Source organism: Yersinia thracica (genome assembly GCF_902170565.1).
GTDB lineage: Bacteria > Pseudomonadota > Gammaproteobacteria > Enterobacterales > Enterobacteriaceae > Yersinia > Yersinia thracica.
On the sequence record NZ_CABHXX010000133.1, the window covers coordinates 57,672 to 115,342 of the forward strand.

The following is a 57,671-nucleotide window of genomic DNA, read 5'->3' on the forward strand; positions in this document are numbered from 1 at the left end:
GATTAAAGGGGGCGCGGCGCTTGAGCAACTGGGCCGCATTCAAACTGTTGCTTTCGATAAAACCGGTACTCTGACAGAGGGGAAACCGCAAGTCACTGATATTCTGCCAGTATCCGGCGTGAGTGAAACTCGCCTGTTAGCGCTTGCGGCAGCGGTGGAGGCGGGGTCGCACCATCCGCTGGCAATCGCCATCATGCAACGTGCGCAACAAAATACCCCCCTGTTGCCACTCGCCGAGGAACGGCGTGCGCTGGCGGGTATCGGCGTTGAGGGCACGGTTAACGGGATAGTGGTTCGTGTCAGCGCTCCCAGTAAGATATCACCGGAATTATTGAGTGCTGAGTGGCTAACGCAGCTAGATGAACTGGAAAGTAGCGGTAAAACGGCGGTCGCCGTGTTGGAAAATGAGAAATTCATTGGTTTAGTGGCACTGCGCGACACTTTACGCACTGATGCTAAACAGGCCATTAACTCACTGAAAAAGTTAGGTATTCAAGGGGTAATGCTAACGGGTGATAACCCTCGCGCGGCGGCAGCTATTGCCAGTGAACTGGGGATTGATTACCGCGCTGGATTGTTACCTGCCGATAAAGTGCAGGCAGTTATGGCGCTGAATGCGACACACCCGACAGTGATGGTGGGTGACGGTATTAATGATGCTCCGGCAATGAAAGCGGCCAGTATTGGCATCGCGATGGGCAGTGGCACTGATGTAGCATTGGAGACCGCCGATGCCGCACTGACCCATAACCGGCTGACTGGGTTGGCAGAAATCATCCTGTTATCACGAGCGGCCAACGCCAATATTCGCCAGAACATTACCATCGCATTAGGGTTAAAAGGTATTTTTCTGGTGACCACTTTACTGGGCTTAACCGGCTTGTGGCTGGCAGTATTAGCCGATTCCGGCGCAACTGCCTTAGTGACAGCAAACGCGTTGAGGTTATTGCGCAAACGAGATATTTGAAGCAACTATCTGTTTTGAAGCAAATATCAGTGTTGAACACTGGGGTAAAAGCCCATTTCATTCCGCTTTTGCCCCTTTCCTGACCAAATAGCGATAAGGCGTCTGTTGGGTATCTTGTGCCAGTAATTGGTGATCCATAAAGCGGCAAAAACCGGGGATATCACGGGTCGTGGCCGGATCATCAGCAATAATAAGCAGAGTTTGGCCGTCCTCCATATGCCGGACGGCCTTCCGCACCATCATCACCGGCTCTGGGCAGCGTAATCCTAGTGCATCAAGTGTTTTGTCCGGATCGGCAAAAATATCGGTCATTGCAGTTCTCTTGTGTGTCAGTAAACAGATTACTAATAATATAAAGTGTAAGCGAGCTTACGAAGCGGGCGAACTTATGAAGCCGAATAGTTTACTCCGCCGGTTTTTGGGTGCAAGGGGCACAATAACTTTCATAGAAAGGCTCGCGATTGCGCTAAAACTAAGCATTGCATTCGTTGCGCAAACGCGTATTATGCGGCGCGTCGTAGAAATTGCGGCACATTATGTTTGGGTTCCCTCACCCCAATAACCAAAAAGGTCACATTTATGTTTTCGTTTACTGCCCAACAGCGGATGACCGCTTTGGTATGGCTAGCGCTATTCCATATAGTCATCATTACCTCCAGTAACTATCTGGTGCAATTACCGATCGCTATCTTCGGTTTTCACACCACTTGGGGGGCTTTTACCTTTCCATTTATCTTCTTAGCCACTGACCTGACTGTACGGATTTTTGGTGCTCCTTTGGCGCGCCGGATTATTTTGTCCGTCATGCTGCCAGCCTTACTTATCTCGTATCTGATTTCCGCCCTGTTTTATCAGGGAAGCTGGCAAGGGTTCCCGGCATTAACCCGTTTTAATCTGGTGGTCGCCCGCATCGCGGTGGCGAGCTTTATGGCCTATGTGCTGGGCCAAATTCTTGATGTTCAAGTCTTTAACCGCCTCCGCCAGCGCAGCGCATGGTGGGTTGCCCCCACTGCTGCCATGTTCTTCGGCAATATCAGCGATACCATGGCTTTCTTCTTTATTGCGTTCTATCGCAGTTCAGATCCTTTTATGGCAGCCAATTGGGTGGAAATTGCCTTGGTGGATTATAGCTTCAAGCTACTGATCTGCATGTTGTTCTTCTTGCCTGCCTATGGCGTGATGCTCAATGTGTTACTGAAGTATTTTGCCCGGCAGACTGAACAGCAAACGCTAACGCGGGTCAGCCCTGCTGAATAATAGATTGCTTAATAATAGATTGCTTTTAGCATCTAAATAAGGTGCGATAAGGTCGCATACCCAAAGTGGTTGGAGTTGCCGTTCCCTCTGCAACCTCAAATCAGAAGGGGGATATTAATCATCGATAAGGGATTACCATGCATAAAATAACCAAGTTTCTTGCTGTTGGCCTGCTGGTAGCGGGATTAAGTGCCTGCGATGGCGGCAGTGATAACAATGTGGGTCAGCCCGTCAGTCTGTTAGAGGGTAAAGTGGCGTTTATTTTGCCGGCAGATTTATCTGACCAAAGCGGGAAAATGGGCAGCCAAACCAATAACATGCACGTTTACGCCAACAAAACTGGCGATAAAGCGGTTATCGTGATTTTAGGTGATAATACCAATGAAGCTTTGGATGTTCTGACTGAGCGCCTGGCTGAGCAGCAACGCGCCCGTGATGCCAACCTACAGGTTGTGACGAACAAAGCCATTAAGGTCGACGGGCATCCTTTCCAGCAGTTGGACAGCATTATTACCAGTGGTGGGCAGAAAGCTTATTCGTCCGTATTGATGGGTAAAGTCGATAACCGTTTGATGACATTACAAATTACGCTACCGGCCGATAATCAGCAGCAAGCACAGACTGAAGCTGAATCCATTATTAGCACCTTAAAATTAAGTCCATTATCACTCCCTTGAAGCTGAAATAGAATTCCTTAATGGGGTTATTGGTAACCCCCTTAAGGATAAAAATGCCCAAAGTCATTGGAAACACAGGTAGGCAGCCAGCAAGCAAATCCCGATGAGCTGACACCCGTCAGTGATTCGGGTGAGTGTGCGCAGCTAACACCCCTGTGGTTTCAAGGATGAAGGGGATTTAATGCTCGTGCCAGTAAGGTAATCGGGTGCTCGCATTTCTTGCTGGTCGACATCTCAATCTGCCATTTGCAGGTTTCGCAGTCGGTAATCACTAAATCAACGCCACTGTCTTCAATCTGTTGGAATAATGATGCCCCGATCCCTTGGGATGTTGCGTAATTCTCTGATTTAAAACCATATGTTCCGGCAATCCCGCAACATTGAGAATCTAACACCACCAGCTCAATACCCGGAATACGCTGGAGCAGCGCCAGGGTATAAGCCGTCCAGCCCATTTTCTCCATATGACAGGGAGTGTGATAAGCAATGCGCAGGGGCTTGTTTTCTGCCGAACTGTTTTGGGCCGAACTGTTTTCTTCTGAATACAGCGGCTTGAGTGGCAATTCCCGCCCTTTTTCTAATAAACGGTAGAGATAGCGAGTCGCCAGTTCCACTCTATCGCGCACCGGCGCGGTATCGACATCCAGTAAATGCGGATACTCATCGCGCAGGGTAAAAGTACAGCTTGAAGAGGTGGCGACCACCGGTATATCTCGAGTTATTACCGCGTCAGTGAGGGATTCCAAATTCACCCGCGCCTGTTTTTTCGCCTGTTCAATAAACCCATTTGCAATCAGCGGCACACCACAGCATTTCTCGCGTTTAAGCAATTGAACGCCAATGTTCATCGCATTGAATACACTGACTAAATCCTTGCCCAACTGCGGATGGTTATAATTGACAAAACAGCCGTGGAAAAATGCCACCTGTTCCGTATATTGCTGCTGTTTCTCAGCTTGTTTGCGATACCAGCGGCGGAAGGTGCCAAACGAATATTTTGGCAACTCGCGCCGGTGGTCAATTTTCAGCGCTTTATCCAGTAAAACACGTACCGGTTTTAACCCCGTGACCGCATTGATGACTGGAGCAAATGGCGTCGAGAGAGTGCCCATGAAATCGGTGTGACTGAGGATAGCATCACGCAGTTTGGGTTTATTGCTGCTGTAACTGGCTTTAGCGCGCTGGATGATGTCGCCGATTTTGACATCTGACGGGCAAGCCACTTCACAGCGCTTACAGTTAGTGCAGTATTTCAATGCATCGTCATACAGCGCCGGATCTTTCAAACGCAGGCGCTCACCATCTGGGCCAGCCTGTTTTGGCCCCGGATAAAGCGGGTTAACTTTCGCTACCGGGCAATATGTGGTGCAAACCGTGCATTTGATACAACTTTCAAAGCTGTTATCCCGTGCCAAATGTTGATGCTGAGAGAGAGGCTCATCTTGAGCGCTTTCGTGCTGTGGTAACGCCGTCATAATGTCACCTCCATTGCGCTGACAATCTGCTCTGCCACGAACAATGCACTGGTCAATGAAACCCCTGCACCGCACCCCTGTTGCAGCGGGTCATAGCCGCCGAGAACCGCGCCAATAACATGCAGGTTATCCAGCGCGACACCGCCACGCAGCGCCCGTAACCGGTTATCGGTGTTCACGCCAAATTGCAAATAAGGTTGCGGCGCAAACATATTGCTGTGGCTCCAATCTGCTCGGTTTGGCAGTGATAAAATATCCAAGTCCAGTATGGGTTCATAGATATGCTCAAAAGTCGCCACCAGCCCATTACTGAAGAAACTGCCGCTCGCCAGCACCATCTGGGCCGCCCGCAGCGGAATATCACCATGATTGCGGCTATACAGCCCGGTAATTCGGTTCCCTACCAGTTCGGCGCGCAATACTGCATCACCCGGCATGACAATACCGCCCAATTGCTGGAAACGACGGCGCAGGGCTTGATGTAAGCGCATGCCGAGCAATGACGGTGGTAATGTTGGCAACAATTGAATTGGTTTGCCCACCGCCGCACGCAGCGCTTCTAAGGGTGCTGATTCATCCAGCCCAATGCAGGCTGGCAGTAAAATCATTTCCGCTGTTGATGACAACCGCGCCAGTTCATCGGCCAGCGGTTGCCGGTTTTCGGGCAAATCCAGCACCCGCGCAATATTCACCGCACGGAATTCACTGGGATTATCGCGCAAGCGGTCGAGCGCCGGTAAATGCAGATAATCTGCTGTAGCTTCAACGCCCTGCTCCTGCAAAGCACTGGCAACCATCTGTGGCTGAAAATCGAGGAATCCTTCAATGCCAATTACCGCCACTTTTTGCCACGGCAGCGGGCCTTTTAATGGCGCGACGGGAATATCCGACGAACTCAACCACGTGGGGCGGCAGCTGCCCAGCGGGGTCAGGCGCAAGTGATTTTCAGCCGCGCTGCCGACCAGATTCAGCCCGCAGCGGCTTAACAAGGATTCAGCTTGATACGCAAGCTCGCCCACCGGCCCTGTTTGTCCCATTTTGCTATAAGGGTGTTCAGGCGCTAGCTCCGCTAAGGTTTCAAGCGCTGAAAGTGGCTGGCTGACCGCCTGCCCATTGGGTAATTTCGCCAACAGATCCAAAGAACCGGAGGAGAAATGCAGCGCATTTTGACCGGCGCTGACAATCGCGCAATATTTACCTTGCTCGGCGAGGCGGATACCGCAAGCCAGCCCAGCTAATCCACCACCGATGATAATCACATCAAATTTCATCGCGTTTCTCCTGCACATGGGCCGCACTCGGGCTATCATCCAAACCACAAAGTCCTTGATAAACCCAATGGGTAAACTCACTTTCCCGCAGCGCGTCGCCCCAAGCTATTGGGCGCACACCTTTCCAGCGCTCATTCAAAAACTGGCTAAGTTGTTCACGGGATTGTTGCGGTGTGGTCACTTTAAAACGGCTGAGTAAGCCCGCCGCCCGGCAAGCGCAAAGCTCTCCCTGGCACGTCCCCATACCAACGCGAGTGCGGCGGCGTAAATCCAATAGGTTATTAACTGACAAAGATTCAATGGCATAGCGCACTTCACCGGCGGTGACCGCCTCGCATTCACACACTAAACTGTTGTCCAGACGGTTTCCTGCTAATAACTGGGTCGCGCGGTCGCCATGACGATAAACGGCTGAGCCGCGAATACTGGCGGGCAAAGAAATCACTTTGCTGAGGGTTTGTTCTGCTGATTGCTGTGAACCAGGAAGTGGCTCTTGGGCCGTGGTGCAAGCCGCTGTCACACCAAGCTTTTCACAAACTTTATCTGTTGCCCACTCAGCCATCAACCGGTAAGTCATCAACTTGCCGCCAGTGATGGTGATAAAGCCCTCCAGCCCATCACGGCTGGCGTGGTCAAGCAAGACGATGCCGCGGCTGACATTACGCCCCGACGGATCATCATCACTGGCGACCAGCGGCCTGACTCCGGCATAAGCGCGTAAAATGCGCGTTTGCGCCAGTTGCGGCGATAATTTTGACCCTTCGCGAATTAAGGTATCCACCTCTTGTGCCGTGACGACCATATTATCTATCTGATCGTATTCAATATGAGTGGAGGTGGTGCCGATCAGTGAAATGGTATCGCCCGGTACCAAAATATCGGCGTCAGCCGGTTTACGGCAGCGGTTGATCACCATGTTGTTGATGCGGTGGCCGAGGATCAACAGCGCGCCTTTGGCAGGAAACATGCGAATACGAAGATCGGCATATTCAGCAATGTGCTGACCCCAGATCCCCGCCGCATTGACCACGATTTGCGCATGGATATCATATTGACGCTGATTTTTACTGTCGAAAACGCGCACGCCGCTCACCCGGTCGCCGTGACGTAATAATCCGATAACTTGATGATAAGTCAGTACATTGGCCCCGTGCTCACGGGCATCCAACATATTGGCGGCGGTGAGGCGGAAGGGGTCAACTGTGCCATCTGGCACACGGACGGCAGCAATCAGCGTGGGGTTAGCAGCAGGTTCCAGCCGCAATGCTTGCTTTGGATCAATAGCTTCGGCGTCGATCCCCGCCTCCTGGCAGCGCGCAATAAACTGCGCCTGATATTCCAGTGAGTCTTCCGGCAAGGTGATAAACAAACCATCGGTTTGCTCAATACAATGGCGGGCAATACGTTTCAGAATCCGGTTTTCTTCAATACATTCACGGGCGGATTCGCTGTCAGTCACAGCATAACGCGCACCACTGTGTAATAAGCCATGGTTGCGGCCAGTCGCGCCGGTGGCAATATCATGCCGCTCAAGCAGAGTACAAGCCAAACCCCGCCGAGCACAGTCTCGGGCAATTCCGGCACCCGTCGCGCCACCACCAATGATGATGACATCCGTTTCTGTGTAAGGAGAACTGTTCGTCATGAAAGACCCCATATTATCAGACAGCCGCCTGGCGGCTAATTATGAGTCTATTGAGCCACAGTCTTTATGGGTATTGTTTGATAAGGAACAAAAACGAACTAAAAACGAAAATAATATGGTGTATAAAAACCATGATTGTGATCAAAGTCACAGGTAATTTGTCATTAGCGGTTTCAAAATGTTAACCAATCGCTCAAAATTGCCGCCGCTTTCATATAACTGTAACAAATGCGCCATCACTCACAGATAAGTTTCGCAATCCTATCTAGTATGACGCTCGTTATGGAACATAAACGACAATTGCTGCGCCGTTTACCCATCGGCAGCGTTTAACCACCGGATAGATACCAGGCTATACCGGAGTCAAAAACTACAAAAAAAGCCATCGGAGGCACTCATGTTGAGTATTTTTAAGCCCGCGCCACATGTGGCACGGCTGCCCGCAGACCAGGTTGACCCCACCTACCGCCGCTTACGCTGGCAAATTTTCATGGGTATATTCTTCGGTTACGCGGCCTACTATCTGGTGCGTAAAAACTTTACTCTGGCCATGCCGTATTTGATCGAACAAGGTTTCTCTCGTGGGGATCTGGGTTTCGCACTATCCGGTATTTCTATTGCTTATGGTTTCTCAAAATTCATCATGGGTTCGGTGTCTGACCGTTCGAATCCACGAGTATTCCTCTCTGCCGGTTTGATTCTCTCCGCAGCCGTGATGCTGTTTATGGGTTTCGTACCTTGGGCAACATCCAGTATCGCCGTGATGTTTGTGCTGCTGTTCTTATGCGGCTGGTTCCAGGGGATGGGTTGGCCGCCATGTGGCCGTACCATGGTGCACTGGTGGTCGAAGAAAGAACGCGGCAGTATCGTTTCGGTCTGGAACTGCGCCCATAATGTCGGTGGTGGCTTGCCGCCATTACTGTTCTTGCTGGGTATGGCATGGTTTAACGACTGGAAAGCTGCGCTCTATATGCCCGCTTTCGGTGCCATTTTGGTGGCATTGATTGTCTTCGGCCTGATGCGTGATACTCCTCAATCTGTTGGCTTGCCTCCGATTGAAGAGTACAAAAACGACTATCCGGATGACTATAGCGAAGAAGCGGAAGAAGAGCTGACCGCGAAACAAATCTTTATGCAATACATCTTGCCCAACAAACTGTTGTGGTATATCGCGATTGCTAACGTTTTTGTTTATTTGCTACGTTACGGCATCCTCGACTGGTCACCAACCTACCTGAAAGAAGTCAAACACTTCGCGCTGGATAAATCCTCATGGGCTTATTTCCTGTATGAATACGCTGGTATTCCAGGGACGCTGCTGTGTGGTTGGATGTCCGACAAAGTGTTTAAAGGTAACCGTGGTGCCACCGGTGTGTTCTTTATGACATTGGTAACTATCGCGACCATCATTTACTGGCTGAACCCGGTCGGTAACCCAGGTATCGATATGGCCTGTATGATCACTATCGGCTTCCTGATTTACGGCCCGGTGATGTTAATTGGCTTGCATGCCCTTGAATTAGCGCCGAAAAAAGCAGCGGGTACTGCCGCAGGATTTACCGGTTTGTTCGGTTATCTGGGTGGCTCGGTTGCGGCCAGCGCCATTGTTGGTTACACCGTTGACTACTTCGGTTGGGACGGTGGCTTTATGGTCATGATTGGCGGCAGCATTATAGCGGTTCTGTTATTGGTCGTCGTCATGTTCAGTGAGAAAAAACATCACGCTGAGCTGGCCAGACAGGCCGAGCTGGATAAAAAATAATATCCAAATGATTAAGTAGCTTACAGGCTGTGCCGTTATCTATATGGATTAATAACGACACAGCCTTTTTTACCCCTACCCGATACCCAATAGATTTCAAGTTGCAGGAAGGCGGCACACATCTGCAGCTTGAAAGATGACGGGTATAAAAGGAGCACTATCAATGCAAACCCACATCAAATCACTGATAGCGAGTATGATTCTGGCATCCTCAGTCGTCGGCATGGCGCAGGCGGCAGAACCCTTAGTCAAAGATAAATCAGCAGATAAAGTTGTCATCGCGCATCGCGGTGCCAGTGGCTACTTGCCGGAGCACTCACTGCCCGCTAAAGCGATGGCCTACGCACAAGGTGCTGATTATCTTGAACAAGATTTGGTGATGACCAAAGATAATGAGTTAGTGGTTCTCCATGACCATTATCTCGACCGAGTGACAGATGTCGCCGATCGCTTCCCTGATCGCGCCCGTAAAGATGGCCGTTATTACGCCATTGACTTCACTCTGCCGGAAATCAAATCACTGAAATTTACCGAAGGCTTTGATATTGGTAAAGATGGTAAGAAAGTGCAGAGCTATCCGGGCCGCTTCCCAATGGGCAAGTCTGATTTCCGTGTGCACACTTTCCAGGAAGAGATTGAATTTGTTCAGGGGCTGAATCATTCAACCGGTAAAAATATTGGTATCTACCCTGAAATCAAAGCGCCATGGTTCCATAAGCAGGAAGGGAAAGATATTTCCACCAAGGTGTTGGAAGTATTGAAACAGTACGGTTACACCACCAAAGCCGATAAAGTCTATCTGCAATGCTTTGATGCCAATGAATTAAAACGCATCAAAAATGAGCTGGAACCCAAGATGGGCATGGACCTGAAACTGGTTCAACTGGTGGCTTACACTGACTGGAAAGAAACCTACGAACAGAAACCTAATGGCGAGTGGGTTAATTACAGCTATGACTGGATGTTCAAGCCAGGCGCAATGAAGAAAATCGCGCAATATGCTGACGGCATCGGCCCTGACTACCATATGCTGGTGGTTGAAACCTCGACGCCAAATAACATCAAGCTGACAGATATGGTCAAGGAAGCGCATGCCAGCAATATGATGGTGCATCCGTTTACTATCCGCGCGGACAAACTGCCTAAATACGCCACTGATGTAAACCAACTGTTTGATATTATTTACAATCAAGCCGGGGTTGACGGGGTATTTACCGACTTCCCAGATAAGGGTGTGCAATTCCTGCAAAAACAGGGGCAACACCAGTAAGTGACTTATCTGAGATAACTTAAGATCTCGGATAACTTAACATAAGAAATGGCGCACTCATCTACAGTGCGCCATTTTTTTACTGCAATAAATCAGTTATTTATCAGTGCCTAAAAACATTTTTCGCAGATAATGGGGTACTGCGTCATCGGCATTTGAGCCGATCACTTCCAGGTTCGGCAACATATCTTTTAGACGCTGATGGGCATCGCGCATGATACAGCCCTTGCCCGACATAGACAGCATTTCCAGATCATTCATACCATCACCAAACGCGATACATTCTTTCAATGAATAACCAATGATTTTAGACACTTGCTCAAGCGCATGGCCCTTGGATACTCCGCCGCCCATCACTTCCAGACAGGTCGGGAAAGAGAAGCTGACATTCACTCGATCGCCCCAACGCGCATTGATGGCTTCTTCCAAAATCAATAACTTATCGTGATCTTCGCAGGTGAAGTAAACCTTACACACCCCGTCGGTCGGCAGCAAAGCCGGTTCGAACACTTGATATTTGAACACCGACTCGCGGAAAAACTCTTCCTGTTCAGGGCTTTCTCGGTTCATGTACCATTCATCATTCAAATAAACGTTGGTCAGAATATCTGGATTGTGATGTTCAATATTGTACAGATCACGGGCAATGTCAGCATCGAGGTTATGACTGAAAATCAGTTCCCCTGCGGTGTTATGCACGCGCGCGCCGTTGGAGGTTATCATAAAGGCGCTGATATCCAGGTTGTCGCGGATTTGGGCCACATCAATATGGTGGCGGCCAGTCGCAAACACAAAGTGCACATCGCGCTGCGTCAGCAACTTGAGTGTCTCTTTGGTATAAGGCGTCAATATGTGGTCAGGTGACAGCAGGGTGCCATCTAAATCGGAAGCAACAACATGATACATAGCGGTATGTTCTAACCTCTGGTGGTGTCGGGATCTTGAGGGCCGACTGATGATTGATGTTGCGCAAAAAAGCGCAATATGGCGCTTAGCGCCTCGGCACGCAGGGTGTCCCGTTCGAACAGGATCTCATGGCGTGCACCTTGAATGACCTTAGGCTGCCCCCCTTCGCAAGGGTGCCCCGCCAGAATCATTGCCTGAGAAAATGCATTATGGGCCGGGTTATGTACTACCCGATCCTCGCTGGCCTGTAGTAACAGAACCGGCGTAGTAATTTTGTCTGCCTGGGCGATAATTTGCTCACCCACCAGCATGCTTTCACGGATCCAATGATAAGTTGGCCCGCCGACACGGATTTCTGGTGCATCCGCATATTGGCGCAAATAGCGGCGATAGCGCTCACGGCTGTGAGTCAACATATTGACCATATAGGGTAATGGCCGCCATTGCCCGGTGCCGATGGCGTAATAATCCCGCAGTTTTTGATGCTTTTCAGCCCAGTCGACAATCCGGTGAGCCAGCCAGCCCGGCATCGGCAAATGGATGCCAAACATCGGCGCACAAAGCGCCACGGCATCAAATACCTCGGGCTGCTGCGCCAAAAAGCGCGTCAGAATTGCGCCCCCCATAGAATGGGCCAGTGCAAAACGCTGCTGATAATGGCTACCGGTTATTTCGCGCTGCACCAACTGCGCAAAATCTTCAATGTAATCATCAAATTTGATCACATGTCCGCGGTTACCATCCTCCAGCATACGCCCTGATCGCCCCTGACCACGGTGATCCAACACTATAACATCATAGCCTTGCTGGAAGAGATCATAAGCAACTTCGGGGTATTTGACGTAACTTTCAATGCGGCCAGGCACCACCACTACCACGCGGGTATGTTCGGGAGAGCGAAAACGGACATAGCGAATGGGGATATTATCGACCCCCATAAACTCGTCTTCATCCCGCTGCTGCCAAAAATCTAACAATGGGCCGTTAACAAAAGCAGCAAACTGCTCTTCACGGGCCAACCAGCTATTATCTAACGGCATAGTTTGTCTCTATAGCGGCATAGTTTGTCTCTATAGCGGCATAGTTTATCTCTAACAACATAGTGCGGCCCGATATAATATAACGTTATAAATCATAGCTGATTGCATCCTTTGGCTGGAGTAACTGGGCACTCTGTGAGCCATAGCACAATGATTAGCAATAGAGTATTGTGGCATAAATTTATGCATTCAGGGAGTTTTGCCAATGACATTAGATTGGTGGTTAACTTATCTGCTGACCACAATTATTCTCAGTTTGTCCCCCGGTTCGGGTGCCATCAACACCATGAGCACCACCATCAGTCATGGCACGCGCGGCGTGATTGCCTCCATCTGCGGATTACAATTGGGGCTGGCTGTACATATTGTGCTGGTCGGTGTGGGCCTTGGCGCACTGATTTCACAATCTCTGCTGGCATTTGAACTATTAAAATGGCTCGGAGCGGCTTATTTAATTTGGCTTGGCATACAACAATGGCGCGCCGCCGGGGCGCTGGACTTGCATGCATTGGCGAACAGCATGCCACGGCGCAAGTTGTTTAAACGCGCAGTGTTCGTCAACCTGACCAACCCGAAAAGCATTGTTTTCCTGGCCGCGTTGTTCCCACAATTTGTCCTGCCGCATCAACCGCAGGTGGCGCAATATCTGATTCTCGGCAGCACCAGTGTGATAGTCGATATTATCGTGATGATGGGTTACGCGACTCTTGCTACGCGAATTGCGGGCTGGATTAAATCACCGCAGCAAATGAAATTATTGAACCGAATATTTGGTAGCTTATTCATGTTGATAGGCGCATTACTGGCCACCGCACGAAAAGTATAACGCCGTTATGATGCCCCCAATCGGGCAATTCACCGGTCGGGGAACTCGCTAGCGGGACAATATTAGGTGGATACCAAAACCGGTGAATAGCACCCCTGCCAGCCCATCAATCCATTTGGATAACCGCTGATAGCCACGGCGCATCACCGGTAAAGCAAAGACGCAGGCCACAATACTGAACCAGACAAAAGTCTCCGCGATAATCAGCACAAACAGGCCCCAACGCGCGCCCGCACTGACGTCATCGCCGACAAACAGTGAGAACACGCTGCCGAAATAGATAACAGCTTTGGGGTTCGATAAATTAGTCAGAAAACCACGCACGAAAGTCCGGCCACGCGCAGGAAGTGCAACTTGCACCTCACTTTCTGAAGTATCTTGTTTGGAACGGGCGGATTTCAGCAGTTGCCAACCCATCCAGCACAAATATAACCCACCGCCGACCATAATGATTTCATGTAACCACGCCATTTTCTGCAAAATGAGATTTAGCCCCATCAGGGCGACACCAGCCCAAACCACAATCCCCAGCGAAATACCGACCACACCCATCATGGCTTCGCGCCGTGAGCGGCTGGCCGCGGTTTGCGAGACAAAAAAGAAATCCGGGCCGGGGCTCATCAGAGCCACCAGATGCACTAGCGCGACAGTCAGAAATAGCATTAGCATAATAAGATTCTCATAGCAGGAAAGGCGACCCGTTAGTCGTCGTTGTTATCTACGTGGTCGCGGATCATCGCCATAAACGGCGCACCAAAGCGCTCCAATTTACGTTGCCCGACGCCATTGACACTCAACAGCTCGCTGGCCGTGATCGGCATCTGCTCCGCCATCTCCAACAAGGTGGTGTCGTTAAACACCACATAAGGCGGAATATTGCCTTCGTCGGCGATAGATTTGCGCAATTTACGCAATTTGGCGAATAATTTGCGGTCGTAATTGCCGCCATAGGATTTTTGATTAGCACTGCTGCGCACTTTCAAACTCTGAATACGCGGCACCGCCAATTGTAACGGCAATTCAGCACGTAATACTGGGCGCGCGGCTTCGGTCAACTGCAAAGCAGAGAACATCGCGATATTTTGACTCAGTAATCCGAGGTGAATTAGCTGGCGCAACACACTGACCCAGTGCTCATGACTTTGCTCGCGACCAATGCCGTAGACCGACAGTTTGTCATGACCAAACTCACGAATGCGCTGATTATTTGCCCCGCGCAGCACCTCGACGATATAGCCCAAACCAAACCGTTGCCCGACCCGATACACACAAGACAGCGCTTTTTGCGCATCCGCCAGCCCATCGTAGCGCTTTGGCGGATCCAAACAAATATCGCAGTTACCGCATGGCTGCTGCTTGCCCTCACCAAAATAGTTCAGCAACACCAATCGGCGGCAGGTTTGTGCTTCGGCAAAAGCCCCCATCGCATTGAGTTTATGCCGCTCAATATCTTGTTGTGCGCCAGCCGGTTTCTCTTCCAGACAGCGGCGTAACCACGCCATATCGGCCGGGTCATACAGCAATATTGCCTCGGCGGGCAGGCCATCACGCCCGGCTCGGCCAGTTTCCTGATAGTAAGATTCAATAGTGCGCGGAATATCAAAATGCACCACAAAGCGGACGTTGGGTTTGTTAATCCCCATGCCGAAAGCCACGGTGGCAACCACCACTTGCAAGTCATCACGCTGGAAAGCTTCCTGCACCTGCGCCCGGCGCTCATTGTCCAGCCCCGCATGGTAAGCCGCCACACTTAAACCACGGCTTTGTAGGCGCGCGGTGGTGTCTTCCACTTTTGCCCGACTATTGCAGTAAATAATGCCACTTTTGCCGCGCTGGTCTTGAACAAAGCGCCACAGTTGATCAAGGGGTTTGAACTTCTCTACCAAGGTGTAGCGAATATTGGGGCGGTCAAAACTGCTGACCTGAATTAAGGGCTGCTCCAGATTAAGCAGCCGCACGATATCACCGCGCGTGGCTTCATCAGCCGTCGCGGTCAGCGCTATTACGGGTAAATCAGGGAAACGTTGCTTTAACTGACCAAGGGCACGGTATTCCGGGCGGAAATCATGGCCCCATTGAGAGATACAGTGCGCCTCATCCACCGCCAACAGCGCAGGACGCCATTGATGCAGTTGGTCGAGAAAACTCTCCATCACCAGCCGTTCCGGCGCGATATACAGCAGCTTAATTTGACCACTGCGGCACCCGTCCATCACCGCCAATTGCTGCTCGCGAGTTTGTGATGAGTTTAAGCACCCCGCGCCCACGCCATAGGCCAGCAGTTGGTCAACCTGGTCTTTCATCAAAGAGATTAGCGGGGAGACCACCAGCGTTAAGCCATCCGTCACCAATGCCGGAATCTGATAGCACAAGGATTTACCACCGCCCGTTGGCATCACGACCAGACAGTCTTGCCCTGATAGGGTGGCATTGATAATTTCTTGTTGTCCGGGTCGGAATTGCTGGTAGCCGAAAGTATCTCGCAATACTTGCTGTGCCAGTAACTCCCTATTTATCACTGCGGCGGTTGACACACTATTCCCCAACTATGAGATCTGCACAGGCCGGTGAACCGGCCTGTGTCTGAAACTTTTCTAACGCCGGATGACGTTAAAGGACATCATTCAACATGATACCCACACCCACCCGTGTTTGCCTAAAGTTATAGTCAATCATTGACTCACCATAGCCACTGAATACTTGGGTATAGAAACGAACATGCTTGGTAATCGGGTAGCTCCAGCCCATTTCAGCGCCGCCGTAACCGGTATTCCAGTTATAGCGACCATCGATGCTGAACACACTTTCACCCAAGGCATAGCCCACTTTCAGACGGTAATAACCCATGTATTTATTGATATCTGGGTTGTCATCTTTGCTGTCGCTTTCTGGCAAACGATACCAAGGCTTCAGGTCGATTTCCAAGTTGCCACGTTGTGCCATCAGGCGGGTATAAACGCGATCCCAGCTACGTGAGGTTGGATCGGCTTTGCCGTTAGATTGGTGGTTATAACCAAATTCTACTTCACGGAATGTCCAGCCCGCCAGCTCATAATCTGTAGCCCATGCCAGGAACACTTGCGGCTCGTAGTTGGTTTCACGGAATGGTGAGGATTCATCTTTGTTCGATGCTTGCCACCAGGAACGTTGGGTATAAGAAGCACCCAGCAATGAGTTATCACCGGCAATACCGCGCCAGATAGGGAAACCTAAACTCAATTGGAATTTGACTTCATCTTTATTGGCATGTTCAGCCCAATCATAAGAGCTTATCGCATTTTTATTGATATCGCTGGTATAGGTGTATAACAAATAGTTTGTTTCATACGGATAAAGCAAGAACGGATTATCGTGATCCTGCAACATTGCCGCGATAATGCTGCCACGCACTGCCGGTGCATCATGAATTTTCTCAACCGTTGCTTCTTCTGCTTGCGCCAATGTTGGCACCAGTAATAACGCGATTAAAACCTGCCAAAACCTACCCATAATTCCCCCATCATTTTACGAATTATTTATATTTGTAATGAAAACAGCTCATTCTACACACAAATGTTATCTGAGATTAGTGTTGTTTATATTTATGATTTAACGACTGGAAAACAACAAAATAGGAGCATAAAATAAACAAATTAATAACATGAGAAATTATCTTTTAAGAGAAAAATAATGTCTGTAACGCCTTTAACTCTGGAAAGTGCCCGTAACCTCATCGGTGAAATTTTTGTTTATCACATGCCATTTAACCGCGAATTAGGATTAAAATTAACTCGTTTCGAGCAAGATTACGCCGAAATTACTTTTGATAATAATGACAAGCTGGTCGGTAATATTGCGCAGCGCATATTGCACGGCGGTGTTATTGCCGCAGTGTTGGATGTTGCCGCCGGTCTGGTGTGTGTTGGGAATAGTTTGGTTCGCCATGAACCACTGATTCAAGAACAACTGCAAATGAAGCTAGCGAAAATGGGCACCATCGACTTGCGCGTCGACTATTTGCGCCCTGGCCGCGGTGAGCACTTTATTGCCAGCAGCCGTATTTTACGCAGTGGTAACAAAGTGTCTGTTGCCAGAGTTGAATTGCATAATGAAAACCAAATGCATATCGCCAGCGCGACTGCGACCTATCTGGTTGGCTGATATGATGACGGCGGTGATGATTCATGGCGCAAACTTAAGTACACTCACCGCATCTCCTTTTTTGTTCTGAGCCACACCATGGATAAACAACGAACCCGCCAGGGCATTTTCTTTGCTCTGGCTGCCTATTTTATTTGGGGTATTGCCCCTGCTTATTTCAAGCTCATCCAACAGGTGCCGGCTGATGAAATTTTGACTCATCGGATTATCTGGTCATTTTTCTTTATGCTGATTTTACTGACTGTCAGCCGCAATTGGCCCCAAGTTCGTAGCGCCATTAAAAACCGTAAACGTTTGTTATTACTGGCTGTTACCGCCGTACTAATAGCCAGTAACTGGCTATTATTTATTTGGGCGGTCAACCACAACCACATGCTGGAAGCCAGTCTGGGCTACTTTATTAACCCGTTGGTCAACGTGTTATTTGGCATGTTATTTCTCGGCGAGCGTTTTCGCCGTATGCAATGGGTAGCGGTGGCACTGGCGTTCGGCGGGGTGCTCATTCAGCTGTGGCAATTTGGTTCACTGCCCGTGATTGGTTTGGGTCTGGCGATTACCTTTGCGTTATATGGCTTAATTCGCAAAAAACTGGGGATTGATGCCCAAACCGGCATGTTGGTTGAAACAATGTGGCTCTTGCCGATTGCGGCAGTTTACCTGTTCTTTATTGCCGACAGCCCCACCAGCCACATGGGGGCCAATGCCTGGTCGCTGAATATTCTGTTAGCTGCTGCGGGGGTGATTACCACTATTCCGCTGCTATTCTTCACCGCCGCCGCCACCCGTTTGCGCCTTTCGACGCTGGGCTTCTTCCAATATCTGGGGCCGACGCTGATGTTTATTCTGGCGGTCACTTTCTATGGCGAGACTATCGGCAACGATAAAATGGTCACTTTCGTCTTTATCTGGGCGGCGCTGTTACTGTTCACGTTGGATGCGCTTTACACCCAACGCAAGCTGCGCGCCTAGATATCAAGCCTACAAAAATGCCGGTTACTCATTGAGTTATGAATTGATAACCAAAGAACTTGAAGTTGCAGGTAGGCAGCAAGCGAACTCATCCCGATGAGCTTACATAAGTAAGTGATTCGGGTGCGTGAACGCAGCTAACACCCCTGCAGCTTCAAGGGCGGAGGTTAGAGCCAGTTCTTGCGTTTGAAATAGAGATATGGCGCCAAGCCGGCAATGATCATCAAAGCGATAGCCCCTGGGTAGCCAAACGACCAGCGCAATTCCGGCATAAATTCAAAGTTCATCCCGTAGCTGGATGCCACCAAGGTGGGCGGCAGGAACACAACCGAGACCACCGAGAAAATCTTGATAATGCGGTTCTGCTCGATGTTGATAAAACCCATCGCAGCTTGCATCAAGAAGTTAACTTTCTGGAACAAAGATTCATTGTGCGGCAACAGGGATTCGATATCGCGCAGAACTTCACGGGCCTGTTCCAACTGGCTACTGGGCAAACGGGCCTTACGCACCAAGAAATTCAGCGCCCGCTGGGTATCCATTAGACACAACCGGACTTTCCAGCCGATATCTTCCTGTTCTGCCAGTGTGGAGAGCGCAGCATCATATTCATCGCCCTGCTGGCCTTCCATGATGACGCGGCTCAAGGCTTCCAAGTCGCTGTAAATATTCTCGATTTCATCTGCCAGCTGTTCAATTTTAGTTTCAAACAAATCTAGCAGCAATTCATAGGCGTTGCCGTCAACCAGTGTTTGGTTGCGCGCGCGCATGCGATACAAGCGGAATGCCGGTAATTCGCGTTCGCGCAGGGTATACAGGCGGCCATCACGAATAGTAAATGCCACGGTTGAGTTACCGGCGTGGTCTTCAGCATCTTCATAATAGAAGAAGGAGTGGATATGCAGACCATCTTCGTCTTCAAAGAATCGTGCAGAGGCCTCGATGTCGTCCAACTCTGGACGCGTCGCCAGGCTTTGCCCTAACTCATTCTGGACGCGTTCCCGCTCACCCTCTTCTGGCTCGACTAAATCGACCCAAAGTGAGGAAGTCAGGTCATCTGATTCATCCAGCTCCAAACGGGATAAGCGATTGTTACTTAATTTAAATGCGCTCAGCATGTGCCAAAACTCCCTTGCGGTGATGGATAGGGAAAACGCATTGAAGCACAGAAACAGGTCAGTATTGAAATACCCTTTGTTTCAGACCATAAGGAGATCTGACTCACAGCGGCGGTTTAGCGGGGCCGCTGACAACCACGAAGGCTATCAGCAAATAAGAGGATAGCCTTAGAAGTTGCACCCTATGAACAGGTTATTGAGCCAGTATCTACTGGGTGTGTCCAAGGCGAATGTCCTCATCAAGAATAGTGCGCGCATGTTACGCCGAGAAGAAAAAGGCTGTCAACCGGTTAAAAGGTGTTAATTCATGAGCACAATTTTCAGTTCTGAGCAGCAAGATTTTTTATCTGGCAACATAGCGCGACTGCCCCCTTATAACATCACTCTGTTTACGCTAGATTACAGTCAGTCACTCTTAAGGATATTTGACCAGAATGAAGCAAATCACCCAGCAAACTCTGGTGCAGTTGAGCCAGCAAGCCCAACAGTCACCGCGTCAGAGAGCCAATCTTAACTTCCACCCACAGCTCGACGACCCCATACAGCGCCTGGCGATTGCGATGGAGCCAGAGACTTATGTCCGCCCTCATCGCCACCCTCACACTTGGGAATTACTGACTGCATTACAGGGCAACTTTATTGTGCTGCTGTTTGATGACGCCGGGAAAGTCACCCACCGCGCGCTGTTGGGCCGGGAAGCCGCTATTATGGAAATCCCCGCCAATGTGTGGCACGCCGTGCTCTCACTGGAAAAAGGGGCGGTTATTTTTGAAGTTAAACACGGCCCTTACCAGCCCATTACTGCTGAATATTTCGCCCGCTGGTCACCTGCCGAAGGTGAAGCGGAAGTCAGCAACCTATTGGCGTGGTATGCGGCGGCTGATATTGGGGCACGCTATCAGCAATAATATCAGTAAAAAACCGAAGCCAGCTTCGACTTCGGTTTTGTGTATCCTGCATCTTTATTTAGCTGATAATCCAGCAAAACTCACGAACAGGCTTTCCCTTGGTATTGGCAAAATAATCAACGTTTTATTTTTTTAAACTGCTTAGTAGTATCCGTCAGCGCAATTTCTGTTGGTAACCGCTCCATGGAGCTGGCACCGTAGAAACCATCACATTGCGGACAATTGTCCAAGATGTATTGAGCATCTTCTGGGGTAGAAATCGGCCCACCGTGACACAACACAATCACATCTTCGCGCACAGCCTTTGCGGCGGCGGCCCATTCATTAATCAGCGGCACACAGTCAGCCAGCTTCAACGCGGTGTCAGCACCAATATTGCCGCCGGTGGTCAGCCCCATATGAGGAACAATAATATCGGCCCCTGCTTGGGTCATGGCGACAGCATCTTCGGCACTGAAAATATACGGCGTGGTGAGTAAATCTTTCTCGTGGGCCAGACGAATCATGTCCACTTCCAGGCCATAACCCATGCCGGTTTCTTCAAGGTTGGCGCGGAAATTCCCGTCAATTAAACCCACTGTAGGGAAGTTCTGCACACCAGAAAAGCCCAATGCTTTCAGTTGATCCAAAAATTGGTCGAACTGGCAGAATGGGTCAGTACCATTGACCCCCGCTAGCACCGGCGTGTTCTTGACCACTGGCAACACTTCTTTTGCCATGTCGACCACAATTTCATTGGCATTGCCGTAGGCCAGCAGACCGGCCAGCGAACCACGACCGGCCATGCGATAGCGGCCCGAGTTATAGATGACGATAAGATCAATACCGCCGGCTTCTTCACATTTGGCCGACAACCCTGTACCCGCACCGCCGCCGATAATCGGCTCACGGCGGGCAATCATTTCCCGGAATTTAGCCAATATGGCCTGGCGTTGAAATTTTGGCATATGCTTCTCCAGATATTTTATGGCCCTAACCCCGTTATACTTCAAACTCGAATTATTTGGGGTGAGATGGGCTCTTTGCTATTTCTTTAAAGTTTTCTACCGCAGCCTGGGCAAACTGTGGGTCATTAATATTGAATGGATAGTGCACCAGACGGCGTTTTTTAGTTTGAATCACGGTTTCTTCCAGCGTATGGATAAAAGCTTTCAGTGCTTTTTCATCCCAAAAAGGTTGGCCCGGCGCATCTAATGCCGAGAATCCGCCCAGTGGAATTAAGAAACGCACCTCGCCTTCGCAGCGGTTGAGCTTCTCGCCAATCCAGCGCGCCATCTCAATGTTTTCTTGCTCGGTGGTGCGCATCAATGTGACTTGCGCATTGTGCTCATAGAACAAGCGGTTGGCATATTTCGCCGGAATGGTGGCGGGGTTACCAAAATTGACCATATCTAATGCGCCACAAGAGCCGACGTAAGGAATTTGGGTGTGAGCAATAGCATCAAACCTTTCTGGGCCGCAGGCTAATACCCCATCAAATAACAGGTCGCAGACCTCGGTGGTGGTCAAATCCAGCGCCCCTGCCAGTAAGCCGCTTTCGGCCAATTTCTCCATTGCTTTGCCGCCGCTGCCGGTCGCATGGAACACTAAACAATCATATTCTGCCGATAATGCCGCGCTAACCGCTTGAATACAGGGGGTTGTCACACCAAACATGGTCAAACCCAGCGCCGGTTTATCATTGGTCGCGGTTTCCTCTTTTGCGAAATAAACTGCACCGGCAACTTGATGGGCCGCATTGCTCAGCACACGGCGGGAAATACGATTAAGCCCGGCAATATCAGTGACCGAATACATCATGGCGATATCACTGGCACCGATGTAACCGGAAACATCACCAGAAGCCATAGTTGACACCATCAGTTTAGGAATACCAATAGGTAAACTTTGCATAGCGGGGGTTATCAGTGCCGTGCCGCCGGAGCCGCCCAAACCTAACAGCGCAGCCACATCATCACGGCTGGCGATAAAACGCTCAAAAGCCACCGCCATCGCACTTATCGCCCGCCCTCTATCACCACAGAAGACGGCCTGACGCCCATCAGGATGATGGCTCGCCACCGTTTCGGCCGTGATATCAGCGCCGCCAGTGTGCTGACTTTCTTTGGTCGATAAATCAACCGTGACCGTCGTCAGGCCGGTTGCTTTAATCAATTCACTGACATAAGCCAGCTCATCGCCTTTAGTATCTGTCGTGGTCGCGATAAAAATATGACGGGGCATCTGAACATCCTTCTATGAATGCGGAATGTCACAAAAAATGAAGCGAGTTGGTTAAGATAGAACCATATTGAGACTGCCGTATCATTTTCGCAAAGCGTATAACTTAAATATGAGACTATAGTCTCAAAAATAATATGAATGTAGAGAGCATTCATGGCGATTTGTGCGAACGGTTTGTTATAGTGGGCGAAAATACGATCTCTAGACTATGGAGTGACCGTGAGCTATCAAGATAAACCAGAACGCGCCTCTCCATCTCTAACCACCATCAGGGCCAGAACCCGGCGGTTACTTATTGACACCGCGATGTCGATGTATGAACAAGGCGCATTTCCATCAATAACTGAAGTCGCCAATGCCGCCCGGCTTTCCCGTGCCACGGCTTACCGCTATTTCCCGACACAAAGTGCCTTGGTTTCTGCCATGGTCGATGAAAGTCTTGGGCCGGTATTGGAATGGCAGCCCACTCAACCCGATGCCCGCCAGCGTATTGCTGAATTACTGTCTTTTGCTTATCCGCGGATGTTGCAACATGAGGGCGTGCTACGAGCCGCGCTGCACTTGTCTTTACAGCAATGGGCCGATAGCCGTAGCAATCCAAACAATGAAGAGAAGTTAGTCCGTGGTAACCGTAAGCGGTTGTTAAAGCTGGCAGTTGAGCCATTGGAAGGGAAATTAACACCCGAAGCACTGCAACGGGTGATTCATGCATTTTCGTTAATTTATGGATCCGAGGTGTTTATGGTGCTGAAAGATATTTGGCATTTAGATGAAGCTGGAATTCAGGATGTGACCCAGTGGATGGGCAAAGCCATTCTACTACAAGCAGAAACCGATGCAAAACTGGCGGCTCAGGATGGGGGCGAGAGCCGCTAACACCGCTGCGGCATTGAGTCGCAGGGTTTACCCAAAGTCATTGACGTTGCAGCAAGGCAGCAAATGAACGCGGCCCGATGAGCTTATTTATTTTGAGGTCAACGGCAGTAAGTGATTCGGGTAAGTGAATGCCGCTAACACCGCTGCGGCGTTGAGTCGCAGGGTTTACCCAAAGTCATTGACGTTGCAGCAAGACAGCAAATGAACGCGGCCCGATGAGCTTACTCAAGTAAGTGATTCGGGTAAGTGAATGCCACTAACACCGCTGCGGCGTCAAGGCCGCAGGGTAAATTTAGACCGCTTCCAGCCGCGCATAAGCCGCGACCAGCCACTTAATACCTTCACCGGGGAAAGCCACTTGCAACCGGCTGTGCTCACCGCTGCCTTCCAGGTTGACGATGGTGCCCTCGCCAAACTTAGGATGGCGCACCCGCTGACCCAGTGAGAAGCCACTGTCATTTTCGTTCATCGGCGTCCCCATGCGGCGGTGGTTTACCGGGCGGGAAACTGTCGCGCGCAGCCGCACTTCTTCGACACACTCCTGCGGCAGCTCGCCGATAAAACGTGATGGCCGATGATTCACTTCTTTGCCGTACAGACGGCGGCTCTCGGCATAACAGAGTGTCAATTTTTGCATCGCACGGGTGACCCCAACATAGGCCAACCGCCGCTCTTCTTCCAGACGCCCACTTTCATCCAGTGCCATTTGGCTTGGGAACATGCCCTCTTCCATACCCACGATAAATACCTGCGGGAACTCCAGCCCTTTTGCTGAATGGAGAGTCATCAGCTGAACGGCATCCTGATAGGCATCCGCCTGGCCTTCTCCGGCTTCCAGCGCCGCATGAGAGAGGAATGCCTGCAATGGCATCAAATCCTGATCTTCATCCTGATAGCTGTATTGGCGGGTCGCATTGACCAGCTCTTCAAGGTTTTCAATACGCGCCTGGCCTTTTTCGCCCTTTTCCTGCTCATACATCGACCACAAACCAGAATCGCGCATCACTCGGTCAGTTTGGACATGCAGCGGCATATCTGCGGTTTCATGCGCCAATGAATCCACCAGTTCGACAAAACGTTGCAGCGCAGAAGCCGCGCGGCCTGCCAGCACTTTTTCCTGCAACATGGCGCGGGTTGATTGCCACAAAGTTAGCTGACGATCACGGGCAGTCTGGCGCACCACATCTAAGGTACGGTCGCCAATACCACGGGTCGGGGTATTGACTACCCGCTCAAAGGCCGCATCATCATTACGGTTGGAAATCAGGCGCAAATAAGCCAGTGCATCTTTGATTTCTTGGCGCTCGAAGAAGCGCTGACCGCCATAAATACGGTACGGCGTAGCCGTCTGTAATAAAGCTTCTTCCAAAACACGCGATTGGGCGTTACTGCGATACAAAATGGCGCAATCATTCAGCGCACCGCCATTGTCGCGCCAGGCTCGAATGCGGTTAACCACAAAGCGGGCTTCATCCAACTCATTAAAAGCGCAATAGAGCGAGATTGGCTCGCCCTCAGCACCTTCAGTCCACAGATTTTTCCCCATGCGGCCATCATTATTGGCAATCAGGGCATTCGCTGCCGTCAGAATATTGCTGGTCGAGCGGTAATTTTGCTCCAATCGGATAGTTTCAGCGCCGGGAAAATCTTTCAGGAAGCGCTGGATATTCTCCACCTGCGCCCCGCGCCAGCCATAAATTGACTGGTCATCGTCGCCGACAATCATCACATTGGAGCGATCCCCCGCCAGCAGGCGGATCCAAGCGTATTGGATGTTGTTAGTATCTTGGAATTCATCCACCAGAATGTTGGTAAAGCGCTCGCGATAATGATTCAGAATATGCGGTTTATTCAGCCACAGCTCGTGCGCGCGCAATAATAGCTCGGCAAAATCCACCAAGCCCGCGCGGTCACAAGCTTCCTGATAGGCTTGATAGATACGCAACCAAGTGGCTTCGACCGGGTTGCCGTAGCTCTCAATATGCTGCGGGCGCAGCCCTTCATCTTTTTTGCCGTTGATGTACCACATCGCCTGACGCGGTGGCCATTGTTTCTCATCTAAATTCAGGGCCTTAACCAAGCGTTTCAATAAGCGCAGTTGGTCGTCGCTGTCGAGGATTTGGAAATCCTGCGGCAGATTGGCATCCATATGGTGAGCACGTAGCAACCGGTGCGCCAGACCGTGGAAAGTCCCAATCCACATCCCGCCCTGACTGGTGCCAATCAAATGCTCAATACGGTGACGCATTTCCGCCGCCGCTTTATTGGTAAAGGTGACCGCGATAATGGAGTATGGAGAGGCATTTTCTACTGACAACAGCCAGGCAATGCGATGCACCAGCACCCGGGTTTTGCCACTGCCCGCACCGGCCAGTACCAACAGGTTGCAGCGCGGTGCAGCCACGGCTTCGCGTTGTTTTTCATTCAGGCTGTCGAGCAGATCAGAAACGTCCATAGGCACCGTCTATCGGGTAAAAGGGAAAGTAGGCAAATCACTACCGCCCACACTTCACTGTGAATTTATACAGTATTATAGCAACGCAGTCAAAGAAGCCAACTGTGAAATTTCAATATGTGGCAATAATCGGCTGTCACTGGCCGCCATCAGGTTTTGTTGGCGATCATTAATCCAGCAAGCTTGCATGCCACAACGTAGCGAACCCGCAACATCCGTGGTCAGGTCGTCACCGACATGCAAGATATGTTTCAGCGGAATATCCAGATGATTCGCCGCCTTATGGTACATATCGCGGAAAGGTTTGGCGCGGCCATGGGGGCCGGAGCGCAAAACAAACTGGAAATAATTGTCCAGCCCGCAAGCTTTGGGATCTGCATTGCCATTGGTGATGGCCACCAGCGGGTAATGCTCCGCCAGCGCGCTCAGAGTGTCATGGGTGGTCGGCGGCACATAAATGCGGCTACGCCATAGGGCAAAGTTTTCCATCGCAGCATCGGCCCCACATTGCGCTTCTGACTTACTCAAGCCATGGCGAATCAGACCCAGCTCGATTGCATGCCAACGCCACTGAGTGACATCGTGGTAAATATCCGGGTCTTGCGCCAGTAATTCACTGCGAAAACCATGCAAATCTGCGGCTTGTAACTGCGCCAAATTGGGGTGGTATTGCTGTAGAAATGCCACAGATTCTTGTTCTGTGCGAGATATCACCGGCCGATTGTCATACAGAGTGTCATCCAAATCGAAAGTAATGGCGGAGATACGCTCAAGTGGACGATAAAAATGCATCAGGATTTGCCTCGTTTGGCCCGTGGATGAGCAGCATCATACACTGTTGCCAGATGTTGAAAGTCGAGATGAGTATAAATTTGTGTGGTGGTCAGATTGGCGTGGCCCAGTAATTCTTGCACTGCGCGCAGGTCGCCGCTGGATTCCAGCATATGGGTGGCGAAAGAATGCCGCAGTTTATGAGGGTGAATATGGCTACTAACCCCTTGTTTTACACCCCATTCAGCAAAGCGCTTTTGCACATTTCGCGCGGAAATTCGCTTACCGGTATTGGCTAAAAAAATGGCATCATCCTGCGGTTCAAACAATTCGCGCAGTTCCAACCAATGCTTCAGCCACTTGACCGCCGTCTTGCCGATGGGGACTTTGCGCTCTTTGCTGCCCTTGCCCATCACCCACACTTCGCCGCTCGCCAGATCCACATGTTTGCAGTTCATGCCGACCAGCTCCGATAAACGCAAACCCGCGCCATACATCACTTCCAGCATCGCCCGGTCGCGCACGGCCAGTGGGTCATTTAAGTCGATATCCAACAGTTTATCGACTTCATCGACATCAATATTTTTCGGCAGATGGCGACCAGAGCGTGGGGTACTGACCCCTTTAGCAGGGTTGACTGACATGAGACCCTGACTGACCAGCCAGTTGAGGAAACTGCGCAAAGCCGAGAGCCGTAAAGCCAGGCTGGATGAGTGTAAACCGGCGCGTTTACTGCGGGAAACTAAGGAACGCACCTGAGCAGCATCAAGCCGCTGCCAGTGCGCCAGCCCCATTTGCTCGCCCATTGCCATGAGCGCCTGTAACTGACGCCGGTAACTGGTGATAGTCAGCGGGCTGAGTTGGCGCTCAACTTTGAGGTAACGCAGGAAAGCCTCGACCTGCGGGGCAAGCGAAGCACTAAATTCGGTCATACTGGCTCTATCCAGCGCTCTAGCAAGCTCGGCAGCAATGTAGATAACTGATTCAGCATCACCGTGCCCATGCCCTGCTGATAATGTTGTGTATCGCGGCTGCTGAAGATAATCACCCCCAGATCGCCGTCTTTGCCCAACAGTGACAACGCCACCGACCCAACTTGCTTCGCTTGAGGCAATAGCAGCAACAATTCCGGCCCGTTTAAGCTGCCAAGATAATGGCGCTCATTACCCAACCGCTGAATGCGCATCGGCTCAAAAGCATGGCGAGCTAACCCCAAATGGGTAAAATCAGAGGGCGCGCCAGTTTGCCAGCGGTCAGTGAATAACCTGACATTTGCCCCAGCCAGCCCGAAATCTCTGGCCCAGCGCTGCAAGCGATTGAGCATATCTTGCAAGCTACTGGCGGCAGCGAGGTTACTTTGCAGTTGCAGCAGACGATTGAATAACACTTCATTCAGACCCGCCTGCTCCATCAGTAACGTAATCTCTTCTTCCAACTGACCTATCTGATTACGCTGACGCCCCAGTTGCCATTCCACCAGCGAGACCGAGCCTCTTACCGGGTGAGGAATATGCATCTGTTCAACCAAACGAGCATTGCGGATAAAGAAGTCGGGATTTTGCAATAAATACTGCATAACAGCATCGTCGTCTAACTCGATACCCGCTAGCGCCTGCTCCTCAGAACTTTTCATTTAACACCCGTTCCTATAGCCAAAGTAATTGGAATTGCAGGTAGGCAGCCAGCAAGCGAATCCCGAATCACTTACTTAAGTAAGTGATTCGGGTGAGTGCGCGCAGCTAACAACCCTGCAGTTTCAAGTACGAAGGATATTATAAATGAATGAAGCCGTCATACACATGGGTGGCCGGCCCGGTCATATACAGCGGGTGACCCGGCCCTTTCCAACTGATATGCAAACTCCCCCCCGGCAATTCGACATGAACCTCTTCACCCAACAATTCTTGCTGGATGCCAACCGCCACGGCCGCACAAGCCCCACTGCCACAGGCTTGAGTCTCACCGGCTCCGCGCTCATACACCCGCAAGCGGATATGTTCACGGCTCACCACCTGCATAAAACCGATATTAGCCCGTTCGGGGAAGCGCTCATGGCTTTCTAATACTGGGCCGAGCAAGGCAACATTGGCAACCGAAACATCGTCAACCTGCATCACACAGTGAGGATTGCCCATCGAGACGACGCCACACAATACCGTGTGCTCAGCGGCGCGAAAAATGTAGGTTTTCTCCGCTTTAGTCGCCCGGAAAGGGACAGCTTGCGGATCAAAATTGGGTTCGCCCATATTGACGCAAACCAGTTCATCCTCAGTCACACTCAATATCATGCGGCCCGTTTGGGTGCTGACACTGATATCGCGTTTGTTGGTCAGCCCTTTCAGCCGCACAAAACGGGCAAAACAGCGCGCGCCATTGCCACACTGAGAGACTTCGCTGCCATCGGCATTAAAAATGCGGTAGTGAAAATCCAGCTCGGGATCATAGGGCGGCTCAACCACCAACATCTGATCAAAGCCCACGCCAGTGTGCCGGTCTGCTAATCGGCGGATTAACTCCGGCGAAAAGTAAACATTTTGGGTAACTGCATCGACAACCATAAAGTCGTTGCCAAGACCGTGCATTTTGGAGAACTGCATTTCATACTCCGCTGACTTTTATTTACCGGCTAAATTTTCGGTATTGGCTCAATCTGGCTGCGCTAGGGAGGGTCACTGTGGCCCAGCGATACTCTGGGTCGGTTTCGATTCACCCGGCACACCCTGTTGATTCTTATCGACCTGGCCGCTGTCTTGTTGTGCCGTTTCCACCTTGGGCTTATCTGACGGAGGGAAATATAACGGGCCTTTCAGGCCACAACCGGTAAGCGCTAACACCATCATCGCGATAAGTGACCAATATAATTTTTTCTTCATTTTTTAACGCCTGTAAATTGTTTTGACGCCGGTAAATGTATTAATGCCTGTGAATCACGCGTCTAAGGTCTCTATAATCGCAGGTGGATCATGAAAAGCAATAGGAATTGAATATGAACGACAGCGAGTTTCATCAGTTAGCCGATCAATTGACACTTTACATTGAAGAGATACTGGACGGTTTTAGCGGCGATAGCGATATTGATTATGAAACCAATGGTGGGGTGATGACCCTGACTTTCGAAAATGGCAGCAAGATTATTATTAACCGCCAAGAGCCATTACATCAGATATGGCTGGCGACTAAAGCGGGCGGTTATCATTTTGATTACCGCGAAGGGCATTGGTATTGTTCGCGCAGCGGCGAAGAATTCTTTACCAAATTGTCTGAAGCTGCGACCGCCCAAGCCGGGGAAGACGTGAGTTTTAGCTAGAGCAGTCAGTGATTCGGGTAAGAGCGCGCAGCTAACACCCCTGCGGCTTCAAGGACACAGGCTATTCCCCAAAGTCATTGGAGTTGCAGGTAGGCAGCCAGTAAACGCATCCCGATGAGCTGACTCAAGTCAGTGATTCGGGTAAGAGCGCGCAGCTAACACCCCTGCGGCTTCAAGGACACAGGGGAAATTAATGTAGCTGAAACTGTTGCGCTGGCTGACTTGGCTCTTTATCAGCAAGATGCAGATGAGACAGCGTATTACTGCGGAAGGGAATCACCTGAGTCCGGCCATCTAACTGCACAATTTGGTAGAATTGCGGCAAGTTGAAGTTGATAAAGCTGGAGCCGTAGGTAAAGCGGTCGTGGGAAGATGAATAGAAACGGCTGACATCCCGCACCAACTCCTCTTTACTGCCCTCGCAATGGTGATAAACCTCGACGCGGTTTGACTCATCCAAAATATAAATATTAAAGCCTTTCTCATCTGCGGTGCCTTCGAAGAAAAACTGAATGATTCCTTCGCTAGCAAAACCATCGACTACCGGTGGCAGATGAATTTGATCAGCTTCGACCTTAATCGATAACCCATGCAGCTTATTATTGGAAATCGCCCCGTAGAATTCGACGGCATTTTCTAATTTCTGCACCGAGACACTTAAGCGCTCAAAGAATAGTCCCCAAGTCTGCCCGGACACTCGCACCGCTTTGAAACGGCCCGGTTCCTGACGAGTACTGGACAGGCGCAGCTCAATGCATTCAGAAACCAATTGTTGGATACGGGTACGAATCAGGCCACGTAAATGTTGGCTATAGCAGAACACATCCACGGATTCTGGCGGTGCCGCGTCCTGATGCATTTTGCCTAAAATAGTTTTCAGCGCTTCCAATACCGCCTGCTCACCACTGAAATGCAGAGTTCGCACTTCATTCCATGAGTTGCGGTACAGCAAATCGATGCTCCCGACCAGACATTGCTGCTGCTCGCCAAAACTGAAAACATCCAGTTTACGGAAATCAAAATGAACCACCTGATTGCGGAAAGCCGCAGTAGGGTCATGTTCCAGATTGACGATAATCGCCAAGTGGCGAATCTCACACGGGCTATACAGCGCTTTAGGTGTTGGCGCGGGCAGGCGCAGTGGGAAATGATGAGAGATATCTGTCACCAACTCTTGCAGTTTCACGGTATCGCACAGATTGGCGCTTTTAATATGTAGCCGTGTTTTGCTCGTCAACAGGCCGTTAAAATAAGCCCATGACACCAATTTATTCAGATAACGGTTATATTCCAGCGGCTGATGGCTGACGATAGCATCCATTGATGGCGCTTGATTATACAGATACCAACCCGGGCGGTTAGCACGGCCCGCGGGGACATGAATAAAGGTCAGATGCTCTTCAGAAAGATCCGGTGAAATTTGCGGGTTAACCAGTGTCACTTTGCCCGGCAAAGCTTCAAATGCCGCATACAATTTACGGGTCAGAACCCCGATATCTTGCGGGCTGGCGCTGACACTCAAGTTATTGCGCCGCGCAAAGCGAATCAAATTACGATAGCTTTGCATCATGGCGTCCAACAGCTCGTTATGCGCTTCACGCACCCGTTCAATTTTCCAGTTCGCGCGGTTATCCAGCACCGCCAGGTTCTCGTCACTCCAGCCCCATTCACTGACTAATTGGCTGAGAATTTCACGCCGCCAGCCAGCACTCGCGGGCGTGCGAGATAATTTCTCACACACTTTCAGATAGAAACAGCGGCGCACCAGATTCAACCGGGTGGTGTCATTGATTTGGGTCAGATAGCGAGTGACGCGATCGAGCATCATGCAATAAGCATCAAGGCCAAACGCCACAATCTCACCGGCATGTAGCCGCTGCTTGATTTCCATCGCCAATAGTTGGGAGTTAGGATATTCCCACGAATAGGCTTCGAGCAGGACAGTTTTCAGCACCGCCTTATAAGGCGAATCAATACTCTTATACAATTGCCATAAACTGGCCCCGAAATACTCTTCCGCTGACAGGGTGCTCAGACCGCCCAAATCCAGCCATTCATTCGGTGTCAGTACGCCCTGCGCATACAGCGACAGCACGTAATCATCGTAATTATTTTCTTCTTCAACCGGAACCATATTCCACAGAATACGTTTCCCTGCCAGACGAACCGCACTGCGGTAAAACTCATCCAGCAATAAAATATGTTGAGTAGAGCCGCAATCTTCGCCACCCAGACTGCCACTGGCGTTATGGCGGAAGCGGTTTTCATCTATCAGGAAGAAGCTGACTTCAACACCCATTGATGCGGCCCATTTTTCCAGCAGGCTACATTTCTTTTGCAGGCGATTGCGTTCTTCAGTATCAAGCCAGGCTTGGTGACACACCCAGATATCGAGATCGGATGTATGACACTGACCAATAGATGACGTACTTCCCATTGAGTAGACACCGGTAATCGGCAGTTCACCGCCCACATTCTGCTGCAAAGGCTGACCCCATTTGGCTTCAACCTCAGAGAGATAATTCTGTTGCGTTTCATTGGGCGTGAAAAGGCAGATACCATGGGGAACGTTACCATCAAGGTAACCCGGCATCAGTGGATGATGACAATGTAATAGGGTCGGTAGCAGACTGTAGACCTTTTGGAAGGCTGGCCCCATGGCCGCCAAGGCGCGATCGACTCGTAATTGGTTGATCGCATCCAGTCGCTGTTTCAGTGTCTCGATGTAGAGGTACAAGACGTCTCGCCTGGTTATTCCGGTGCTTAGAATTGTTCCGGTGCTTAGAAAAAAATCCGTGCTCCAGATTCGTTTATGACTTTTTTTGACTTTCACCCAAAATGTACTTTTTGTTGAACTGACCAAAAAACATTTTGTTTGAAAGCATTTTGTTTGAATAACAATTAACGAATTATTGCTGGAAACGTGATCAATCTAACACCTTGCCGATTGACCGTAAAGAAAGTAAAGCTATCCCCACAATTATAACGTCTATTTATTGTCAAGGTCATTAGCGATCCCCGCCACTATTGGGCAAATAAACCCACTGAAACGCGCAGCGAAAGCTACTTTGTCAGTAAGACAAGCTATAAAATCCTTATCCAGACAAGTATTTGTTAGAATAGTGGCTTTCTTATGCTCTTATCCGCCCTATTGATGTGGCTACCGCGCTGACAGTTTTCGCCGGTCAATGGTAGGATGGGCCGTAAAATATAAAAACGGTAACAAGAAATGTTAGACAAAGTTATTCGAATTGCCACCCGACAAAGCCCGCTCGCCTTATGGCAAGCACATTATGTTCAACATTTACTGCAAGCCAATCACCCCGGTCTGCAAGTCGAATTAGTACCAATGGTGACCCGTGGGGACATCATTCTGGACACGCCGCTGGCCAAAGTCGGCGGTAAAGGTTTGTTCGTCAAAGAATTAGAGTTGGCGATGCTCGACGGCCGGGCCGATATTGCCGTTCATTCGATGAAAGATGTGCCGATCGCCTTCCCCGACGGGTTGGGTCTGGTGACTATTTGTGAGCGAGATGACCCTCGTGATGCTTTCGTATCAATGAATTATGCCCATTTGGATGACCTGCCCGCTGGCAGCATCGTGGGCACCTCAAGCTTGCGCCGCCAATGCCAATTACGTGAACGCCGCCCGGATCTGATTATCCGTGACCTGCGCGGTAACGTCGGTACTCGCCTGGCTAAGTTAGATAAAGGTGAATATCACGCCATTATTTTGGCGGTTGCTGGCCTGAAGCGCCTCGGGCTGGAAACACGAATTCGCTATGCCATGCCGGCTGAGGAATCCTTACCTGCGGTGGGCCAAGGCGCGGTCGGCATTGAATGCCGTCTGGATGATGATTTTACCCGCAAACTGTTGGCACCACTGAATCATCGCGAAACTGAATTGCGCGTATGTGCAGAACGCGCCATGAATACTCGCCTTGAAGGGGGCTGTCAGGTACCCATTGGCAGTTATGCGGAATTGGACGGCGATACACTGTGGCTCCGCGCACTGGTTGGCGCACCCGATGGCAGCGAGATTATTCGCGGTGAGCGCCGTGGGCCGGCTGAAAATGCAGAACAAATGGGTGTTGAGCTGGCCGATGAGTTGCTAGCCAGAGGCGCGCGCGAAATTCTGGCTGAAGTTTATCGGGATAATCCACCACTATGACAATTCTGGTCACCCGTCCATCCCCTGCCGGGGAGCAGTTAGTCAGCCGCCTGCGTGCGCTGGGCCGGGTTGCCTATCACGCGCCATTGATTGATTTTTCTCCCGGTGGTGACCTGCCAAAACTGCCCGCATTACTGCAAGATATGCAAGCCGGTGACTTGGTTTTTGCTTTGTCGCAGAATGCGGTGCGCTACGCTAACCCGCTGTTAAAAAGAAATAACCTGTCATGGCCTGCGCAGTTATCTTATTATGCTATAGGTCGTAACACGGCATTAGCATTGCATACCGCCAGCCGTTTGCATGTCACTTACCCCCCCACGGGAGAGACCAGCGAGATGCTGTTATCATTGCCGGACTTGCAAAATTTGGCGGGTAAAAAGGCGCTGTTATTACGCGGTAATGGCGGGCGCGAGCTGCTCGGTGAAAGCCTGGATGAGCGGGGGGCAACAGTCACTTTTTGCGAATGTTATCAGCGCAGCCCGATATTTTATGATGGCAGTGAGCAAAGTGCGCATTGGCAACGTGCCGGAGTCGATATTCTGGTGGTTACCAGCGGCGAAATGTTACAACAGATCTATACTTTAGTTCCTGATTATTATCGTTCTTCCTGGTTGCTCCGCTGCCGATTGGTGGTGGTGAGTGAGCGCCTCGCTACCTTAGCGGCCCAAATGGGCTGGAGCCATATCCGGGTCGCGGAGAATGCTGATAATGATGCGCTGATCCGCGCACTACAAGATTTTCAATAAACCTGAAACCTGACTATGGGATGCCCAATATGACGGAACAAAATACCCCATCCGCGCCAGTGGAAGAGACAACCACTGCGGCTGAGAGGCACCAACAGCCAGAACCAGAAGTCCGCCAGGAGAAAAAAACCGGGCCAATTCTAGGAGCCATTGCTATTGCACTGGTCATCGCGCTAGGGGCTGGGCTTTATTATCACGGACAGCAGCAGGCTCAGTTACAAGCGGCGGCCAATAGTGCGCTGCAAGACCAACTCGCTGAATTAAAACAGAGCCAATTGCAGGAAAAACAGCAGCTTGAGTCATTGTTACAGCAGCAAAGCAAAGCGCTGGAAGCAGCCGACCGCCAACAAACATCGCTAACTCGCCAACTTAATGAGTTGCAGGAAAAAGTCGCCACGATTTCAGGAAGTGATGCCAAAACCTGGTTGCTGGCACAAGCTGATTTTCTGGTGAAAATGGCCGGGCGCAAACTGTGGAGTGACCAAGACGTCACCACGGCGGCCACCTTACTAAAAAGTGCCGATGCCAGCCTGGCAGATATGAATGACCCGAGCCTTATCGACGTGCGCCGTGCATTAACCGAAGACATCAGCACCCTGTCGGCGGTTTCTCAAGTCGATTTCGACGGCATTATTCTCAAACTGAATCAATTGTCTAATCAAGTCGATAACCTGCGTCTCGCCGATAATAATATTGATGATTCGCCGATGGATGCCAATAGCGATGAGCTGTCCAGCTCGTTAGCCGAATGGCGTCAGAATCTGACCAAAAGTTGGCATAGTTTTATGTCTGACTTCATTACTATTCGCCGCCGTGATAGTAGCGCCGAGCCACTATTGGCCCCCAATCAGGACGTTTATTTACGTGAAAATATCCGCTCCCGCTTGCTGGTAGCCGCTCAGGCCGTGCCTCGCCATCAGGATGAAGTGTATAAACAGTCGTTAGAAACGATTTCCACTTGGGTTCGTGCTTATTTTGATGTGAATGACCCGAACACTAAGGCGTTTCTGGATGAATTGGAGAACCTAAGTCAGCAATCAATTTCAATGGATGTGCCTGATCAATTGAAGAGCCAGCCGATGCTGGAAAAATTGATGCAAACCCGGGTTCGTAACTTACTGGCACAGACGCCAGTCGCCACTCAGGGGGAATAAGTATGCTGCGAGTCTTACTGTTATTCCTCATTCTGACTGCCGGGATCGTCCTTGGCCCTATGCTGGCAGGTCATCAAGGTTATGTATTAATCCAGACCGACAACTACAACGTCGAAACCAGCGTGACCGGTTTAGTCATTATGTTGGTCTTGGTGTTGGTCGCATTCCTGATAGTGGAATGGATATTGCGCCGTATTTTCCGCACCGGCGCCCGCACCCGTGGCTGGTTCTTGGGCCGTAAACGCACCCGCGCCCGTAAACAAACCCGGGCGGCGCTGATCAAACTGGCTGAAGGTGATTTCAAACAAGTTGAGAAGCTACTGACGCGAAATGCCGATCATGCTGAACAGCCGATGGTAAATTACCTACTGGCGGCAGAAGCGGCCCAGCAACGCGGTGATGAATTCCGTACCAATCAATATCTCGAGCGAGCAGCAGAAGTGGCTGATACGGAGCAATTGCCGGTCGATATCACTCGGGTGCGCATTCAGTTGGCGCAAGGGCATGTGCATGCGGCTCGTCATGGCGTTGACCGGCTCTTGGATCAAGCCCCGCGTCATCCAGAAGTGCTGCGTTTGGCCGAACAAGCTTATCTGCGCTCGGGCGCTTACAGTTCATTATTGGAGATTTTACCGGCAATGAACAAAACCCAGGTGCATACCGCTGAGGAAATCGCCGCGCTGGAGCAGCAAGCTTATATTGGCATAATGAATCAATGTATGGCGGAGGAAGGCAGCGATGGCCTGAAACGCTGGTGGAAAGATCAAAGCCGCAAAGTGCGCCATGAGATCCCACTGCAAGTCGCCTTAGCGGAGCATCTGATTGAATGTGATGACAGTGATGTCGCCCAGCAAATCATTCTGGATGGTCTGAAGCGCCAGTATGATGAGCGGCTGGTGTTATTGATCCCGCGGTTGAAATCCGGCAATCCGGAGCCACTGGAGAAATTATTACGCCAGCACATCAAACAGCACGGAGCCACACCATTGCTCAATAGCACTTTGGGCCAGTTAATGCTGAAACATGGGGAATGGGAAAAAGCCAGTGAGGCCTTTAAAGCCGCGCTTGCACAGCGTCCAGACGGGTATGATTATGCATGGCTGGCAGATGCTCTGGATAAACTACACCGCCCTGAAGATGCCGCACAGGCACGTCGTGAGGGGCTATTGCTCACTCTGCGGCAGAATGGCGAATCACTTTGACAGTACGCGAGTAGCTCAGTGAGTGAAGAGTTTACCGCACCCAGGGCCACTCCGGTCGCTTACGCGACTACGGCCCCAACCCCTCCATTTGGCTTTGTCAGCAGTCTGAGGCTCTTTCGGGAGCCTTTTCTTTACCCCTGATTCGGGTAAGTGCGTGCAGCTAACAACCCTGCGGCTTCAAGTAGCAAAGAGTACCCAAAAAAAAACGCTTGCCGGAAAGGGCAAGCGTCTGAAATTTTCAGGTCTACAGACAACAATGTCGGTGCCTCACTCAACGTTATGTCCGGTATGTGATGAAGATATTCAACATCGTTTACATGGACAATAGGCACCCTAAAATCGGCTCTGCGTCATCCCTGGGTTTATGAAGCTATATTGGCTATAAAACCAAGCTATCATAATAAGTGGGATGAGCATCTACAGGGTAGATATTGCACTTAGCGTGCCAAGTCGTAAAATTAGCGGGATTTTTACTCACGTTCTCAATTAAATCCCCGTAATTATATGATAATTAATTATTTTATTTTTTTACTCACTCATCCTGTAATACATCCACCCCATCATGCTGAGTTTCGTCCCACCGAAGTGATCTGTCGCTACAAAACGACGTTATAAACTGTCATTTTTTTTCTTTATATTTATCAGTTAATTATGTGTCTCTGTTTAGAGACAAAGCATCTGGCTTTTGTCGCAAAAAACCAACACTTCACTTCTCACCAGATAAATAGAGATTCTGGCCCGGCTACATGCTGTGTTTGATCAAAAAGTGCCGATGCCGGTTTCTTATGCAAGAGGAATGAACGCAGCCATAGATAGTAGAATGAGATGATAAGGGAAATGAGTAACAGGGAAATAGACTTGAGACAAATAAGACAGAGACAAAATACAGACGAAAAAAAACCCCGCATTGCGGGGTTTCTTCTTAAATTGGTCGGCGAGAGAGGATTCGAACCTCCGACCCACTGGTCCCAAACCAGTTGCGCTACCAAGCTGCGCTACTCGCCGATTTCTTACTGCTTACTCTACATGGTCTTTCGACCTATGTCCATGTAAATCTTAATAAAATCTACATGTTTTGTGTGGTGCGAAGGGAGGGACTTGAACCCTCACGTCCGTAAGGACACTAACACCTGAAGCTAGCGCGTCTACCAATTCCGCCACCATCGCATGTTCCACAAAATTTGGGGTGGCTAATGGGGCTCGAACCCACGACAACTGGAATCACAATCCAGGGCTCTACCAACTGAGCTATAGCCACCATAACTTCCTACTACTTACAGCTTACTTCGACTTCGTCGTACGCGGCAATCTTACCACCGCAGCTCTTGCACACAAAATTAATGGTGCGCCCGACAGGATTCGAACCTGAGACCTCTGCCTCCGGAGGGCAGCGCTCTATCCAGCTGAGCTACGGGCGCTTAGCGCCGTTGCGGGTGAGGATACTACGGTTTTAATACTTGGCTGTCTAGTGCTTTTTTAGAAGAAATGGTGTGTTTGCTTACGCTTTGCACACTCTGCCGCAAAAGTCAGCCATTGCTAGCCCTCACTCCGCCCTATTCGCTGGTTTTATAGGCGCTTTTTGTCAGCTACATTCTGTTTATGCATTCCCAAGCCCAAATAGCAGGCCGTCACCAAGCCAAGGAATATCACCCCAACCAACAAAGATAACCGAGTATCGGGGTTAATGCCCATCCCCACTAACACACAAATCAGGAAAGCGATGGTGAGATAGTTTACATAGGGGAACATGATGGATTTAAACGGATGCTGCTTTAATGCCTCTTTGTGCACCTGTCGGAAACGCAGTTGGCTCACTAACACCACGAACCACGGCACCATGCCCGGCAACACGCTGGCGCTGTAAACATACACAAACACCTGCTGTGGATTAGGAATGATGTAATTGAGGCTCGATCCCACCAGTAAACACAAAATCGTGACAGCAATACAATAAACCGGAACACCGCTGGCAGACAGTTTAGTCAGGCAAGCTGGCAACTGGCGGTTCTTCGCCAGCGCATACAACATGCGCCCGCCACTATACATACCGCTATTACACCCCGACAGCGCGGCGGTGAGCACCACAAAGTTGATAATACCCGCAGCTGAAACTATCCCTATCTTGGCAAAAGTCAGTACAAACGGGCTGCCCCCCGTCCCAATGCCGTCCCACGGGAAGATAGTGACAATCACGAAAATTGCGCCGACATAGAAAATCAGGATGCGCCAAAGGATATTATTGATAGCTCGCTTTAAGGTGACCTGCGGATTCCTCGCTTCACCCGCCGTAATCCCCACCAGCTCAACCCCCTGATAGGACGCCACCACAATACACAGCGCAAACATGAAGCCTTTCCAGCCGCCAGCGAAGAAGCCGCCGTGGGCCGTCAGATTATCAAAACCAATGGCCTGACCCTGATTACCAAAGCCGAAGAAAATGACGCCCAAGCCCACCAGAATCATCACAATGATAGTGGTGACTTTGATCATCGCAAACCAGAACTCCAGCTCACCATACAGTCTTACCGCCGCGAGATTAGCCAGCGCCACTATCGCCACCCCCGCAATAGCAGGTAACCATTGCGGCATTTCTGGGAACCAAAACTGAACATACACGCCAATCGCGGTAATTTCAGATATCCCCACCGCTATCCACATAAACCAATAACCCCAAGCTGTTAGATAGCCGAAATAGGGACTGAGATATTTATGTGCATACACGGCAAAAGAGCCTGCAACCGGCTCCAAATAGAGCATTTCGCCCATTGACCGCATAATAAAGAATACAAATAAGCCCGCAATAATATAAGCCAGTAAGACCGACGGCCCCGCCCATTGTAATGTGCTGGCGGACCCCATAAATAGCCCAACGCCAATGGTACCACCCAACGCTATCAGTTCGATATGTCGGGCCTCCAGCCCACGGTGTAATCCTTTTTTCTCTTCGTTGTCTACCATATATCCTCTATAACCTACTGGTGTGTCTGCTCCGGATTCCCGGTTGTTTTTGTTATTCAATTGCTTTTGTTATTCAATAAAGAAGTAACGACCAAATAAAACATTTAGCTTAATTATTAATACAGATTAAATAATAGAAAAACGGCCCTTAAATGACCGCAAAGCCCTAATCGGCCGGTATCGTTCCGTATCTGGGTCAGATAAGCAAACAAGAAATTAAAACTTTATGGAATAAAAGTATGATAATTGATTCCATAATGGAATTAAGCACTGGCGGTATTAACTTGGGGAATGAATGGAAGACATTTTATAACCTCAGGACCAAATTTGATCCTGAGGCTAAAGAAGTTATTACAAGCGACCGCTGTAATAATAACCGACAAATTTGAGCAGTTTGAATTGGCGACGGATACGGCTGGGTTGCGCCAACAGGCGATATAGCCACTCCAGCCCCATGTTTTGCCATATTTTGGGCGCTCGCTTAACATGGCCGGTAAAGACGTCGTAAGTGCCGCCAACTCCCATATAGAGTGCATCAGGATAGGCTTTACGGCAATCACGCATAAATATTTCCTGCTTAGGTGACCCCATGGCAACCGTGACAATTGCCGCGCCACTGGCAGTAATGCGGGCAAATAGCGCTTCGCGCTGTTCCGGCGTGAAATAACCGTCCTGACTGCCCACCAGATTCACATTCCATTGCGCACGCAACTTGGCTTCAGTTTCGGCGAGAATCTCTGGCTTGCCGCCGACCAAAAATACCGGCGTCCCTTGCTGACCCGCGCGTTGCATTATCGCTTCCCACAAGTCGGCCCCCGCCACTCGCGACAATTGCGCTTGCGGATATTTACGGCGGATAGCGCGCACCATACTGATGCCATCGGCATACAGGTATTCAGCTTCACTAATCAGGTCACGCAGAGCGGCATCATCCTCGGCTTTCAGCAGTTTCTCTGCATTCATTGCCACCAACGTGCCGGTCTTCACCGGGCCACTGCTCAGCAGATGATTGAGCACCTGTTCCATGTCACGAAAGCCCCAAATGTCGAAGCCACGGACATTGTATTTGGGAATATCAATAGCTTTTGGAATATCAATAGCTTTTGGAGTATCAATAGCTTTTGGAATATCAGTATTCTGTTCCATCACGATCCTTACTGTTGGCTGCTTGCTTGGGGCGCGGATAGCGGCGTCGACTTACCCGCACGACGCTGTACCCGTTGCTTTATCAAACCCGCCGTATCGAATAACCAATACAACAATTTCGCCAGTATCAAACAGGCACCAAATATCACACAGAAAAATACTACCCGCGAGACAAAGGAATCTAGCCCTTCGCGCGCCAACACAATAATGTTAAATACCGCCCCAAAACAGAAGCTTTGCAGGATGGCGGCTTTGTAGCGATTTTTCTCTGCTTTACCTTGCTCATACAACCAATCGAACCATTTAATGATTAACCCCACCACGATGGCTCCCAGTGGGATAAACAGCACCCCGCCCATCACCACCAAAGACCCAATTAGTGTCGGGGAAATAGCCAGCCCGGAGTGGTTATCGAGCACATCCCAGGTAAAGTAATTGGCGGTATTCAAGACTAAATCAGGGCGAGCAGGCCACAAGGAACTCGGAATAAACACATAGAAATCACGGATAATCGGCGCTAATCCCTGAAAATCTATTTTGTCGTAGTTTTGTAGCAGTAATCCGAGGTTTTCCCACGGCGAGAATGTATCGCGCGTCAGATACAGGAAAGTGTAAAATGCCTCTGAGCCGCTCACATCCAGACCATAACGTTTCAGGGCTAGCCAGAACATGCCGACAATGCCGAAGACCCCGGCCGCCGCCAGCATCCACAAAGTTATCCAGCCGCGAACAATGCCAATAAACAGGAATAATGAGAACGCGATAATGATATTAGCGCGGGTGCCGCCGACGATAACATAAGTCAGGATGCCAAAGGCCACGGTGCTTGCCAGGAAGAAAAACCAGGCGCGCATATCCTGCTTGAGGAAATAAACCACCAACATCGCCGGGATAAAGAAGTAGAAAAAGCGCTTCAGCGCCACACCGGAAACATCACTGGAGAAAATCTTACTATAAGAATCCAGCTTGAAGAGCAGGAAACCATTCTGCATAAAGAAGATGCCGACCGTGCCAATAGCCACCAGCGCCAGCAGGATCCAGGTCAAATTGGTTTCTACCCGATTCATGGTGAATATCGGCGCGCGCGGCTGGCTACGCGGCTTGCTCAGGCGAGTCTTATAACTGACATAGTAAATGCCATAAAACGCCGTGGCGGACAACATGGCGTACAGTAAATACTCAACCGGCACCACCGCGACGCCAAACTGGAACACCAACATGCAGGTCAATGGGAAGCCGAAATAGAATGTCAGCAAATAGAGCATTGAAAACAGCACGTTGAAGTTAAAGCGCACCCGCCGAAACTCCTGATACGTCAATATCAAGATAAAGATAACGGCGATCAGATAGACACTGAAAAGACCGCCAAATTGCCCCAGCGTCATGGGTGTTCTCCTGCGGCAAGAGCCAGCGCCTGTTGCCAACCCTCAATATAGTTAGGGTTAAAGAAAGCAATATTATGCTTATCCAATCCCGCTAACTGGCGCTGCGCCTCGCGAATCAAGGGTTCATCCAAAGAATCGCCATAGAAAAGCACCGGAATATGTTGCTCAGCTAAATCTTGCCAGAAGGGATTCTTACGACTCAACACAAAGGGCACGCCAAACTGGGTCAATAAACACAGGGTGCCGATACCTTGCTGGCGATTAAAAATGAAATAGCCCAAATCGCATTCACGCAGGATATTCAGATAGTCATCAAACGGGATCTGTTCCGTCAGGATGCGTAGGTTATCTCGCGCAAACAGTGCCAAACCCGCTTGCCTAACTCGTTCAATATACAACTCATTATTCGCCGGATACCCCATCGGCAGAATAACTCGGGCATCAGGGCCAAATTGCTGATGAATAGATTTTAGCGCCTCAATATGGCGGTTGGTGCTATCACCGGAATTCCCCACCAGAATCGTCATTGGCCCCGCGAGCGGCTTATCAATATTGACGCCAGTTAACGCCGGATCCATACGGGTTGGGAAATAGAGCAATGACGCCGGAACCCGAGGATGGCGCTGTTGGAAATAAATTAAATCGCCCCGAGTCGCAAAAACGTGCCCTACCCGCCCTTGAGCAATACGGCGCAGCAGGTAAAACAGGCGAAATTTCAAGCTCTTGGCATCTTCATATAAATCCGCGCCCCAAATATGCCAATAAACCTGGTGCGGTTTGATTTTCCCACTCAGCAATGCCAGCCACAAAGTGGCATTAAACTGCCCATGCCAGAAGAAGCGCGTCTCGCGGGAAGCTTGTGCGCGGGCAATCACCGCCTCGGCCAAGGTTTTTTTATTGCTGTGCGTTTCAATATCCAACTGCGGGAATGATGAAAAAGGCGCCGTTTCTTTTGCCGCCACCATAAAATGCCGCGCCTGTTCGGCGGGCACGCGGGTTGTCAGCACATCATTGAAGAAGCGCAATACAGTCAGATTATGGTGCGGGATATCAGATCCCAGTACATGAATCAGGGTTGTCATTTTTTTCTACTGTAAAGAGTGTTTACGGTGATGAATGTCTACGATACATAAGGAATACGCAGCTACAGAGCGCAAAATAGACGATATAAGTGGCCATATAAGCCTGTGCCGCGCCCAAAGAGCCATTCATTGGGATTAACCAATGGGCAAACCCAGTCAACAGTAAGAACTGGCTGACTTCCGTCAGAATGTAAAAACGTAAAGACGCTTTGGCAATCACCAGATAGCCGAACACGTAAGACCCGACCTTCAATACATCACCGACCAACTGCCAAGCGAAGAGGTCGCGCATGGCCGTAAACTGATGAGAAAACAACAGCCAAATAGCAAAATCACGTAATAACCAGACCATCAAACTGGCGGTCGCTACTGCCGGTAACACAAATTTCAATGAGCGCAGAATTTCACGGGAAATATCTGCTTTAGCTTTGAGCCTTGAGAGTGTCGGCAGCAAATAGACGGTAAATGACGCTGTGATAAATTGTAGATAAGCATCTGAAATACTGCTTACCCCTTGCCAAATCCCGACAGCATCCCAGCCATAGCGGTCAGCCAGCAAGTTACGCATCATCACATAGGCAACCGGCAAGGTCACCGAAGTAATCAACGCCATGATGGTAAATTTGCCCAAATGGCTGGCTAATGCTTTGTCCCAGCTAAGTTTAAGATAGCTGAGCGGAATAGTCTTGCGCCGAATCAACATGGCGGCAGCAGGAATAACCACCAGCGCGGGGACTAATGCCAAACCCAATAGCGCGCCAGGATAACCGCCGATCCGGAAGCAAATATAGTACGCGACGACACCAATCAGGCTGCCGCCGATCACCGCCAGCGCATTGCCCATCGCATCGCGATAGCCTTTGAGAATGGCTAAAAACAGATTGGCGTAGGCAATCCCCATTTGGATAAACGCCACCGCCCGCACCACATTCTGGTAATCAGCATGGCCAAATAACGCAATACTGACCGGTTTAGCCGCCAGCAAGAAAACCAATGCCAGCAGAGTTGAAAAACCCAGCACAATCGCTGATGACGTCCCCACGACTGCGCGCAAACGTTCAGGTTGCTGATGATATTCAGCAACATATTTAGTAATGCCGTTAAAGATACCCGCGCCAGAGAGCACGCCCAATACCGTAATTAACTGGCGGAAGTTACCCGCCTGCCCAACACCGCTGGGGCCAAAGGTCACCGCCAGCAGTTTCACCACTAACAGCCCGACGCCGATTTTAATCAGCGTAGAGCCAGCAGTCCAAATCGATGCTTTTGCCAGAGACATATCAGGCGAAGAAACTCAGAACAGTATTAATGACCGTGCTCTGATTCACATCAGTCAGGTTATAGAAGACAGGCAAACGCACCAGGCGCTCACTCTCCTGGGTGGTAAAGCGGTCTTCACCGTCCATACGCCCAAATTCTTCACCTGCCGGACAGGCATGCAATGGAATGTAGTGGAATACCGCCATGATCTCAGCTTCTTTCAAGTAGCTGATGAACGCAGAACGCTCTTCAATATCACGCAGTTTGATATAAAACATGTGCGCATTCTGTTCCAAATTGTCAGGAATCGCCGGTAAATCAATGCGCCCAGCATCAGCCAAAGGCTTGAAAGCATTATAGTAAATATGCCACAGCCCCAGACGGCGCTCATTGATTTGCTCTGCGGCTTCCAACTGGCCCCATAGATATGCGGCCTGTAAATCAGACATCAAATAACTGGAGCCAATATCACGCCAGGTATATTTGTCGACCAGTCCACGGAAGAACTGACTACGGTTAGTCCCCTTCTCACGGATAACTTCAGCGCGCTCAATCAGTGATTTGTCATTGATTAGCGTCGCACCACCTTCACCACCCGCCGTGTAGTTTTTGGTTTCATGGAAGCTAAAGCAACCAATATGGCCGATAGTGCCCAGAGCTTTGCCTTTGTAAGTCGACATCACGCCCTGCGCAGCGTCTTCTACCACAAATAAATTATGCTTTTTCGCCAGCGCCATGATGGTGTCCATCTCACAGGCCACGCCTGCATAATGAACCGGCACGATAACGCGAGTTTTATCGGTAATAGCCGCTTCAATCTTGGTTTCATCGATATTCATGGTGTCTGGGCGGATATCCACAAACACCACTTTCGCGCCGCGCAATACAAAGGCGTTGGCGGTCGAAACGAAGGTAAAGCTTGGCATAATCACTTCATCGCCGGGTTTGATGTCCAGCAGCAACGCCGCCATTTCCAGTGAGGCGGTGCAAGAGGGCGTCAGTAACACTTTCGGGCAATCGAAACGTTTCTCCATCCACTGCTGGCAGCGACGGGTAAAACCACCATCACCGCATAATTTACCGCTACTCATTGCGGCCTGCATATAACCGAGTTCGGTGCCGACTACCGGTGGAGCGTTAAATGGAATCATCTCATCCCCTGCATAACCAATACGCGGTGCTCTCAATCGAGGCTCCGCTGCGAATATAAAGGCGTAAAGCAGCAATGTTACTCATCTGTGTGGCTACCCGTAATCGGTGTAACCCATGATTGTGGCACCATTGCTTTGCCGCCGACATTAATAATGAACCAATACCTTTACCCTGAGCTTCGGGGAACACCGCCAACAGACCAATACGCGCACTGCCATCTTGCAAATCACGTAATGTCACAAACCCCGCCGGTTGCCCCGATGTATCCATTACCAGCAAACATTGATGGTCGAAAGTGCCCAGTACGGCCTTCTCCGCCCATAATGCATAAAATCTCCCGCTGTCCTGTGGGTCATACCACGGAGCGCGAAAGCGGCTTAATGCAAAAGCACGGGCAGCAACACTGCGCAATAGCGGGATATCGGCGGTGGTGGCGATCCGCTGTTGACAGGTTCCGGTATCTGCCTGAGATATAGCATTTTCCGTGCCAACCGCATCTTTTTCCTCAACGGGCAGCGCCAAATCAACTTCGCCTTCAACTAATTTGAAGTCAAGTTGGCCAAGGGAATCAATGAGATCAAGGCGGTGGGTAGGAACTTTGGCTTGGATTAAGGTAAAAGAATCCAACTCAGCCGGGTTAAGTTGCGGAGCTGAGTCAGAGAAAATCAGTTTTGCACTCCGGCGCTGGAAAAATTCACTTTCCCAGGCCAGCGGCTCAATATTGGCGTGGACGGGCATGGAGCAAGTCCAACAGATATTTGCCGTAACCGGTTTTGGCTAACGCCGTGGCTGCGCGCTTGACGCCATCGTCATCCAACCAGCCATTGCGCCAGGAGATTTCTTCCAGACAGGCAATTTTGAAACCTTGACGTTTTTCAACGGTTTGCACAAAGGTACTGGCTTCAATCAAGCTGTCATGGGTGCCAGTATCGAGCCAGGCAAAACCACGGCCTAATAATTCTACCGTCAGTTCACCGCGCTCTAAATACATCTGGTTGATGCTGGTTATTTCCAGCTCACCGCGTTCCGACGGCTTAACTTGTTTGGCAAAATCAACCACTTGATTGTCATAAAAATAAAGCCCGGTCACCGCCCAATTGGACTTCGGCTGGCTCGGTTTCTCTTCAATCGACAATGCGCGGAAGTTGTCATCAAACTCCACCACGCCAAAGCGCTCTGGGTCCATGACTTGATAGCCGAAAACTGTCGCGCCCTGTTGACGTGCTGCCACCGTTTTCAGTTTCGGGCTAAAGCCCTGACCAAAATAGATATTATCGCCAAGTACCAAACAGCAAGGCTCATGGCCGATAAACTCTTCACCAATGATAAATGCTTGTGCCAGCCCATCTGGGCTAGGTTGCGCGGCATAACTCAGATTGATACCAAACTCTTCACCATTACCCAGCAAGCGCTGGAATGACGGTAAATCCTCTGGAGTGGAAATAATCAGGATGTCGCGGATCCCCGCCAGCATCAGCACTGACAGCGGATAGTAAATCATCGGCTTATCATAAACAGGAAGTAGTTGCTTAGAGACACCACGGGTGATGGGGTGCAACCTCGTGCCGGAACCACCAGCCAGAATTATGCCTTTCATTCGATCTCCTAAGACATACTATGTCTTGAAAACATCATGCAAAATATTGAATGATGCCATCCCAATGATTAATAAACTTCGAACCTATCGTCAATCACTTAGGCCCAAACGCTCACCGGCGTAAGAACCATCCTGAACACGACGCCACCAAGATTCATTATTCAAATACCATAATACGGTTTTGCGAATGCCACTTTCGAAAGTCTCCTGCGGCCGCCAGCCCAGTTCCCGCTCAATTTTGCTGGCATCGATGGCATAGCGCATATCATGGCCTGGGCGGTCTTTGACATAGGTAATCAGGTCACAATAGTGAGCAATTCCTGCCGGTTTTTCTGGAACCAATTCATCCAAAAGCGTGCAGATAGTCTCAACCACTTCAATATTTTTGCGCTCGTTATGGCCGCCAATATTGTAAGTTTCGCCCACCACACCCTCGGTCACCACTTGATACAAGGCCCGGGCATGATCTTCAACATACAACCAATCACGAACCTGTGCGCCATTGCCATACACTGGCAGCGGTTTACCCGCGAGCGCATTCAGAATGACCAGTGGGATCAATTTTTCAGGGAAATGATATGGGCCATAGTTATTAGAGCAATTGGTCACCAAGGTCGGTAAACCATAGGTTCGCAGCCACGCGCGAACTAAATGGTCGCTAGAGGCTTTGGAAGCAGAATAAGGGCTACTTGGCGCATAAGGCGTAGTTTCGGTGAATAAATCATCGGTGCCGTGTAGGTCGCCATACACCTCATCAGTGGAGATATGGTGGAAGCGAAACGCCAGTTTTTCCTCTGCACTCAGTTGTTGCCAGTAATGACGCGCCGCTTCCAACATCTGGTAAGTGCCCACGACATTGGTCTCGATAAAGGCCGCAGGGCCATCAATAGAGCGGTCAACATGGCTTTCTGCCGCCAGATGCATCACTACATCCGGTCGATATTGTGCAAAAACCCGATCCAGCTCAGCACGGTCACAGATATCAACCTGTTCAAAAGCGTAGCGCTCGCTGTGAGCAACCACCGCCAGTGACTCCAAATTGCCCGCGTAGGTCAGTTTATCCACCACAACGACGCTATCTGAGGTGCCATCGATAATATGTCTTACCACGGCAGAGCCGATAAAACCGGCCCCACCTGTGACTAGAATACGTCTCAACGCCATACTCCTTTAGTGTCCACAATCCATGATTGCTTCACATCTTCTGGTTTGATGGCTTTGAATTGGCTGTGATCTACCAGCATCACCAGCACATCCGCTTGCTGCAAGGCAGTCGCGGTATCTTTCAGCGTAACGTGCCCCGCCAGCGATTTCGGCAATTGCTCAACATTCGGCTCAACCACCAGCGTTTCACCAGTGTGCCATTGTGCGATCAAATGGGCGATTTCAACCGCCGGGCTTTCGCGCAGGTCATCAATATTGGGTTTAAATGCCAGACCAAAGCAGGCAATTTTCACTTCAGATGCACGTTTGTCAGTGGCCGCCAGACAATCGGCAACCGCCGCTTTCACGCGGTCAACCACCCACAGCGGCTTACCATCATTCACCAGACGCGCAGTATGGATCAGGCGGGCCAATTGTGGATTTTGAGAAACGATAAACCATGGGTCAACAGCAATGCAGTGGCCGCCAACACCGGGGCCTGGCTGCAAGATATTCACCCGCGGATGGCGGTTCGCCAGGCGAATCAGCTCCCACACATTGATTCCCTGCTCATCACAAATCAGTGACAGTTCATTGGCGAAAGCAATGTTAACGTCGCGGAAGCTGTTTTCAGTCAGCTTGCACATTTCTGCGGTGCGGGAATTGGTCACCACACATTCGCCTTCCAGGAAGATTTTGTACAACTCACTGGCGCGGGCAGAACATTTTGGCGTCATACCGCCGATAACACGGTCATTTTGAACCAGTTCAACCATCACCTGGCCCGGCAATACGCGCTCTGGGCAATAAGCGATGTTAATGTCTGCCTCTTCACCCGCGTTCTGTGGGAAGCTCAGATCAGGGCGAGCTTCAGCCAGCCAGTGAGCCATTTGCTCAGTGGCTCCCACTGGAGAAGTGGACTCCAGAATGACCAAATCACCCTTTTTCAACACAGGAGCGATAGATTTAGCGGCGGACTCAACATACACCATATCCGGCTCATGATCGCCTTTAAAGGGTGTTGGCACGGCAATAAGAAACGCATCAGCAGCCAGCGGTTTGGTTACAGCTTGCAAGTAGCCGCCTTCGACAGCAGCCTTCACCACTTTACCTAAATCCGGCTCCACGATATGGATTGCACCGCGATTAATGGTTTCAACCGCATGGGCGTTGACGTCCACGCCGATCACTTTCTTCTTGCGCGACGCGAAAGCAGCAGCAGTTGGCAGACCAATATACCCAAGACCGATAACAGAAATAGTGTCAAAACTCATAGCGTCACCTGATGATTCTTTAAAGCTTCAAGGATGCGTTGACAGGCATGCCCGTCACCGTAAGGATTATGCGCCCGTGACATTTGATGATAGGCAGTTTCATCAGTCAGCAAGCGGGTCACTGCATCGACAATTTTATTAATATTAGTGCCCACCAACAAAACTGTACCCGAATCGACGGCTTCCGGGCGCTCAGTGGTATCCCGCATCACTAATACCGGCTTGCCTAATGAAGGCGCTTCTTCCTGAATACCACCGGAATCCGTTAGGATCAGGTAGGCGTGATTCATCAGGTAAACGAATGGCAGGTAATCTTGCGGGTCGATCAGGATGATATTATCAATCCCTTTCAAGATGCGGTTGACCGGCTCACTGACATTAGGGTTGAGATGCACCGGATAAACCACCTGTACCTCAGGATGTTTAAGTGCAATTTCAGCTAATGCACTGCAAATCCGCTCAAAACCGCCACCAAAACTCTCGCGGCGGTGGCCCGTCACCAGAATCATCTTCTTATTGGTATCGATGAATGGATAACGCTCTGCCAAACTGTCGCGTAATTCTGGGTTATTCATCACCCGATCACGCACCCAGAACAGCGCATCAATCACGGTATTGCCGGTCACAAAAATGCGGTTGTCTGGCACCATCTCGCGCAGCAAGTTTTGCCGCGAGTTTTCTGTCGGAGCAAAATGATACATAGCAAGATGGCCGGTCAGTTGGCGGTTAGCTTCTTCTGGCCACGGTGAATAGAGATCCCCGGTGCGCAAGCCCGCTTCAACATGACCGACAGGAATACGTTGATAGAATGCGGCAAGGCTGGTCGACAACGTCGTTGTGGTATCGCCATGCACTAAGATTACATCCGGCTTAAACTCCTCCAGAACAGGCTTTAGCCCTTCCAGAATACGGCAGGTTATTTCCGTTAATCCCTGTCCCGGCTTCATGATATTCAAATCATAGTCCGGCTGAATCTCAAATAAACGCAGCACTTGGTCCAGCATCTCACGATGTTGAGCCGTGACGCAGACTCTTGATTCAAAGGCTTCATCCTGAGCCAAAGCATGCACCAGAGGAGCCATTTTAATGGCTTCAGGCCGGGTGCCAAAAACAGTCAACACTTTCACAGTGAATCTCTTTAAGGTCAGTTAGCCGCAGACAACGCCTGCAAGTTGGGCGCACAATACGCCCATTACTGGTCAATCTTTTACTGATCAGTCTCTTACTGATCAAGAATACTTAGCACTTACCGCACGGGTTATGCTTGCGTACTGGTACGGCGAACCAACACCACTCCCGCGCCAACCAATGCACCAATCGCGCCCCACATAATCAACAGGAATACGCGACGCGGACTATCACGGGTAACCGGATCTTCTGGTGTACGCAAGTAACGGTAAGCCTGGAAGGTTTTATCCAGCGTCGGGCCGACATTCAATGTTGCCAGCATTGCTCTGTTCTGATCATAATCAATATCAAAACTTGGGCCGGTAGCCTGCAATGTCTCTAGCCGGGCTTCGAGCATCGGTTTACCTAACATAAACATTTTAGAATCGGCTAATTGTTCAGCCGGGGTATCGGTTTGACTGCGATTAATCCCTTGCTGGCTAGCCACTTTCAAAGCTTGCTTAACCGCAGCAACTTCACGATCGAACACGGCTTGAGCAACGGCTTCTTGCCGTTTAACCTGCGCCTTCATTGACTGAGTGCGAGCAGCCCATGCGCCTTCAATCTCATCATTCAAGTGGCTGGCAGCACGTTGGCTAGCAAAATCAATATAACTGCGCAGCAATTTATTGGAATCGGTGGCGGTTTCTGCCGTCAATTTAATGCTGTCATTCAGTATTTTTTTGTCATCACGCGGGGTGAAAACAATATTATTCACCAGCTCATCCAGTAATGCCGCATCCGCCTTAGCATCACCTTCTAGCCGCTGTTTGTAATAATCAGTTTGTAGCCAAAAATCACGGCGCGTATCGTAAGCGGCTAACTGGGTAATAAACTCGCTGTAGGCTTCGTCAGAAATACCGGGTTGCTCACTGACAACACCACTATTGTTACGGCTATCCAGGTTGCGCAAAAATTGCTGCTGAGAGTAATAACCGCCCAAATTATTGACAGTTGGTCTGTCTGTAATGGCTGTCGCACTCCACTGCTGTTTTACCAAGTAAGAAACACCCAGCGCTATTGCAGCAAAAAGAATTGCCATACCGATAATCCACACTTTACCGCGCCAAAGAGTACGGCACAGGCTGCGGATATCTAACTCGTTATCCATAACTGGCTCGTTATGGGTAGATCCTGTTTTATCAGTCGACATAGATTCTGGTTTCATCACTGCCTAAAAGCCTCTGGTTAAGATTCATGCTTATTTTGCGATGCACGGCGCATCCGACGCTTGATACGTTTGATAAAACGCGCCACTCGCCATGCCCGTTTTATGCAGTAACCATACAACAGAAATGCAAGCAAGAATAATGCCAACATGACCCATTCTGGGACAAATATCAGCCGTTCGCCGATAACGCCCACTCCCGCTAACAATGCCGCAGCCAGGGTGATTAAGACAAATGCCTGTCGTGAAGTAAAACCGGCGCGCATGATCAAGTGATGAATATGCTGGCGGTCGGGGGAGAAAGGGCTCATTCCTTTACGCAAACGCCGATACATGATGGCAATCATATCCATCAATGGAATTGCAATAATCCACAATGCTGTAACCGGGTTAATGGGATGAGAATTACCCTGTGTGCTTTGCAACAGTATCCAAATCGCAGTGAAACCAATCAGCGTACTGCCCGCATCACCCATAAAGACTTTATAGCGGCGGCCTAGCAACCCAAGGTTAAGCAAGATATAAGGCACGATGGCGGCAATCATCGCAAAACACCACAGCGCTAATGCCATTTGTCCGCTTTGATACAGCAAAAGACCCATGGCACCGAAAGAGACACAAGACAGCCCGCCCAGTAAACCATCAATACCATCGACCATATTGAAAGCGTTTATCGCCGCCCATACTGCGAACAGTGTGACAACATAGCCGAACGGCCCTAATACCATCTCCCACGGGCCAAACACATGTCCCAAGCTGCGTAAATAAAGCCCTGCGACTGCCATCATGGCAATACCGACTAATGCTTGTACAAAGGCTCGGATTTTTACACTGATATCGAAGCGATCGTCTAAAGCACCAACGAACACCAATAAACCAGCACACCCCAGATATAACTGGAAATGTGGGATCTGTTGGTTAGTTATCAGGAAAGTAAAACAAATGCCCGCAAACACGGATATTCCGCCCACTAATGGGATCAATCCTTGGTGACGTTTGCGATAGTTAGGTTTATCAACTAATCCAATTTTCTTGGCGACTTTGCGAGCTACAAATAAAAATGCCAGAGAAAACAGAAAAATAACAAATATTTCAGTACTCATAGTGAGTAAGTTCACGTTTAACCGCTCTCTGCAAAAAGATACGACAGCTTAGCATGTGGTTCGGCGTATACCACACCTTCCCTATGCCTTCCCTATGCTTTCAGTTATTTCTGAATATGATGACAGCCTTGCTGACTATTCCCAACTCTATTTTTACTATTTTCTCGTCATCCCTTTTATATTTTAAGCCACAGGAGCACTGCACGTTCTCATCGGGATGGGTTTATTTATTGTCGACCTGCAACTCAAAATTCTTTGGATGTATTAAGAAGAATAAGTGTAGAGAATAGACATTGGTTTTGATTGAGTTATTCACTAGGTAGATAACAATCCCGACTATCGTATAGCCCAAATGCAAAAAACGCCACGTCTGAGCGTGGCGTTTTGATTAATTTCGCTAAACTTATGAACGTCTCATGTTATCGAAGAACTGATCGTTGGTTTTCGCTGTTGCCAGTTTACTGATGAGGAATTCCATTGCATCGATCTCACCCATTGGATGAAGAATTCGACGTAAAATCCACATTTTTTGTAGCTCTTCAGTGGTTGTCAGCAACTCTTCTTTACGCGTACCAGAGCGGTTGAAATCAATAGCTGGGAACACACGTTTCTCTGCAATTTTGCGAGAAAGATGCAATTCCATGTTGCCGGTACCTTTAAATTCTTCATAGATAACTTCATCCATTTTAGAACCGGTATCAACCAACGCGGTGGCAATGATGGTCAGGCTACCGCCCTCTTCAACATTACGCGCAGCACCAAAGAAACGCTTAGGACGATGTAAGGCGTTAGCATCCACACCACCGGTCAGAACCTTACCAGAAGCAGGTACGACGGTGTTGTATGCGCGGGCCAGACGGGTAATCGAATCCAGTAAAATGATAACGTCTTTTTTATGTTCAACCAGACGTTTCGCTTTCTCGATAACCATTTCAGCGACTTGAACGTGGCGGGATGCTGGCTCATCGAAAGTTGAAGCAATAACTTCACCTTTAACCAGACGTTGCATCTCGGTGACTTCTTCCGGACGCTCGTCAATCAGCAAGACCATTAATACGCAATCAGGGTGATTGTAAGCAATGCTGGTTGCAATATTCTGCAACAGCATAGTTTTACCCGCTTTTGGCGGAGCAACAATCAGCCCTCGCTGACCACGACCGATTGGCGATGCCAAATCAAGTACACGGGCAGTTAAATCTTCTGTCGAACCATTACCACGTTCCATCCGCAGACGAGAATTAGCATGTAATGGAGTTAAGTTTTCGAACAGAATTTTGTTACGGGCGTTTTCCGGTTTGTCATAGTTAACTTCGTTAACTTTCAACAATGCAAAATAACGCTCACCTTCTTTCGGTGGACGAATCTTACCGGCAACGGTATCACCAGTGCGAAGGTTGAAACGGCGAATTTGGCTTGGGGATACATAGATGTCGTCGGGACCGGCGAGGTAGGAGCTGTCTGCTGAACGGAGGAAACCAAATCCATCCTGCAATATCTCCAACACACCGTCACCGAAGATATCTTCTCCACTTTTCGCGTGCTGCTTAAGGATAGAGAAAATAATATCTTGTTTACGCATCCGGGCCAGGTTTTCCAGCCCCATATTTTCGCCAAGTGTTATCAGATCAGAAACCGGCGTGTTCTTTAATTCGGTAAGATTCATAATGGTGGGTTCTTAAACTCGGGGTATGTCTCGAACTATGGTCGTGAATGGTATGGCAGCGTCATCCGTGCCTGTTTAACGGGACATTCAATCACCGGCCTTGGCCAAACTACGCAAGTAATGACTTACGCAAGCTTGCGCGACTCAACGGTGTAAAGATTGAAGGTGCCTTAGACTGATTTTGTAAAACACTAGACTGTCAAAAACCGATTGAGTTCATAAATATTCTCAACACAAATTATTTCGACATAGAGTAAAACTTTAGATTCAAACTATTTAGATGCTACAGACTATTTATTAGATACTAAAGAATAAGCTAGATGCTACAAACCCGGACTCAATACACAGGAATGTTCTATATGCAGTAGGCTAAACTTAACACGCTTCTTTGCGGGCGTCTAGCGGTCAGTGTGAGAAATCACAACTGCCGCTAAACATACCCTACGGCCTTGAAGTTGCAGCAGTGTGCGACTCTAACTCACCCGAATCACTGACCTAAGTCAGCTTATCGGGATTATGTGCCTCATTAGAAGCTCACCCTACGAGCCAGCGCAAGCGCTGTTCAAATTGGTTTACAACCAATTTGTCGCTCGTTTGCTCCCTTGCTGCAACGCCAATAACTTTAAGTATTAACGGCTAACGCCGCTTACAGATTCGCATCCAAGAATTCTTTAAGCTGCCCCTTAGACAAAGCACCTACCTTGGTTGCCACTACTTCACCGTCACGGAATAACAACAACGTAGGGATACCACGGATACCGTATTTCGGTGCAGTGGCTTGGTTGTCATCAATATTCAATTTAGTGATAGTAAGTCTGCCTTCATACTCTTCAGCAATTTCATCCAAAATCGGAGCAATCATCTTGCACGGACCACACCATTCAGCCCAGAAATCAACCAGAACCAGGCCATCGGCTTCCAGCACTTTAGTGCCGAAGCTTTCGTCACTCAGGTGAATAATTTTATCGCTCATGTTCTACTCCAAAGGATTGTGTCTACCTCGTTGGTGTAGCATTAACCAACAGTAGGATGACTTTATTTCACCGGATACGCTTTCGTAAAGCAATAGTTAGCTGATATTCTACCACACTATGAGCAAAACACACTTGACCGAACAGAAGTTTTCCGACTTCGCCCTGCACCCGTTAGTTATTGAAGCCCTTGAAAACAAAGGGTTTCAGTATTGCACGCCGATACAGGCGTTAGCATTGCCACTCACCCTTTCGGGGCGTGATGTAGCGGGTCAGGCGCAAACAGGAACCGGCAAGACGCTGGCATTCTTAGCGTCTACTTTCCATTATTTGCTTTCTCACCCCGCAGAAGAGGGTCGCCAGACTAATCAGCCGCGCGCATTAATTATGGCACCAACGCGCGAATTAGCCGTGCAAATTCACTCTGATGCAGAATCACTTTCCCAGATAACCGGGCTGAAATTAGGCTTGGCTTATGGCGGCGATGGCTACGATAAACAGCTTAAGGTGCTGGAAAGTGGTGTTGATATTCTGATCGGTACTACTGGTCGTTTAATCGATTACGCAAAACAAAATTATATTAACCTCGGTGCGATTCAGGTTGTGGTCTTGGATGAAGCTGATCGGATGTACGATTTAGGCTTTATTAAAGATATCCGCTGGCTGTTCCGCCGTATGCCTTCTGTTGATAAGCGCTTAAACATGCTGTTCTCTGCCACACTCTCGTACCGGGTACGTGAACTGGCCTTTGAGCAAATGAATAACGCTGAATATGTTGAAGTGGAACCGTTGCAAAAAACCGGCCACCGCATTCAGGAAGAGCTGTTCTACCCTTCAAATGAAGAGAAAATGCGTCTGCTTCAGACGTTAATTGAAGAAGAGTGGCCAGATCGCTGCATTATTTTCGCCAATACCAAACATCGTTGCGAAGAAATCTGGGGCCATTTGGCTGCTGATGGTCACCGTGTCGGTTTGTTGACCGGTGATGTTGCACAGAAAAAACGCCTGCGGATTCTGGAAGATTTCACTAAAGGTGATTTGGATATTTTGGTTGCGACTGATGTTGCCGCCCGTGGCCTACACATTCCACTGGTCACCCATGTCTTCAACTATGACTTACCCGATGACTGTGAAGATTATGTTCACCGCATTGGCCGAACTGGCCGTGCTGGCGAAAGTGGTCATTCCATCAGCCTGGCATGTGAAGAGTATGCGTTAAACTTACCCGCTATTGAGACCTACACTGGCCATAGCATTCCGGTAAGTAAATATAATAGCGATGCGCTATTAACTGATTTACCCGCGCCAAAACGTCTGGCCCGTACTCGCACCGGGAATGGCCCACGCCGTAACTCTGCCCCACGTCGCAGTGGTGCACCACGGAATAACCGTAAGCGACCGAGCTGATAAATGATGCTAAGTTCCACCTCACTTTATGCTGCCATCGATCTTGGCTCCAATAGTTT

Annotated in this window: 52 protein-coding genes and 4 tRNA genes (2 of these 56 cut by a window edge); 18 read left to right on the plus strand and 38 right to left on the minus strand. The window is 49.8% G+C overall.

Annotated features, from left to right (window positions below; translation table 11 throughout):
- Positions 1–967, plus strand: partial view of a zinc/cadmium/mercury/lead-transporting ATPase gene (locus FTA91_RS18345; protein WP_145536054.1) — the 3' end only. 1,361 nt of this gene lie to the left of the window's left edge; only the last 967 of its 2,328 coding nucleotides appear in the window; the start codon falls outside the window, past its left edge; the stop codon is at positions 965–967.
- A 57-nt stretch (positions 968–1,024) separates the two neighbouring features.
- Here the strand turns inward: FTA91_RS18345 and tusA are convergent, their stop codons facing one another.
- Positions 1,025–1,279: a sulfurtransferase TusA gene (gene tusA, locus FTA91_RS18350; RefSeq protein ID WP_050115179.1), complete on the minus strand. Its 255-nt coding sequence runs from the start codon at positions 1,277–1,279 to the stop codon at positions 1,025–1,027.
- 267 nt (positions 1,280–1,546) lie between these two features.
- On the opposite strand from tusA, the gene FTA91_RS18355 reads away from it, so the two are divergent.
- On the plus strand, positions 1,547–2,224 hold the full coding sequence (locus tag FTA91_RS18355) for a 7-cyano-7-deazaguanine/7-aminomethyl-7-deazaguanine transporter (RefSeq protein WP_050115181.1): 678 nt from the start codon (positions 1,547–1,549) through the stop codon (positions 2,222–2,224).
- Between the two features lie 137 nt (positions 2,225–2,361).
- Positions 2,362–2,901, plus strand: a complete 540-nt coding sequence (locus tag FTA91_RS18360) for a DcrB family lipoprotein (protein WP_050115183.1) — start codon at positions 2,362–2,364, stop codon at positions 2,899–2,901.
- Positions 2,902–3,062: 161 nt separating this feature from the next.
- Here FTA91_RS18360 and glpC read toward each other — a convergent pair whose 3' ends face one another.
- The 3 genes from glpC to glpA are packed head-to-tail and all read right to left on the minus strand — an operon-like array spanning position 3,063 to position 7,292.
- On the minus strand, positions 3,063–4,376 hold the full coding sequence (gene glpC / locus FTA91_RS18365; RefSeq protein WP_145536055.1) for an anaerobic glycerol-3-phosphate dehydrogenase subunit GlpC: 1,314 nt from the start codon (positions 4,374–4,376) through the stop codon (positions 3,063–3,065).
- The gene (gene glpB, locus FTA91_RS18370) at positions 4,373–5,647 is read right to left on the minus strand and encodes a glycerol-3-phosphate dehydrogenase subunit GlpB (RefSeq protein ID WP_050115187.1); all 1,275 of its coding nucleotides are present in this window, start codon (positions 5,645–5,647) and stop codon (positions 4,373–4,375) included. Before glpB ends, glpC begins: the two co-directional genes overlap by 4 nt.
- Entirely contained in the window at positions 5,637–7,292 is a 1,656-nt protein-coding gene (glpA, locus tag FTA91_RS18375; protein ID WP_050115189.1) for an anaerobic glycerol-3-phosphate dehydrogenase subunit A, read from the minus strand. The genes glpB and glpA overlap by 11 nt, the downstream gene beginning before the upstream one ends.
- Here glpA and FTA91_RS20185 point away from each other — a divergent pair.
- The 3 genes from FTA91_RS20185 to glpQ all read left to right on the plus strand — a co-directional run bounded on the left by FTA91_RS20185 (position 7,291) and on the right by glpQ (position 10,324).
- Positions 7,291–7,449: a hypothetical protein gene (locus FTA91_RS20185; RefSeq protein WP_167310407.1), complete on the plus strand. Its 159-nt coding sequence runs from the start codon at positions 7,291–7,293 to the stop codon at positions 7,447–7,449. The genes glpA and FTA91_RS20185 overlap by 2 nt on opposite strands.
- 240 nt (positions 7,450–7,689) lie before the next feature.
- A complete protein-coding gene (gene glpT / locus FTA91_RS18380; RefSeq protein ID WP_050115190.1) occupies positions 7,690–9,054 on the plus strand; it encodes a glycerol-3-phosphate transporter in 1,365 nt (454 codons plus the stop codon).
- Positions 9,055–9,217: 163 nt separating this feature from the next.
- The gene (gene glpQ, locus FTA91_RS18385) at positions 9,218–10,324 is read left to right on the plus strand and encodes a glycerophosphodiester phosphodiesterase (RefSeq protein WP_145583748.1); all 1,107 of its coding nucleotides are present in this window, start codon (positions 9,218–9,220) and stop codon (positions 10,322–10,324) included.
- A 96-nt stretch (positions 10,325–10,420) separates the two neighbouring features.
- Here the strand turns inward: glpQ and yigL are convergent, their stop codons facing one another.
- Positions 10,421–11,230, minus strand: coding sequence for a sugar/pyridoxal phosphate phosphatase YigL (yigL, locus tag FTA91_RS18390; RefSeq protein ID WP_004391312.1), 810 nt, complete (start codon positions 11,228–11,230; stop codon positions 10,421–10,423).
- Positions 11,231–11,241: 11 nt separating this feature from the next.
- Positions 11,242–12,270: a lysophospholipase L2 gene (gene pldB / locus FTA91_RS18395; protein WP_050115194.1), complete on the minus strand. Its 1,029-nt coding sequence runs from the start codon at positions 12,268–12,270 to the stop codon at positions 11,242–11,244.
- A 205-nt stretch (positions 12,271–12,475) separates the two neighbouring features.
- Between pldB and rhtB the strand changes: the two genes are divergently transcribed.
- Positions 12,476–13,096: a homoserine/homoserine lactone efflux protein gene (gene rhtB, locus FTA91_RS18400; protein WP_050115197.1), complete on the plus strand. Its 621-nt coding sequence runs from the start codon at positions 12,476–12,478 to the stop codon at positions 13,094–13,096.
- Positions 13,097–13,144: 48 nt separating this feature from the next.
- On the opposite strand, the gene rhtC is transcribed toward rhtB, so the two are convergent.
- From rhtC to pldA, 3 genes are all read right to left on the minus strand, one after another.
- Positions 13,145–13,765, minus strand: a complete 621-nt coding sequence (gene rhtC, locus FTA91_RS18405) for a threonine export protein RhtC (protein ID WP_145583750.1) — start codon at positions 13,763–13,765, stop codon at positions 13,145–13,147.
- Positions 13,766–13,797: 32 nt separating this feature from the next.
- Entirely contained in the window at positions 13,798–15,630 is a 1,833-nt protein-coding gene (gene recQ / locus FTA91_RS18410; protein WP_145536056.1) for an ATP-dependent DNA helicase RecQ, read from the minus strand.
- Between the two features lie 76 nt (positions 15,631–15,706).
- Complete coding sequence (gene pldA / locus FTA91_RS18415; protein WP_050115202.1) at positions 15,707–16,585, minus strand: phospholipase A; 879 nt, start codon at positions 16,583–16,585, stop codon at positions 15,707–15,709.
- 180 nt (positions 16,586–16,765) lie between these two features.
- Here pldA and FTA91_RS18420 point away from each other — a divergent pair, with 180 nt between their 5' ends.
- Both FTA91_RS18420 and rarD read left to right on the plus strand, forming a co-directional pair.
- Complete coding sequence (locus FTA91_RS18420; RefSeq protein ID WP_050115204.1) at positions 16,766–17,236, plus strand: thioesterase family protein; 471 nt, start codon at positions 16,766–16,768, stop codon at positions 17,234–17,236.
- Between the two features lie 78 nt (positions 17,237–17,314).
- The gene (gene rarD, locus FTA91_RS18425) at positions 17,315–18,205 is read left to right on the plus strand and encodes an EamA family transporter RarD (protein WP_005166237.1); all 891 of its coding nucleotides are present in this window, start codon (positions 17,315–17,317) and stop codon (positions 18,203–18,205) included.
- A 167-nt stretch (positions 18,206–18,372) separates the two neighbouring features.
- On the opposite strand, the gene corA is transcribed toward rarD, so the two are convergent.
- Entirely contained in the window at positions 18,373–19,323 is a 951-nt protein-coding gene (gene corA, locus FTA91_RS18430; protein ID WP_050115206.1) for a magnesium/cobalt transporter CorA, read from the minus strand.
- A gap of 434 nt (positions 19,324–19,757) precedes the next feature.
- Between corA and FTA91_RS18435 the strand changes: the two genes are divergently transcribed.
- Entirely contained in the window at positions 19,758–20,231 is a 474-nt protein-coding gene (locus tag FTA91_RS18435) for a WbuC family cupin fold metalloprotein (protein WP_050115208.1), read from the plus strand.
- 116 nt (positions 20,232–20,347) lie between these two features.
- Here FTA91_RS18435 and FTA91_RS18440 read toward each other — a convergent pair whose 3' ends face one another.
- Both FTA91_RS18440 and FTA91_RS18445 read right to left on the minus strand, forming a co-directional pair.
- A complete protein-coding gene (locus FTA91_RS18440) occupies positions 20,348–21,178 on the minus strand; it encodes a phosphoenolpyruvate hydrolase family protein (RefSeq protein ID WP_050115210.1) in 831 nt (276 codons plus the stop codon).
- 52 nt (positions 21,179–21,230) lie between these two features.
- Positions 21,231–22,454, minus strand: a complete 1,224-nt coding sequence (locus FTA91_RS18445; RefSeq protein WP_145583752.1) for a Tm-1-like ATP-binding domain-containing protein — start codon at positions 22,452–22,454, stop codon at positions 21,231–21,233.
- A 219-nt stretch (positions 22,455–22,673) separates the two neighbouring features.
- Here FTA91_RS18445 and FTA91_RS18450 point away from each other — a divergent pair, with 219 nt between their 5' ends.
- Positions 22,674–23,330 carry a TetR/AcrR family transcriptional regulator gene (locus FTA91_RS18450; RefSeq protein WP_050115215.1) on the plus strand — a complete coding sequence of 219 codons (657 nt, stop codon included), beginning with the start codon at positions 22,674–22,676 and terminating at the stop codon, positions 23,328–23,330.
- A 292-nt stretch (positions 23,331–23,622) separates the two neighbouring features.
- On the opposite strand, the gene uvrD is transcribed toward FTA91_RS18450, so the two are convergent.
- From uvrD to lptM, 6 genes are all read right to left on the minus strand, one after another.
- Positions 23,623–25,785, minus strand: coding sequence for a DNA helicase II (gene uvrD / locus FTA91_RS18455; RefSeq protein WP_145536059.1), 2,163 nt, complete (start codon positions 25,783–25,785; stop codon positions 23,623–23,625).
- A 75-nt stretch (positions 25,786–25,860) separates the two neighbouring features.
- Positions 25,861–26,577 (minus strand): 5-amino-6-(5-phospho-D-ribitylamino)uracil phosphatase YigB, encoded by a 717-nt coding sequence (gene yigB, locus FTA91_RS18460; protein ID WP_050115219.1) that lies wholly within the window; start codon positions 26,575–26,577, stop codon positions 25,861–25,863.
- On the minus strand, positions 26,577–27,488 hold the full coding sequence (gene xerC, locus FTA91_RS18465; protein ID WP_072082658.1) for a tyrosine recombinase XerC: 912 nt from the start codon (positions 27,486–27,488) through the stop codon (positions 26,577–26,579). The genes yigB and xerC overlap by 1 nt, the downstream gene beginning before the upstream one ends.
- A complete protein-coding gene (locus FTA91_RS18470) occupies positions 27,485–28,189 on the minus strand; it encodes a DUF484 domain-containing protein (protein ID WP_050115221.1) in 705 nt (234 codons plus the stop codon). The genes xerC and FTA91_RS18470 overlap by 4 nt, the downstream gene beginning before the upstream one ends.
- Before the next feature lie 139 nt (positions 28,190–28,328).
- Positions 28,329–29,153: a diaminopimelate epimerase gene (gene dapF, locus FTA91_RS18475; protein ID WP_004391296.1), complete on the minus strand. Its 825-nt coding sequence runs from the start codon at positions 29,151–29,153 to the stop codon at positions 28,329–28,331.
- 72 nt (positions 29,154–29,225) lie between these two features.
- On the minus strand, positions 29,226–29,429 hold the full coding sequence (lptM, locus tag FTA91_RS18480) for an LPS translocon maturation chaperone LptM (protein WP_050115223.1): 204 nt from the start codon (positions 29,427–29,429) through the stop codon (positions 29,226–29,228).
- 113 nt (positions 29,430–29,542) lie between these two features.
- On the opposite strand from lptM, the gene cyaY reads away from it, so the two are divergent.
- Entirely contained in the window at positions 29,543–29,863 is a 321-nt protein-coding gene (gene cyaY / locus FTA91_RS18485) for an iron donor protein CyaY (RefSeq protein WP_050115224.1), read from the plus strand.
- A gap of 190 nt (positions 29,864–30,053) precedes the next feature.
- Here cyaY and FTA91_RS18490 read toward each other — a convergent pair whose 3' ends face one another.
- Positions 30,054–32,600: a class I adenylate cyclase gene (locus FTA91_RS18490; protein WP_050115225.1), complete on the minus strand. Its 2,547-nt coding sequence runs from the start codon at positions 32,598–32,600 to the stop codon at positions 30,054–30,056.
- Between the two features lie 492 nt (positions 32,601–33,092).
- On the opposite strand from FTA91_RS18490, the gene hemC reads away from it, so the two are divergent.
- The 4 genes from hemC to hemY are packed head-to-tail and all read left to right on the plus strand — an operon-like array spanning position 33,093 to position 37,136.
- Positions 33,093–34,034, plus strand: a complete 942-nt coding sequence (gene hemC / locus FTA91_RS18495) for a hydroxymethylbilane synthase (RefSeq protein WP_050115227.1) — start codon at positions 33,093–33,095, stop codon at positions 34,032–34,034.
- Positions 34,031–34,780, plus strand: a complete 750-nt coding sequence (gene hemD, locus FTA91_RS18500; protein WP_050115229.1) for a uroporphyrinogen-III synthase — start codon at positions 34,031–34,033, stop codon at positions 34,778–34,780. The genes hemC and hemD overlap by 4 nt, the downstream gene beginning before the upstream one ends.
- A 29-nt stretch (positions 34,781–34,809) precedes the next feature.
- The gene (gene hemX / locus FTA91_RS18505) at positions 34,810–35,934 is read left to right on the plus strand and encodes a uroporphyrinogen-III C-methyltransferase (RefSeq protein ID WP_050115230.1); all 1,125 of its coding nucleotides are present in this window, start codon (positions 34,810–34,812) and stop codon (positions 35,932–35,934) included.
- A gap of 2 nt (positions 35,935–35,936) precedes the next feature.
- The gene (gene hemY / locus FTA91_RS18510) at positions 35,937–37,136 is read left to right on the plus strand and encodes a protoheme IX biogenesis protein HemY (RefSeq protein ID WP_050115232.1); all 1,200 of its coding nucleotides are present in this window, start codon (positions 35,937–35,939) and stop codon (positions 37,134–37,136) included.
- A 928-nt stretch (positions 37,137–38,064) separates the two neighbouring features.
- On the opposite strand, the gene FTA91_RS18515 is transcribed toward hemY, so the two are convergent.
- From FTA91_RS18515 to trxA, 19 genes are all read right to left on the minus strand, one after another.
- Positions 38,065–38,141 (minus strand) — tRNA-Pro (locus tag FTA91_RS18515).
- 75 nt (positions 38,142–38,216) lie between these two features.
- Positions 38,217–38,303: transfer RNA gene (locus FTA91_RS18520), tRNA-Leu, on the minus strand.
- Positions 38,304–38,318: 15 nt separating this feature from the next.
- Positions 38,319–38,394 (minus strand) — tRNA-His (locus FTA91_RS18525).
- Between the two features lie 83 nt (positions 38,395–38,477).
- Positions 38,478–38,554, minus strand: a tRNA-Arg gene (locus tag FTA91_RS18530).
- A gap of 148 nt (positions 38,555–38,702) precedes the next feature.
- Entirely contained in the window at positions 38,703–40,094 is a 1,392-nt protein-coding gene (thrP, locus tag FTA91_RS18535) for a bifunctional threonine/serine APC transporter ThrP (protein ID WP_050115234.1), read from the minus strand.
- A gap of 351 nt (positions 40,095–40,445) precedes the next feature.
- Positions 40,446–41,240 (minus strand): lipopolysaccharide N-acetylmannosaminouronosyltransferase, encoded by a 795-nt coding sequence (gene wecG / locus FTA91_RS18540; protein ID WP_268967489.1) that lies wholly within the window; start codon positions 41,238–41,240, stop codon positions 40,446–40,448.
- 8 nt (positions 41,241–41,248) lie between these two features.
- Positions 41,249–42,625: an ECA oligosaccharide polymerase gene (gene wzyE, locus FTA91_RS18545; RefSeq protein WP_050115237.1), complete on the minus strand. Its 1,377-nt coding sequence runs from the start codon at positions 42,623–42,625 to the stop codon at positions 41,249–41,251.
- On the minus strand, positions 42,622–43,707 hold the full coding sequence (locus tag FTA91_RS18550; RefSeq protein WP_050115239.1) for a TDP-N-acetylfucosamine:lipid II N-acetylfucosaminyltransferase: 1,086 nt from the start codon (positions 43,705–43,707) through the stop codon (positions 42,622–42,624). The genes wzyE and FTA91_RS18550 overlap by 4 nt, the downstream gene beginning before the upstream one ends.
- A 22-nt stretch (positions 43,708–43,729) precedes the next feature.
- Positions 43,730–44,986 carry a lipid III flippase WzxE gene (wzxE, locus tag FTA91_RS18555; protein WP_145536062.1) on the minus strand — a complete coding sequence of 419 codons (1,257 nt, stop codon included), beginning with the start codon at positions 44,984–44,986 and terminating at the stop codon, positions 43,730–43,732.
- Between the two features lies 1 nt (position 44,987).
- Complete coding sequence (gene rffA, locus FTA91_RS18560; RefSeq protein WP_145583754.1) at positions 44,988–46,118, minus strand: dTDP-4-amino-4,6-dideoxygalactose transaminase; 1,131 nt, start codon at positions 46,116–46,118, stop codon at positions 44,988–44,990.
- Between the two features lies 1 nt (position 46,119).
- The gene (gene rffC, locus FTA91_RS18565; RefSeq protein WP_145536063.1) at positions 46,120–46,857 is read right to left on the minus strand and encodes a dTDP-4-amino-4,6-dideoxy-D-galactose acyltransferase; all 738 of its coding nucleotides are present in this window, start codon (positions 46,855–46,857) and stop codon (positions 46,120–46,122) included.
- Positions 46,835–47,716: a glucose-1-phosphate thymidylyltransferase RfbA gene (rfbA, locus tag FTA91_RS18570; RefSeq protein ID WP_050115247.1), complete on the minus strand. Its 882-nt coding sequence runs from the start codon at positions 47,714–47,716 to the stop codon at positions 46,835–46,837. The genes rffC and rfbA overlap by 23 nt, the downstream gene beginning before the upstream one ends.
- A 90-nt stretch (positions 47,717–47,806) precedes the next feature.
- On the minus strand, positions 47,807–48,880 hold the full coding sequence (gene rffG / locus FTA91_RS18575; protein ID WP_172667628.1) for a dTDP-glucose 4,6-dehydratase: 1,074 nt from the start codon (positions 48,878–48,880) through the stop codon (positions 47,807–47,809).
- Positions 48,871–50,133: a UDP-N-acetyl-D-mannosamine dehydrogenase gene (gene wecC / locus FTA91_RS18580; protein ID WP_050115249.1), complete on the minus strand. Its 1,263-nt coding sequence runs from the start codon at positions 50,131–50,133 to the stop codon at positions 48,871–48,873. The genes rffG and wecC overlap by 10 nt, the downstream gene beginning before the upstream one ends.
- Positions 50,130–51,260, minus strand: coding sequence for a non-hydrolyzing UDP-N-acetylglucosamine 2-epimerase (wecB, locus tag FTA91_RS18585; protein WP_038638142.1), 1,131 nt, complete (start codon positions 51,258–51,260; stop codon positions 50,130–50,132). Before wecB ends, wecC begins: the two co-directional genes overlap by 4 nt.
- Positions 51,261–51,391: 131 nt before the next feature.
- Positions 51,392–52,468 (minus strand): ECA polysaccharide chain length modulation protein, encoded by a 1,077-nt coding sequence (wzzE, locus tag FTA91_RS18590; protein WP_174634552.1) that lies wholly within the window; start codon positions 52,466–52,468, stop codon positions 51,392–51,394.
- A 20-nt stretch (positions 52,469–52,488) separates the two neighbouring features.
- Positions 52,489–53,586 carry a UDP-N-acetylglucosamine--undecaprenyl-phosphate N-acetylglucosaminephosphotransferase gene (wecA, locus tag FTA91_RS18595; protein ID WP_072082659.1) on the minus strand — a complete coding sequence of 366 codons (1,098 nt, stop codon included), beginning with the start codon at positions 53,584–53,586 and terminating at the stop codon, positions 52,489–52,491.
- Between the two features lie 388 nt (positions 53,587–53,974).
- Positions 53,975–55,234, minus strand: coding sequence for a transcription termination factor Rho (rho, locus tag FTA91_RS18600; protein WP_004704159.1), 1,260 nt, complete (start codon positions 55,232–55,234; stop codon positions 53,975–53,977).
- 646 nt (positions 55,235–55,880) lie between these two features.
- Positions 55,881–56,207, minus strand: a complete 327-nt coding sequence (gene trxA, locus FTA91_RS18605) for a thioredoxin TrxA (RefSeq protein WP_004393133.1) — start codon at positions 56,205–56,207, stop codon at positions 55,881–55,883.
- A gap of 118 nt (positions 56,208–56,325) precedes the next feature.
- On the opposite strand from trxA, the gene rhlB reads away from it, so the two are divergent.
- Together rhlB and ppx are read left to right on the plus strand one after the other, a co-directional pair.
- Positions 56,326–57,612, plus strand: coding sequence for an ATP-dependent RNA helicase RhlB (gene rhlB / locus FTA91_RS18610; RefSeq protein WP_004393131.1), 1,287 nt, complete (start codon positions 56,326–56,328; stop codon positions 57,610–57,612).
- A 6-nt stretch (positions 57,613–57,618) separates the two neighbouring features.
- Positions 57,619–57,671: the 5' portion of an exopolyphosphatase gene (gene ppx, locus FTA91_RS18615; protein WP_050115276.1), read on the plus strand. 1,441 nt of this gene lie beyond the right edge of the window; 53 of the gene's 1,494 nt are visible here — the first part of the coding sequence; it begins with the start codon at positions 57,619–57,621; its stop codon lies off the right edge, out of view.

Bases quoted from the DNA above. Each gene is read 5' to 3' on its own strand.
- wzzE (WP_174634552.1), bottom strand. From the start codon at position 52,468: ATGAAACCAGAATCTATGTCGACTGATAAAACAGGATCTACCCATAAC.
- hemX (WP_050115230.1), top strand. From the start codon at position 34,810: ATGACGGAACAAAATACCCCATCCGCGCCAGTGGAAGAGACAACCACT.
- FTA91_RS18435 (WP_050115208.1), top strand. From the start codon at position 19,758: ATGAAGCAAATCACCCAGCAAACTCTGGTGCAGTTGAGCCAGCAAGCC.
- glpA (WP_050115189.1), bottom strand. From the start codon at position 7,292: ATGACGAACAGTTCTCCTTACACAGAAACGGATGTCATCATCATTGGT.
- yigL (WP_004391312.1), bottom strand. From the start codon at position 11,230: ATGTATCATGTTGTTGCTTCCGATTTAGATGGCACCCTGCTGTCACCT.
- dapF (WP_004391296.1), bottom strand. From the start codon at position 29,153: ATGCAGTTCTCCAAAATGCACGGTCTTGGCAACGACTTTATGGTTGTC.
- glpQ (WP_145583748.1), top strand. From the start codon at position 9,218: ATGCAAACCCACATCAAATCACTGATAGCGAGTATGATTCTGGCATCC.
- lptM (WP_050115223.1), bottom strand. From the start codon at position 29,429: ATGAAGAAAAAATTATATTGGTCACTTATCGCGATGATGGTGTTAGCG.
- cyaY (WP_050115224.1), top strand. From the start codon at position 29,543: ATGAACGACAGCGAGTTTCATCAGTTAGCCGATCAATTGACACTTTAC.
- glpT (WP_050115190.1), top strand. From the start codon at position 7,690: ATGTTGAGTATTTTTAAGCCCGCGCCACATGTGGCACGGCTGCCCGCA.
- wzxE (WP_145536062.1), bottom strand. From the start codon at position 44,986: ATGTCTCTGGCAAAAGCATCGATTTGGACTGCTGGCTCTACGCTGATT.
- rhtC (WP_145583750.1), bottom strand. From the start codon at position 13,765: ATGCTAATGCTATTTCTGACTGTCGCGCTAGTGCATCTGGTGGCTCTG.
- rffG (WP_172667628.1), bottom strand. From the start codon at position 48,880: ATGGCGTTGAGACGTATTCTAGTCACAGGTGGGGCCGGTTTTATCGGC.
- tusA (WP_050115179.1), bottom strand. From the start codon at position 1,279: ATGACCGATATTTTTGCCGATCCGGACAAAACACTTGATGCACTAGGA.
- FTA91_RS18420 (WP_050115204.1), top strand. From the start codon at position 16,766: ATGTCTGTAACGCCTTTAACTCTGGAAAGTGCCCGTAACCTCATCGGT.
- FTA91_RS18360 (WP_050115183.1), top strand. From the start codon at position 2,362: ATGCATAAAATAACCAAGTTTCTTGCTGTTGGCCTGCTGGTAGCGGGA.
- wecC (WP_050115249.1), bottom strand. From the start codon at position 50,133: ATGAGTTTTGACACTATTTCTGTTATCGGTCTTGGGTATATTGGTCTG.
- rffA (WP_145583754.1), bottom strand. From the start codon at position 46,118: ATGATTCCATTTAACGCTCCACCGGTAGTCGGCACCGAACTCGGTTAT.
- corA (WP_050115206.1), bottom strand. From the start codon at position 19,323: ATGCTGAGCGCATTTAAATTAAGTAACAATCGCTTATCCCGTTTGGAG.
- FTA91_RS18470 (WP_050115221.1), bottom strand. From the start codon at position 28,189: ATGAAAAGTTCTGAGGAGCAGGCGCTAGCGGGTATCGAGTTAGACGAC.
- pldA (WP_050115202.1), bottom strand. From the start codon at position 16,585: ATGGGTAGGTTTTGGCAGGTTTTAATCGCGTTATTACTGGTGCCAACA.
- hemY (WP_050115232.1), top strand. From the start codon at position 35,937: ATGCTGCGAGTCTTACTGTTATTCCTCATTCTGACTGCCGGGATCGTC.
- rhtB (WP_050115197.1), top strand. From the start codon at position 12,476: ATGACATTAGATTGGTGGTTAACTTATCTGCTGACCACAATTATTCTC.
- FTA91_RS18355 (WP_050115181.1), top strand. From the start codon at position 1,547: ATGTTTTCGTTTACTGCCCAACAGCGGATGACCGCTTTGGTATGGCTA.
- wecG (WP_268967489.1), bottom strand. From the start codon at position 41,240: ATGGAACAGAATACTGATATTCCAAAAGCTATTGATACTCCAAAAGCT.
- rho (WP_004704159.1), bottom strand. From the start codon at position 55,234: ATGAATCTTACCGAATTAAAGAACACGCCGGTTTCTGATCTGATAACA.
- FTA91_RS20185 (WP_167310407.1), top strand. From the start codon at position 7,291: ATGAAAGACCCCATATTATCAGACAGCCGCCTGGCGGCTAATTATGAG.
- glpB (WP_050115187.1), bottom strand. From the start codon at position 5,647: ATGAAATTTGATGTGATTATCATCGGTGGTGGATTAGCTGGGCTGGCT.
- pldB (WP_050115194.1), bottom strand. From the start codon at position 12,270: ATGCCGTTAGATAATAGCTGGTTGGCCCGTGAAGAGCAGTTTGCTGCT.
- trxA (WP_004393133.1), bottom strand. From the start codon at position 56,207: ATGAGCGATAAAATTATTCACCTGAGTGACGAAAGCTTCGGCACTAAA.
- xerC (WP_072082658.1), bottom strand. From the start codon at position 27,488: ATGACCGAATTTAGTGCTTCGCTTGCCCCGCAGGTCGAGGCTTTCCTG.
- yigB (WP_050115219.1), bottom strand. From the start codon at position 26,577: ATGCATTTTTATCGTCCACTTGAGCGTATCTCCGCCATTACTTTCGAT.
- uvrD (WP_145536059.1), bottom strand. From the start codon at position 25,785: ATGGACGTTTCTGATCTGCTCGACAGCCTGAATGAAAAACAACGCGAA.
- rfbA (WP_050115247.1), bottom strand. From the start codon at position 47,716: ATGAAAGGCATAATTCTGGCTGGTGGTTCCGGCACGAGGTTGCACCCC.
- FTA91_RS18440 (WP_050115210.1), bottom strand. From the start codon at position 21,178: ATGCCAAAATTTCAACGCCAGGCCATATTGGCTAAATTCCGGGAAATG.
- rffC (WP_145536063.1), bottom strand. From the start codon at position 46,857: ATGCCCGTCCACGCCAATATTGAGCCGCTGGCCTGGGAAAGTGAATTT.
- rhlB (WP_004393131.1), top strand. From the start codon at position 56,326: ATGAGCAAAACACACTTGACCGAACAGAAGTTTTCCGACTTCGCCCTG.
- FTA91_RS18550 (WP_050115239.1), bottom strand. From the start codon at position 43,707: ATGACAACCCTGATTCATGTACTGGGATCTGATATCCCGCACCATAAT.
- thrP (WP_050115234.1), bottom strand. From the start codon at position 40,094: ATGGTAGACAACGAAGAGAAAAAAGGATTACACCGTGGGCTGGAGGCC.
- hemD (WP_050115229.1), top strand. From the start codon at position 34,031: ATGACAATTCTGGTCACCCGTCCATCCCCTGCCGGGGAGCAGTTAGTC.
- hemC (WP_050115227.1), top strand. From the start codon at position 33,093: ATGTTAGACAAAGTTATTCGAATTGCCACCCGACAAAGCCCGCTCGCC.
- FTA91_RS18445 (WP_145583752.1), bottom strand. From the start codon at position 22,454: ATGCCCCGTCATATTTTTATCGCGACCACGACAGATACTAAAGGCGAT.
- wzyE (WP_050115237.1), bottom strand. From the start codon at position 42,625: ATGACGCTGGGGCAATTTGGCGGTCTTTTCAGTGTCTATCTGATCGCC.
- glpC (WP_145536055.1), bottom strand. From the start codon at position 4,376: ATGACGGCGTTACCACAGCACGAAAGCGCTCAAGATGAGCCTCTCTCT.
- rarD (WP_005166237.1), top strand. From the start codon at position 17,315: ATGGATAAACAACGAACCCGCCAGGGCATTTTCTTTGCTCTGGCTGCC.